55 protein-coding genes are annotated in these 56,483 nt (G+C 65.7%); 15 read left to right on the top strand and 40 right to left on the bottom strand.

Annotation, left to right across the window (positions count from 1 at the left end; genetic code table 11):
- Positions 1-74 precede the first annotated feature (74 nt).
- From GGR62_RS18485 to arfB, 3 genes are all read right to left on the bottom strand, one after another.
- Positions 75-1,085: an isoaspartyl peptidase/L-asparaginase gene (locus GGR62_RS18485; protein ID WP_184409294.1), complete on the bottom strand. Its 1,011-nt coding sequence runs from the start codon at positions 1,083-1,085 to the stop codon at positions 75-77.
- A 603-nt stretch (positions 1,086-1,688) separates the two neighbouring features.
- Positions 1,689-2,318: a lysophosphatidylcholine acyltransferase gene (locus GGR62_RS18480; RefSeq protein WP_184409293.1), complete on the bottom strand. Its 630-nt coding sequence runs from the start codon at positions 2,316-2,318 to the stop codon at positions 1,689-1,691.
- 2 nt (positions 2,319-2,320) lie between these two features.
- Entirely contained in the window at positions 2,321-2,752 is a 432-nt protein-coding gene (gene arfB / locus GGR62_RS18475; RefSeq protein WP_024743182.1) for an alternative ribosome rescue aminoacyl-tRNA hydrolase ArfB, read from the bottom strand.
- A gap of 56 nt (positions 2,753-2,808) precedes the next feature.
- Between arfB and GGR62_RS18470 the strand changes: the two genes are divergently transcribed.
- Positions 2,809-3,393, top strand: a complete 585-nt coding sequence (locus GGR62_RS18470; RefSeq protein WP_184409292.1) for a DUF2059 domain-containing protein — start codon at positions 2,809-2,811, stop codon at positions 3,391-3,393.
- 415 nt (positions 3,394-3,808) lie between these two features.
- On the opposite strand, the gene GGR62_RS18465 is transcribed toward GGR62_RS18470, so the two are convergent.
- The 4 genes from GGR62_RS18465 to GGR62_RS18450 form a co-directional block, all read right to left on the bottom strand.
- On the bottom strand, positions 3,809-4,579 hold the full coding sequence (locus tag GGR62_RS18465; protein WP_184409303.1) for a pseudouridine synthase: 771 nt from the start codon (positions 4,577-4,579) through the stop codon (positions 3,809-3,811).
- An 80-nt stretch (positions 4,580-4,659) separates the two neighbouring features.
- Positions 4,660-5,112 (bottom strand): cupin domain-containing protein, encoded by a 453-nt coding sequence (locus GGR62_RS18460; protein WP_184409302.1) that lies wholly within the window; start codon positions 5,110-5,112, stop codon positions 4,660-4,662.
- Positions 5,113-5,619: 507 nt separating this feature from the next.
- The gene (gene ubiB, locus GGR62_RS18455) at positions 5,620-7,293 is read right to left on the bottom strand and encodes a ubiquinone biosynthesis regulatory protein kinase UbiB (RefSeq protein WP_184409291.1); all 1,674 of its coding nucleotides are present in this window, start codon (positions 7,291-7,293) and stop codon (positions 5,620-5,622) included.
- Positions 7,290-7,934 (bottom strand): SCP2 sterol-binding domain-containing protein, encoded by a 645-nt coding sequence (locus tag GGR62_RS18450; protein WP_184409290.1) that lies wholly within the window; start codon positions 7,932-7,934, stop codon positions 7,290-7,292. Before GGR62_RS18450 ends, ubiB begins: the two co-directional genes overlap by 4 nt.
- A 389-nt stretch (positions 7,935-8,323) precedes the next feature.
- On the opposite strand from GGR62_RS18450, the gene ddlA reads away from it, so the two are divergent.
- Together ddlA and GGR62_RS20980 are read left to right on the top strand one after the other, a co-directional pair.
- Positions 8,324-9,430: a D-alanine--D-alanine ligase gene (ddlA, locus tag GGR62_RS18445; protein WP_184409289.1), complete on the top strand. Its 1,107-nt coding sequence runs from the start codon at positions 8,324-8,326 to the stop codon at positions 9,428-9,430.
- 100 nt (positions 9,431-9,530) lie between these two features.
- Entirely contained in the window at positions 9,531-9,908 is a 378-nt protein-coding gene (locus GGR62_RS20980) for a GNAT family N-acetyltransferase (protein WP_260306290.1), read from the top strand.
- Positions 9,909-10,023: 115 nt separating this feature from the next.
- Here GGR62_RS20980 and GGR62_RS18435 read toward each other — a convergent pair whose 3' ends face one another.
- The 3 genes from GGR62_RS18435 to GGR62_RS21330 form a co-directional block, all read right to left on the bottom strand.
- On the bottom strand, positions 10,024-10,182 hold the full coding sequence (locus GGR62_RS18435) for a DUF1328 domain-containing protein (protein WP_003468167.1): 159 nt from the start codon (positions 10,180-10,182) through the stop codon (positions 10,024-10,026).
- Between the two features lie 64 nt (positions 10,183-10,246).
- Positions 10,247-11,257, bottom strand: a complete 1,011-nt coding sequence (gene oleD, locus GGR62_RS18430; protein ID WP_184409288.1) for a 2-alkyl-3-oxoalkanoate reductase — start codon at positions 11,255-11,257, stop codon at positions 10,247-10,249.
- Positions 11,254-11,379, bottom strand: a complete 126-nt coding sequence (locus GGR62_RS21330; protein ID WP_260306289.1) for a hypothetical protein — start codon at positions 11,377-11,379, stop codon at positions 11,254-11,256. Before GGR62_RS21330 ends, oleD begins: the two co-directional genes overlap by 4 nt.
- Positions 11,380-11,665: 286 nt before the next feature.
- On the opposite strand from GGR62_RS21330, the gene GGR62_RS18425 reads away from it, so the two are divergent.
- Entirely contained in the window at positions 11,666-12,637 is a 972-nt protein-coding gene (locus tag GGR62_RS18425) for a serine hydrolase (RefSeq protein ID WP_184409301.1), read from the top strand.
- A gap of 5 nt (positions 12,638-12,642) precedes the next feature.
- Here GGR62_RS18425 and GGR62_RS18420 read toward each other — a convergent pair whose 3' ends face one another.
- Complete coding sequence (locus GGR62_RS18420; RefSeq protein WP_184409287.1) at positions 12,643-14,196, bottom strand: winged helix-turn-helix transcriptional regulator; 1,554 nt, start codon at positions 14,194-14,196, stop codon at positions 12,643-12,645.
- Positions 14,197-14,210: 14 nt separating this feature from the next.
- Positions 14,211-15,860: an olefin beta-lactone synthetase gene (gene oleC / locus GGR62_RS18415; protein ID WP_184409286.1), complete on the bottom strand. Its 1,650-nt coding sequence runs from the start codon at positions 15,858-15,860 to the stop codon at positions 14,211-14,213.
- 312 nt (positions 15,861-16,172) lie between these two features.
- Between oleC and GGR62_RS18410 the strand changes: the two genes are divergently transcribed.
- On the top strand, positions 16,173-16,556 hold the full coding sequence (locus GGR62_RS18410; protein ID WP_184409285.1) for a YkgJ family cysteine cluster protein: 384 nt from the start codon (positions 16,173-16,175) through the stop codon (positions 16,554-16,556).
- A gap of 156 nt (positions 16,557-16,712) precedes the next feature.
- On the opposite strand, the gene GGR62_RS18405 is transcribed toward GGR62_RS18410, so the two are convergent.
- The 4 genes from GGR62_RS18405 to GGR62_RS18390 all read right to left on the bottom strand — a co-directional run bounded on the left by GGR62_RS18405 (position 16,713) and on the right by GGR62_RS18390 (position 20,468).
- The gene (locus GGR62_RS18405) at positions 16,713-17,615 is read right to left on the bottom strand and encodes an alpha/beta fold hydrolase (protein ID WP_184409284.1); all 903 of its coding nucleotides are present in this window, start codon (positions 17,613-17,615) and stop codon (positions 16,713-16,715) included.
- A 129-nt stretch (positions 17,616-17,744) separates the two neighbouring features.
- Complete coding sequence (locus GGR62_RS18400; RefSeq protein ID WP_184409283.1) at positions 17,745-18,914, bottom strand: Fic family protein; 1,170 nt, start codon at positions 18,912-18,914, stop codon at positions 17,745-17,747.
- Positions 18,915-19,029: 115 nt separating this feature from the next.
- A complete protein-coding gene (locus tag GGR62_RS18395) occupies positions 19,030-20,046 on the bottom strand; it encodes a 3-oxoacyl-ACP synthase III (RefSeq protein ID WP_184409282.1) in 1,017 nt (338 codons plus the stop codon).
- 101 nt (positions 20,047-20,147) lie between these two features.
- Entirely contained in the window at positions 20,148-20,468 is a 321-nt protein-coding gene (locus GGR62_RS18390) for a DUF4156 domain-containing protein (RefSeq protein ID WP_023902137.1), read from the bottom strand.
- 387 nt (positions 20,469-20,855) lie between these two features.
- Here GGR62_RS18390 and GGR62_RS18385 point away from each other — a divergent pair, with 387 nt between their 5' ends.
- Together GGR62_RS18385 and GGR62_RS18380 are read left to right on the top strand one after the other, a co-directional pair.
- Positions 20,856-21,317, top strand: a complete 462-nt coding sequence (locus tag GGR62_RS18385) for a hypothetical protein (protein ID WP_184409281.1) — start codon at positions 20,856-20,858, stop codon at positions 21,315-21,317.
- A gap of 26 nt (positions 21,318-21,343) precedes the next feature.
- A complete protein-coding gene (locus tag GGR62_RS18380; protein WP_184409280.1) occupies positions 21,344-21,820 on the top strand; it encodes a tRNA (cytidine(34)-2'-O)-methyltransferase in 477 nt (158 codons plus the stop codon).
- Between the two features lie 174 nt (positions 21,821-21,994).
- On the opposite strand, the gene GGR62_RS18375 is transcribed toward GGR62_RS18380, so the two are convergent.
- The 6 genes from GGR62_RS18375 to poxB form a co-directional block, all read right to left on the bottom strand.
- A complete protein-coding gene (locus GGR62_RS18375; protein WP_184409300.1) occupies positions 21,995-23,221 on the bottom strand; it encodes an MFS transporter in 1,227 nt (408 codons plus the stop codon).
- A 105-nt stretch (positions 23,222-23,326) separates the two neighbouring features.
- Positions 23,327-23,944 (bottom strand): hypothetical protein, encoded by a 618-nt coding sequence (locus GGR62_RS18370; RefSeq protein ID WP_184409279.1) that lies wholly within the window; start codon positions 23,942-23,944, stop codon positions 23,327-23,329.
- 123 nt (positions 23,945-24,067) lie between these two features.
- On the bottom strand, positions 24,068-24,805 hold the full coding sequence (locus GGR62_RS18365) for a hypothetical protein (protein WP_184409278.1): 738 nt from the start codon (positions 24,803-24,805) through the stop codon (positions 24,068-24,070).
- Between the two features lie 170 nt (positions 24,806-24,975).
- On the bottom strand, positions 24,976-26,316 hold the full coding sequence (locus GGR62_RS18360; RefSeq protein WP_184409277.1) for a sigma-54 dependent transcriptional regulator: 1,341 nt from the start codon (positions 26,314-26,316) through the stop codon (positions 24,976-24,978).
- Positions 26,301-27,743 (bottom strand): HAMP domain-containing sensor histidine kinase, encoded by a 1,443-nt coding sequence (locus tag GGR62_RS18355; RefSeq protein WP_184409276.1) that lies wholly within the window; start codon positions 27,741-27,743, stop codon positions 26,301-26,303. Before GGR62_RS18355 ends, GGR62_RS18360 begins: the two co-directional genes overlap by 16 nt.
- Before the next feature lie 48 nt (positions 27,744-27,791).
- Positions 27,792-29,501 carry a ubiquinone-dependent pyruvate dehydrogenase gene (poxB, locus tag GGR62_RS18350; protein WP_184409299.1) on the bottom strand — a complete coding sequence of 570 codons (1,710 nt, stop codon included), beginning with the start codon at positions 29,499-29,501 and terminating at the stop codon, positions 27,792-27,794.
- 364 nt (positions 29,502-29,865) lie between these two features.
- On the opposite strand from poxB, the gene GGR62_RS18345 reads away from it, so the two are divergent.
- The gene (locus tag GGR62_RS18345) at positions 29,866-30,462 is read left to right on the top strand and encodes a diffusible signal factor-reguated Ax21 faimly virulence factor (protein ID WP_184409275.1); all 597 of its coding nucleotides are present in this window, start codon (positions 29,866-29,868) and stop codon (positions 30,460-30,462) included.
- Between the two features lie 261 nt (positions 30,463-30,723).
- Here GGR62_RS18345 and GGR62_RS18340 read toward each other — a convergent pair whose 3' ends face one another.
- From GGR62_RS18340 to GGR62_RS18315, 6 genes are all read right to left on the bottom strand, one after another.
- Entirely contained in the window at positions 30,724-31,746 is a 1,023-nt protein-coding gene (locus tag GGR62_RS18340) for an NAD(P)H-dependent glycerol-3-phosphate dehydrogenase (RefSeq protein ID WP_184409274.1), read from the bottom strand.
- A gap of 14 nt (positions 31,747-31,760) precedes the next feature.
- A complete protein-coding gene (secB, locus tag GGR62_RS18335) occupies positions 31,761-32,276 on the bottom strand; it encodes a protein-export chaperone SecB (protein ID WP_184409273.1) in 516 nt (171 codons plus the stop codon).
- Positions 32,277-32,385: 109 nt separating this feature from the next.
- Entirely contained in the window at positions 32,386-32,823 is a 438-nt protein-coding gene (locus tag GGR62_RS18330) for a rhodanese-like domain-containing protein (RefSeq protein ID WP_016903395.1), read from the bottom strand.
- Positions 32,824-32,899: 76 nt separating this feature from the next.
- Entirely contained in the window at positions 32,900-33,322 is a 423-nt protein-coding gene (locus tag GGR62_RS18325) for a hypothetical protein (RefSeq protein ID WP_184409272.1), read from the bottom strand.
- Between the two features lie 28 nt (positions 33,323-33,350).
- Complete coding sequence (locus GGR62_RS18320; RefSeq protein WP_184409271.1) at positions 33,351-33,821, bottom strand: YiiD C-terminal domain-containing protein; 471 nt, start codon at positions 33,819-33,821, stop codon at positions 33,351-33,353.
- Between the two features lie 248 nt (positions 33,822-34,069).
- Positions 34,070-34,879 carry a glycosyltransferase family 25 protein gene (locus GGR62_RS18315; protein WP_184409270.1) on the bottom strand — a complete coding sequence of 270 codons (810 nt, stop codon included), beginning with the start codon at positions 34,877-34,879 and terminating at the stop codon, positions 34,070-34,072.
- 161 nt (positions 34,880-35,040) lie between these two features.
- Between GGR62_RS18315 and GGR62_RS18310 the strand changes: the two genes are divergently transcribed.
- The 3 genes from GGR62_RS18310 (at position 35,041) to GGR62_RS18300 (ending at position 38,193) form a co-directional block, all read left to right on the top strand.
- Positions 35,041-35,850: a uroporphyrinogen-III synthase gene (locus GGR62_RS18310; protein WP_260306291.1), complete on the top strand. Its 810-nt coding sequence runs from the start codon at positions 35,041-35,043 to the stop codon at positions 35,848-35,850.
- A gap of 103 nt (positions 35,851-35,953) precedes the next feature.
- Positions 35,954-36,931: a uroporphyrinogen-III C-methyltransferase gene (locus GGR62_RS18305; protein ID WP_184409268.1), complete on the top strand. Its 978-nt coding sequence runs from the start codon at positions 35,954-35,956 to the stop codon at positions 36,929-36,931.
- A complete protein-coding gene (locus tag GGR62_RS18300) occupies positions 36,928-38,193 on the top strand; it encodes a heme biosynthesis HemY N-terminal domain-containing protein (protein ID WP_184409267.1) in 1,266 nt (421 codons plus the stop codon). Before GGR62_RS18305 ends, GGR62_RS18300 begins: the two co-directional genes overlap by 4 nt.
- Positions 38,194-38,362: 169 nt before the next feature.
- Here GGR62_RS18300 and GGR62_RS18295 read toward each other — a convergent pair whose 3' ends face one another.
- Complete coding sequence (locus GGR62_RS18295; protein ID WP_184409266.1) at positions 38,363-39,658, bottom strand: acetyl-CoA C-acetyltransferase; 1,296 nt, start codon at positions 39,656-39,658, stop codon at positions 38,363-38,365.
- An 88-nt stretch (positions 39,659-39,746) separates the two neighbouring features.
- Here GGR62_RS18295 and GGR62_RS18290 point away from each other — a divergent pair, with 88 nt between their 5' ends.
- Positions 39,747-40,631 (top strand): hypothetical protein, encoded by an 885-nt coding sequence (locus GGR62_RS18290; protein ID WP_184409265.1) that lies wholly within the window; start codon positions 39,747-39,749, stop codon positions 40,629-40,631.
- Positions 40,628-41,065, top strand: coding sequence for a VOC family protein (locus GGR62_RS18285; protein ID WP_184409264.1), 438 nt, complete (start codon positions 40,628-40,630; stop codon positions 41,063-41,065). The genes GGR62_RS18290 and GGR62_RS18285 overlap by 4 nt, the downstream gene beginning before the upstream one ends.
- 587 nt (positions 41,066-41,652) lie before the next feature.
- Here the strand turns inward: GGR62_RS18285 and GGR62_RS18280 are convergent.
- The 8 genes from GGR62_RS18280 to glnA form a co-directional block, all read right to left on the bottom strand.
- Entirely contained in the window at positions 41,653-42,300 is a 648-nt protein-coding gene (locus GGR62_RS18280) for a superoxide dismutase family protein (RefSeq protein ID WP_184409263.1), read from the bottom strand.
- 49 nt (positions 42,301-42,349) lie between these two features.
- A complete protein-coding gene (locus GGR62_RS18275) occupies positions 42,350-42,952 on the bottom strand; it encodes a superoxide dismutase family protein (protein ID WP_184409262.1) in 603 nt (200 codons plus the stop codon).
- A 467-nt stretch (positions 42,953-43,419) separates the two neighbouring features.
- Positions 43,420-44,850, bottom strand: coding sequence for a nitrogen regulation protein NR(I) (ntrC, locus tag GGR62_RS18270; RefSeq protein ID WP_184409261.1), 1,431 nt, complete (start codon positions 44,848-44,850; stop codon positions 43,420-43,422).
- On the bottom strand, positions 44,843-45,892 hold the full coding sequence (locus GGR62_RS18265) for an ATP-binding protein (protein ID WP_184409260.1): 1,050 nt from the start codon (positions 45,890-45,892) through the stop codon (positions 44,843-44,845). The genes ntrC and GGR62_RS18265 overlap by 8 nt, the downstream gene beginning before the upstream one ends.
- Positions 45,892-46,044, bottom strand: a complete 153-nt coding sequence (locus tag GGR62_RS18260) for a hypothetical protein (RefSeq protein WP_184409259.1) — start codon at positions 46,042-46,044, stop codon at positions 45,892-45,894. Before GGR62_RS18260 ends, GGR62_RS18265 begins: the two co-directional genes overlap by 1 nt.
- Before the next feature lie 115 nt (positions 46,045-46,159).
- Entirely contained in the window at positions 46,160-47,602 is a 1,443-nt protein-coding gene (locus tag GGR62_RS18255; protein WP_184409258.1) for an ammonium transporter, read from the bottom strand.
- Between the two features lie 22 nt (positions 47,603-47,624).
- Positions 47,625-47,963, bottom strand: a complete 339-nt coding sequence (locus GGR62_RS18250) for a P-II family nitrogen regulator (RefSeq protein ID WP_002808480.1) — start codon at positions 47,961-47,963, stop codon at positions 47,625-47,627.
- A gap of 275 nt (positions 47,964-48,238) precedes the next feature.
- Positions 48,239-49,648: a type I glutamate--ammonia ligase gene (gene glnA, locus GGR62_RS18245; RefSeq protein WP_184409257.1), complete on the bottom strand. Its 1,410-nt coding sequence runs from the start codon at positions 49,646-49,648 to the stop codon at positions 48,239-48,241.
- Positions 49,649-49,870: 222 nt separating this feature from the next.
- On the opposite strand from glnA, the gene GGR62_RS18240 reads away from it, so the two are divergent.
- Both GGR62_RS18240 and GGR62_RS18235 read left to right on the top strand, forming a co-directional pair.
- Positions 49,871-50,665 carry an undecaprenyl-diphosphate phosphatase gene (locus GGR62_RS18240; protein WP_184409256.1) on the top strand — a complete coding sequence of 265 codons (795 nt, stop codon included), beginning with the start codon at positions 49,871-49,873 and terminating at the stop codon, positions 50,663-50,665.
- A gap of 132 nt (positions 50,666-50,797) precedes the next feature.
- Positions 50,798-51,616 carry an META domain-containing protein gene (locus GGR62_RS18235; RefSeq protein WP_184409298.1) on the top strand — a complete coding sequence of 273 codons (819 nt, stop codon included), beginning with the start codon at positions 50,798-50,800 and terminating at the stop codon, positions 51,614-51,616.
- 140 nt (positions 51,617-51,756) lie between these two features.
- Here GGR62_RS18235 and GGR62_RS18230 read toward each other — a convergent pair whose 3' ends face one another.
- From GGR62_RS18230 to GGR62_RS18220, 3 genes are all read right to left on the bottom strand, one after another.
- Positions 51,757-52,767 (bottom strand): NAD(P)-dependent alcohol dehydrogenase, encoded by a 1,011-nt coding sequence (locus tag GGR62_RS18230; RefSeq protein ID WP_184409255.1) that lies wholly within the window; start codon positions 52,765-52,767, stop codon positions 51,757-51,759.
- A 209-nt stretch (positions 52,768-52,976) separates the two neighbouring features.
- On the bottom strand, positions 52,977-53,588 hold the full coding sequence (locus tag GGR62_RS18225; RefSeq protein WP_184409254.1) for a YbhB/YbcL family Raf kinase inhibitor-like protein: 612 nt from the start codon (positions 53,586-53,588) through the stop codon (positions 52,977-52,979).
- A 236-nt stretch (positions 53,589-53,824) separates the two neighbouring features.
- On the bottom strand, positions 53,825-55,897 hold the full coding sequence (locus GGR62_RS18220; RefSeq protein ID WP_184409253.1) for a tetratricopeptide repeat protein: 2,073 nt from the start codon (positions 55,895-55,897) through the stop codon (positions 53,825-53,827).
- Between the last annotated feature and the right edge of the window lie 586 nt (positions 55,898-56,483).

The following is a 56,483-nucleotide window of genomic DNA, read 5'->3' as shown; positions in this document are numbered from 1 at the left end:
TCTCCTCTGCTGGGAGAAGGTGCCCGACGGGTGGATGAGGGCGGCTCCGACCACACGCGAGGTCAGATCGCCCGTCAGAGCGTCTCGTCCTTGAAGATCGCCACATGCGCAGTGCCGTCGGCGCCGATCCAGCCGCGATACATGCCTTCGGTGTTGAACGGGAACGCGATGTTGCCCTGCGCATCCAGCGCGATGGCCCCGCCGTCGCCGCCGGCCTTGGGAATTTCCTGGTCGATCACCGTCTCGGCCGCCTGTTGCAACGATTGGCCGGCGTATTTCATGCGCGCGCAGATGTCGTAGGCCGCCACCGCACGGATGTAGAACTCGCCCCAGCCGGTGCCGGACACCGCGCACTGGCCGTTGGCATAAGTGCCGGCGCCGATGATCGGGGCATCGCCGACGCGGCCGTAGCGTTTGTTGGTCATGCCGCCGGTGGAGGTGCCCGCGGCGAGATGCCCATCGCGGTCCAGCGCCAACGCGCCGACGGTGCCGAAGTGCTTGGCGGTTTCCAGATCCAGTTCGGCCTGCGCCTGGCGGTCGCCGGCTTCGGCCTTGAGCGCTTTCTGTAGCTGCTGCCAGCGCTTGTCGGTGCGGAAATAGCTCAGGTCGACCAAGGTGATGCCCTGCGCACGCGCGAACTGTTCGGCGCCGTCGCCGACCAGCATCACGTGCTTGGAGCGGTCCATGACGCTGCGCGCCAGCAGGATCGGGTTCTTGACCGTATGCACGCCGGCGATCGCACCGGCCTTGCCGCTGGCGCCATCCATGATGGCCGCATCCAGTTCGTTCTTGCCGTCATGGGTGAACACCGCACCGCGCCCGGCGTTGAACTGCGGGGCATCCTCCAGCACGGTGATGGTGGCGGCCACCGCATCCACCGCGCTGCCGCCGCGCGTCAACACCGCATGGCCGGCACGCAGCGCGCGTTGCATCGCTTCGCGTGCCTGCGCTTGTTCGTCAGGGGAGAGGCTGGATTTTTCCACGCCTGCGCCGCCGTGGATCACCAGCATCGGCGTGGCGGCCAGTGCCGGGCCGGCACATAGCAGCAAGGAAAGGCACAACGCACGGGCGGATGAAGTAATCATGGTGTTTCCTCAGACTTTCATGGCAGCAAATGGCGACATTGGCACTGCGGGAGGTGCCACTGGCAAGACAGTCTCGTCTTATGCACGCTTCCCTGATCTATCGAATACACCCTGGGTAAGGCAGCACTGCGACACGGTGTCGGCTTGAATGAAGCATTAGCTGCGTTACTCATAACCGCGCCCAGCCCATAGAAATAGAGCGAACGCCTGCCAAGGATTGCCTGGCTTGGGTCCAGGCAGCTCGCCGAAAGATGAGGTAGTCGCCCACGCGCATGCTGCCTCAAGAAAGTCGGCGATTGACTGATTCGCCCATTCCCCCTGAAACCCATCGAGAGTAACCGCAAGAGAATCTGCTGAACGACGATCAGCAGCTAGGAGCTCAGCAAAGCCCACGAACGATGCCTCATCCTGCACGGCTTCTAGAACTTCGAACAGTCTGTCTCCCATTGCGCGTTGAACCCTCGGCCTTTTGTCTGGGTAGATAGCGCCCTTGAGTCACGAAGGAAGAACTACCTCATGCAAGAGCCCTAACTTGCCCGCTGCTCTCGTGTCTGGTCCAGCATCTGTGGGCAAGGCACATCGGCACCCTGCACGCTATGGCACCTACAACGTATCGCGATGCTTGCCGCGCCACGGCCGGTACCAGGTGCGGATGGCAGCGATATCGGCGGCCATGTCGGTGCCGGTCCAGAACGGCTCGCCGATGCCCACGGTCTTGCTGGGGTAGTCGAAATACACCGGCAGGATCGGCACCTTGGCGTCGGAGGCGATCTTCCAGAAACCGGCCTTCCAGTGCTCCACGCGCTTGCGGGTGCCTTCGGGGGTGATCACGTACCACATCTGCTCGGAGTTGCGGATCAGCCGCACCGCCTGGCCGATGGTGCCCTGCGGCGAGCTGCGGTCCAGCGGGATGGCGCCGAGTTTGCGCAGCAGCGGGCCCAGCGGCCACCAGAACAGTTGCGCCTTGCCCAGCACGCGCACATCGAAGCCCAGCGCGAACTTGGCCGCAAAGCCGACAAAGCCGTCCCAGTTGGACGAATGCGGGGCGACGATCATCACCAGCTTGGGCTCGTCGGGCAGACGCCCCAGCAGCCGCCAGCCGGTCAGGCGCAGTGCCGTGCGCCCCAGCCAGCGGCCGAAGCGGCCGTGTGCGCGAGGCATTCTGGGTGGAGAGGGCTGCAGCAGGATGTTGGCCTGTGTTACCGGTGGCAACGACGGGTCGGTGTGACTCACGCTTACTCCCAGTGGGACGCAGAGCGTCCACGCTTGATATGGCTGCGCTCACGCTTGGCATCCAGCCGCCGCAGCTTGGCACCATGACTCGGTTTGGTGGCGACCCGGCGCTTGGGCACCGACAGGCACGCACTGATGATCTCGACCAGCCGCTCGCGCGCATCGTCGCGGTTGCGGTCCTGGGTGCGGAAGCGCTGCGCGTCGATCACCAGCACGCCCTCGGCGGTCATGCGGCGATCGCGCCGCGACAGCAGACGCGCGCGCAGGGGTTCGGGCAGCGAGGGCGACCCGGCCACGTCGAAACGCAGTTCCACCGCAGTGGAGACCTTGTTGACGTTCTGCCCGCCCGCGCCGCTGGCGCGCACGAAGCGTTCGACGAGTTCGCTGGGCGGAATCGTCAGGCTGGGGGTGATCTGGATCGGGTCGCTGGCCATGTGCGCCGATTGTATCGGCACCGGCAGGGACGCGCGCGCGAACGCCGGCTTCCCGTATGCTGCGGCCGGTTCCCAGATTGCAGGATGCTCCGATGACACCCCTCCGTTCCGTTGCCGCCGCCCGCGCCTTCGCGCGCCGTCTGATCGTGCTGGCCGCGCTGGCGATTGCCTCGCCCGCCGCGCTGGCGCAGGCGCAGGCGCCCAGCGATGCCGACGTCAACCGTCTGCTGGCCGCTTCACGTGCGCAGACCATGCTGGACACCATGCTGCCGCAGATCGAAGCGATGCAGCAGCAGCAGTTCGCCCAGCTCACCGCGCAGCGCCAGCTCGACGCCGACCAGCAGGCGCAGCTGCAACGCATCCAGGAGCGTACCCGCCAGACCGTACGCAAGGCGCTGTCGTGGTCGGAGTTGCGGCCGATGTATGTGGACATCTACAAGCGCTCGTTCTCGCGCGAGGACGTGCTGGCGATGGCCGAGTTCTACGAGAGCTCGGCCGGCCAGAGCCTGCTGGACAAGACCCCGGCGCTGACCCAGAACCTGATGGGCGCGATCCAGCAGAAGATGCTGCCGCTGTTTGCCGATCTGCAGAAGGATCTGGAAAAGATCGTCAATGAGCCTGCTGCGGGGCAGAAGCCCTGAGCGGCGGGGATTGGAGAATCGAGATTGGGGATCGGGAACCGCGTGATCGCTGCGATGGGTGCGGGTGCGGGGTTGGATTGCGTTGTTGGTGACGGCGGTGCGTTTCCTTTCCGGTGACGGAAGAGAACAGTGCATCCTTCTCCCGCCGGGAGAGCGCCTGTAACAAGCATGCCCCCATCCGCCCTTCGGGCACCTTCCCCCGCAGGCGAGGGAAGGAAGCAGCTCGGAAGGCGAGTAGGAAAGGAAGCAACTCGGAAGGCAAGCAGGGAAGGCGGCAACGCGGGGACGGCGAGCATTGAGCGTGGCGCTTTAGCCCCTCTCCCGCCTGCGGGAGAGGGGTTGGGGTGAGGGAACGCCTGCGCAGATTTCTTGCAGGCCGAGTGGACGTCTCGATCTCTGAACTAGGCGCGCCGCATCACGCGGTCTGCATGACTCCCAACCCCGCCATCTCCCACCCGAACAACGCACACGCCTTGGCGAACTCCACATCCAGCGGCGCAGTGACGCTGATGCGCCTGCCATCGGCCGGATGCGGGAACCCCAGGCGTTCGGCGTGCAGCAACATGCGGTGGATACCGAGCATGCGGAAGCTGCGGTTGTGGCGGCCGTCGCCGTGGCTGGTGTCGCCGATCATGTGATGCGACAGATGCTTCATATGCCGGCGGATCTGCCGGAAGCGCCCGGTCTGCGGCTGGCAACGCAGCAACGCATAGCGCGAGGTGGCAAAGCCGGTGGACGGGATCTCCAGCTCGCCGGTGGCCAGGCGCTGAAAATGCGTCACCGCCGGCTTCTTGACCGGCTTGCCGGGCCCGCCGTCCAGATCGTGGTCGACGATGAAGCGCTCCTCGGCCGGCCAGCCGCGACAGACCGTCAGATAGTCCTTCTCCAATTCGCCGGCCATCAAGGCCTTGCCCAGCGCGCTGGCGGCGTCGCGATCGAAGGCCAGCAGCAGGCAACCGCTGGTGGCGCGGTCGAGCCGGTGGACCAGGAAGATCGGCCGACCCAGCTGCTCACGCAGGCGGTCGGCCAGAAAGTCGTCCTCTCCCCGCGCCAGCTTGCTGTCGTGGACCATCAGGCCCGCGGGTTTGTCGACGACGGCCAGGACATCGTCCTGGTGGAGAATCTGCAGATGCTTGGGGGATGTGCTCACCGGCGAATTATCCGCATCGCTTACACCGCATGCCACCACGTCGCTGTGCCGACCAGCCCCGTTGAACGGACCGACAAGCCGTGGCCGAGCCTGCGGATCGCTCACCACAAGCGCTCTCAGTACGGTGTGCCGTCCTTGTGCCGGTACGCCCACTGCCCGTCTTCGGCGGTGACCAGCATCAGATCGTCGTCCGGGTAGGTGATGCAATCGCCGGCGCTGCGGTCGCCGACTTCCAGATAGGTCACCGGCGCCTGGCTACGGTTGATCAGGCAATGCGCATCGCCGTCTCCGGCGCGGAAACCGGCGCACATGCCCGGCTGCAGCAGTTGCTCGCCTGCGTTGGTCATCAGGCTCGGCGTGCCGCTGACGATGTAGACAAATTCATCCTGCAGCGAATGCCCGTGCCGCAACGCCGAGCGTGCACCCGGCGCCAGCGTGGTCAGGTTGACGCCGACGTTGCGCAGCCCGAACACGGCACCCAGTGCGCGTTTCTGGCGACCATCCATCTGCGCAGCGAACACCGGCGGATAACTGGAATTCTGCGTGCACGGCACATCGAGCGCGGCAATCGGCGCAGCGGGTGGGCTTAAGAGCGGCTAACAAGACGACTTCGCGTCAGCCTACTGCAGGCCGGCTGATCTGCGGCCTGGCTGCAGGGCCCTTGCCCGCCCACCATCGCGGGACACGCTGCAAGGACGTCCTTGTAAGCGCTTACGCGGCATCCATGCCGCGTAAGGTCGCGCGACGGTGGGCGGGCAAGGACCAGTCGGTATGGTCGGTGTTCATGCTTTTGAACAAGGCAACCTACAACTGTCTGGCGCGGTGTCCTCACCGATTGCGGGACCGTGTGGCGGCATGGATGCCGCCACCGAGCCCCCAGGGACGGGTTCACGGCGTGTCCCGCGAGCGGTGAGGGCACCGCGCATTCGACCCACTCAGTGTTTGATCTGGACTTCTGACGGCATCCACCAAGATACGGCCGACAAAACCACTGCACTCACTGACAGGCGCTCGCTAGGTTTTGCTAGCTGCTCTAAGTCGAATGCATCGGTTGCGTCATCGGGCATGGCAGTCCCCTACCGCCGTAGCCAGGCGACCAGCAACGCCACCGAACCGGCCGCGCCGCTGATCCAGCTCCATACCGGCACCGTGCCCAGATACCAGCCATTCGGATGCAGGCCGTACAGCACCGCAGCGACCACCAGCAGGCCGCTACCGGTGATGGCGGTGACCACGCGCGTCTGCAGCTTGCGCAGGCTCACATCCAGCGCGCGCAACTCGGCCGAGCGGATATCGAGTTGATGGCGGCCTTCCACCTGTTGCTTCAACCAGCTGTGCACCAGCCGCGGCATGTCCGGCGCGTGGGTCATGATCTCCGGCAGCCGCTTGCGCAACTCGCCGATCACGCGGCGCGGGCTGTAACGCTCGCGCAGGATGCGTTCGAGCACCGGTCGCGCCACCGCCCAGATATCCAGCTTGGGGTCGAGCTGGCGGCCCACGCCTTCGATGTTGAGCAAGGTCTTCTGCAACAGGATCAATTGCGGCTGCAAGGTCAGCTCGTAGCGCTGCGCCACGCGGAACAACTTGATCAGCACCTGCGCCAGCGAAATTTCCGACAGCGGCCGGGTGAAGTACGGCTCGCACACCGAGCGCGCGGCGGCTTCCAGTTCGTCGATGCGCACGTTGGACGGCATCCAGCCCGCCTCCACGTGCAGCTCGGCCATGCGGCGGTAATCCTTGTGGAAGATCGCCATGAAGTTCTCGGCCAGGTAGTACTGGTCCTCCTGCGAGAGCTGGCCCATGATGCCGAAATCCAGCGCGATGAAGCGCGGATTGAGGCGGCGCTCCGGGTCCGAGTCGACCCAGATGTTGCCGGCGTGCGCATCGGCATGAAAGAAATTGTCGCGGAACACCTGCGTGTAGAACACGCGCACGCCCTTGGCCGCCAGCGCCTTGCGGTCGATGCCGGCGGCATCGAGCTTGGCGATGTCGTCGGAGGGAATGCCGTACACGCGCTCCAGCGTGAGCGCGCGCTCGGCGGTGTGCGACCAGATCACTTCCGGCACGTACAGATCGTCCGAGCCTTCCCAGAACCGGCGCAGCACGCTGGCATTGGCGCCTTCGCGCTGCAGATCGAGTTCGGCCGACAGCGTGCCTTCGATCTCGGCCACCACTTCGCGCGGGCGGATCTTGTCCGCACGCGGGTGGGTGCGCTCGACCAGGGTGGCCAGCGAATGCAGCAACGCGATGTCGGCATCGATCTGGCGCTCGATGTCCGGGCGCAGCACCTTGACCACCACTTCGCGGCGCACGCCGTTGGCGTCCGGCGGCAACGTGGCCGCATGCACCTGCGCGATCGAGGCCGAGGCCAGCGGCACGGTGTCGAACGCGGCGAACGCCACGCTCACCGGCAGGCCGAGCGCACGCTCCACGATCAGCCGCGCGGCCTCACCGTCGAACGGCTTGACCCGGTCCTGCAGCAAGGTGAGTTCTTCGGCCACGTCGGCGGGAATCAGATCGCGCCGGGTCGACAGGATCTGGCCGAACTTGACGAAGATCGGCCCCAGCTCCTGCAACGCCAGACGCAGCCGCGCACCGCGCGATTGCGCGGCGATCTCGGCGCTGGCACGCGGCACGAACGGCTTGGCCACCCGCAGCCAGCGCTCGGCCGCGCTGCCTTGCAGCAGATCGTCCAACCGATAGCGCAGGATCACCCGCCCGATGCGGCTGGCGCGCAGCAGCGCCTTCATGGCGTGCCTCCGGTGGTGCGCAGGCGGCTGACGCGCGCAGCCATCCGTTCCACGTCGTCGCGCAGCTCGTCCACATCGTCGTGGAAGGCCTCGAGTTCGGCGCGCGGCACCACATCGCGCGATTCTTCGGTCACGAATTCGGCCGCGCTGTGCGCCAGATCCACCGCGCTGCGGCGCGCCTGCTGCAGCGCTGCACGCACCGCATTGGCAAGTTGCACGCCCAGGATCTCGCCGAACACCGCCACGAACGGCAATTGCCAATCCGGATCGAAGCGGCCGGCCAGTTGCTGCAGCTGGCGCGCCAGCTCGGCGTCGCCGGAAACCTTGAGCCGGCCGGCGGGTGCGCCGCTGCGGCGGGCGTTGGCCAGAAACGGCAGCTGGCCGAGCAAACCGGCCAGGCTGCTGCGCACGGCCAGATCCGGCTCCTGGGCCTGGTCCACCGGGCCAACCAGCAGCCGGCGCTCGTGCACGCGAATCTGCAGGGCCAGCGCCGGGGCTTCCAGGGTCAGCGCGATGCGTTGCCCCTCCAGTGGCAGCAGGGCGTCGCGGGTATCCGGGTCCAGCGCCAGCGCGCGGTTGAGCGCAGCTTGCAAAGCCTGGCCGGCGAGCGGCTTGAGTGAGTTGAACAGTGATCCGGGCATATGCACATTCTACCGTCCCTGCATGCCGCTACTGCCTGAGCACGAAAGCGCGGGTGCATGTCCGGAGGCCGGCGCGGCGATCCTGGTCATGGCACGGACGCCGTGGCCGCACGGCGGATCGACGCGCCCGCTTGCTGGATAGCCTGCAGGCCAACGGCGGTGCAGCCGTTACCGACCCGTTGCACGTCCTCCCCGCCGGGCGCTCACTGCGCGCGACACCGCAGGTGCCATGCGAGCACTGCAACCTCCAACCTCAAGCGCGGCGGGCGCGCAGGACCGCGAGCTGCGCGCGCTGTGCGGCGGGTCATCGCCCCTGGGTTGCAGGCTTTCGTCGACCTGCGCGCCACGGCATGCTGACGACCTCATCACACAGGTGGCAGGAGCAGGCAATGCGCAAGATCCGGGTCGGTCTCATCTTCGGCGGCAAGTCGGCCGAACACGAGGTCTCGCTGCAATCGGCACGCAACATCCTGGAGGCGCTCGATCCGCAGCGTTTCGAGCCGGTGCTGATCGGTATCGACAAGCACGGCCAGTGGCACGTCAACGACCCCGACAGCTTCCTGCTGCATGCCGACGATCCGGCGCGGATCGCGCTGCATCGCAGCGGGCGTGGCGTGGTCCTGCTGCCGGGCGCCCACCAGCAACAACTGCGACCGACGCAGCCGGACCAGGCGCTGGCGCAGATCGATGTGGTGTTTCCGATCGTGCACGGAACCCTGGGCGAAGACGGCTCGTTGCAAGGGCTGCTGCGCCTGGCCAATCTGCCGTTCGTCGGCTCCGGCGTGCTCGGCTCGGCAGTGGCGATGGACAAGGACCTGACCAAACGCGTGCTGCGCGATGCCGGCCTTGCGGTGGCGCCGTTCGCCTGCTTCAACCGCCACACCGCCGTACACGCCGATATCGATGCGTTGATCGCGCAGTTCGGTTTGCCGCTGTTCGTCAAACCGGCCAACCAGGGTTCGTCGGTTGGCGTCAGCCAGGTGCGCAGCGCGGAGGCGTTTGCCGGCGCGCTGGCATTGGCGCTGGCATACGACCACAAGGTGCTGGTGGAGGCGGCGATTGCCGGACGCGAGATCGAATGTGCGGTCCTGGGCAATGCGACGCCGCAGGCCAGCGTCTGCGGCGAGGTGGTGGTGCACGATGCGTTTTATTCCTATGAAACCAAATACATCCGCGAACACGGCGCCGATCTGGTGATACCGGCCGACATCGATACGCAGACGCAGCAGCGCATCCAGCAAATCGCGGTGCAGGCCTACCAGGCGCTTGAGTGCGCCGGCATGGCGCGTGTGGATGTGTTTCTGTGCGCCGATGGCCGCATCGTCATCAACGAGGTCAACACCTTGCCGGGTTTCACCCGGATTAGCATGTATCCCAAACTGTGGCAGGCAAGCGGGCTGGACTATCGGGATTTGATCACGCAGTTGATCGAGCTGGCATTGCAGCGGCACGCCGACGATCAGCTGCTGCGCAGCGCAGTGGACACGCCTGCGTGAGTCCGCCGCAGATCCGCGCGGTACAGCCGCACGATCATGCCGCATTGCTTGCACTCAACAATGCGTACGCCACCGCGTTGTCGTTGCTGGAGCCGATGGATTGGCCACGTTGCTCCAGCTGGCGTGGCACGCACGCGTTGTCACGCCGGCGGACGGTCTGTTGATCGCGCTGGATCACACTGCCGATTACGCCAATCCGAACTTCGCATGGATGGCGCAGCGCTTTGCGCGCTTCGTGTATGTCGATCGCATTGTGGTCGCCGCACACACACAGGGGCGCAATCTTGCAACGCAGCTCTACGACGAACTCATCCGCAGCGCGCGTGCAGCGGCGCAGCCGCGGCTGGTGTGCGAGGTCAACCTGATTCCAGCCAATCCAGCCTCGCTGGCACTGCACTCTCAGCTGGGATTCGTAGTGATCGGCGATGCCCTGCTGACCAACGGCAAGCACGTGCACTACCTGGAGAAACTGCTGTGAAATCCACACGCAATTGTGGAACACGCCAAGACGCACATGGCCCGCCTCCTTTCGGAAGCGGGCCATGTGGGCGTCAACCAGCAGCGCCGCTGCGATGACTCATCGCAATCAGGCGTTATACCTTGCCGCGGCGGAACATCGAGATCACTGCCAGGATCAGGAACACCACGAACAGGATCCAGGCAATGTTGGTTGCTGCACCGGCAATACCACTGAAGCCCAGCACGGCAGCGATGATGGCGATGACGAAGAAGATGATGGCGTAATGCAGCATGGCAAGGATTCCAGAAGTTGTCGTGCCGAATCGGCGCAGACGTATCCTGAAGAAGTGGCGGTCTTTACCGGGTGATGGCAATGTCGTTGGAAGATGAGGATCGCAGCCGTTGCAGACCTTCTTCGATGCTGATCTGCGGCACATAGCCGAAGTCACGACGTGCCGGTTCCATACTGTACCAATGTGGCGTGCATAGCTGTTCGACCAGAAAACGCGTCAACGGCACTTCGCCAGGCAGACGCAACAGTGGCCACATGGTCTCGCACACCGCACCGATCCTGTATGCGGTCTTGAACGACAGCGAACGCGTCACGGCCGGTGCATCCACCGCCGCCAGCAGGCGGTTGAGCAACTCGCGCATCGGCAAGGGCTCGCCATTGGAGATGAAGTAGGCCTTGCCCGCACACGCAGCGTCCGGCGCGAGATGCGCGAACGCATCGAAATGCGCCAGCGCGGCATTGTCGATGTAGGTGCTGTCCACCAGGTTGCTGCCATCGCCGACCATGCGCAGCCGCCCGGCGCGCGCACGCGCGGCAAGACGCGGCAACAGGTGATTGTCGCCTGGCCCCCAGATCAGACGCGGACGCAAGGCCACCGTCGCCAGTTGCGCATCGTTGGCCGCCAGCACCGCGCGCTCGGCGATCGCCTTGGTCGCCGCATACGCCGCGCGCAGATCCTCGCCATACGGCACTTCATCGGCGCCCAGACCTTCGACCGGGTTGGTGGCGCGATGGGTCACGCTGGGCGTGGAGGTATAGATCAGGCGCGACACACCGTTGGCGCGGCATGCATCGAGCACGTTCTGCGTGCCAACCACATTGGCCTGGTGATAGCTATCGTAGCTGCCCCATGCACCGGCCTTGGCAGCGTTGTGGAAGACCGCATCGATACCGGCGAAGGCATGCCGCACCGCTTGCGGGTCGGCCAGGTCGCCACGGATCTGGCCGACCCCCAACGTCTGCAGGACCGGGTAATCGCCGCGCTGGAAACTCACCACCTCGTGCCCGCGCGCGCGCAAACCGCGGCACAACGCCTGGCCGAGAAAGCCACCACCACCGGTCACCAGCACCTTCATTGCATCGCATCCATCGTTTCTGCAGGTCGCACACAATAGCCGGACCGGACCGTCATCGCGATGCGGCGCACCCGGGCGCGCACCTTTGGCATACGCAACCCCTTGATCGCAAAGACCTTCATAAATCTTCATCGAGACATCAGGCAGTTCATTCGCCTTGCTGGCGTCATGGCCACACGTTCGATCGTTGGAGTCGCCATGACCCGTCTGCCACTGCTGTTGTCCACCCTGTTCGCCGTCTCTGCGCTGCATGCTGCGCCGCCCGTTGCCGCGCCAACAACCGCCAACACAACAGCCACTACGCCAGCACCTGCCGCTCCAAAGGCCCCTACGCCACCTGCGCTGGATGACGGCTGGCCAGTCGCCAGCGCTGCCGCCAATGGCTGGAATCCCGCCGTGCTCGCGCAGATGGAACAGGCGCTGGCCACCGATCTGGCACCAGCTACCACCAGCGTACTGATCGTGCACAACGGCGTGCTGGTCTACGAACACTACCTGGGCGATGCCGATCGCCAGACCTTGCACGACACCCGCTCGCTGACGAAAAGCGTCACCGGGCTGCTGGTCGGTGCGGCGATCGAGCGCAACCTGATCCCAAGCACGCAAGCCAAGGTCTACGACTACTTCAGCGACCGCCAGTGGCAACATCCCGATCCAGGCAAGCGCGACATCAGCATCGAAGATCTGCTGACGATGAGCTCGCAGCTGGAATGCAACGACGACAACGCCTTCTCTGCCGGCAACGAGGAGCGCATGTACGTGAGTGCGGACTGGACCCAGTTCGCCCTGGATCTGCCGATTCGTGGCTATGCGCCATGGATGCAGCGGCCCGCGCAAAGTCCGCACGGTCGCGCGTTCTCTTACTGCACCGCAGGCTCCTTCCTGCTCGGTGCGGTGCTGGAGAAAGCCACCGGACAGCGATTGCAGGCATTCGCAGCCCAGGTCCTCGAAGAGCCGCTCGGTATCGAACACGCGCAGTGGAACGTGTCGTCCGAGGGAGTCGGCATGGGCGGCGGCGGCACGCGTTATCGCAGCCGCGATCTGGCCAAACTCGGCCAATTGCTGCTCGCACAGGGCCGTTGGCAGGGGCGCCAGGTGATTGGCGCAGACTGGATCCGCGCAATGACCAGCGTGCATGCGCAGGCACGCGAGGATGCCGATTATGGCTACCAGATCTGGCACTTCCTGTTTCCGGTGCGCGGCGTACAACGCGACACCTGGGCGATGTCCGGCAATGGCGGTAACTACGTATTCGTCGTGCCCGAGGAGCAGTTGGTGGTCGTGCTCACGCGCAGCGCCTACAACACCCGGCAGATGCACCAGCAATCGCATCGGTTGCTGAGCGACTATGTGCTCAAGGCGCTGCCCGAGAGCAACTAATCGTCTCAGCCCCGCTCGGACGTCGCATCTGCCGGCAGCAGATTGCGAGCACGCAGCTGCGCACGCTGGGCAGCAAGCTCCGCATCGATCCGTGCCAGCAACGCTGCAAACTCCGGCAGGCTTCGCAGGGGTTTGAGTAGCGGCGAATGACGTAAATAGCCGGCATTGCGATAGCCCGCCGTTTCGGCGCGTTGCAGCGCGCGCATTGCCGCCTCGGGTGCATCCGCACACAGCAGCAGCACTGCCGCATCGATCGCATCGAACGGGTCGCCGCCACGTTCCACGCTGACCAGCAACTCCTGTGCGTGCGCATGCAGCGTTGCGGTCATCGGTACCGGCTGCGCGTGCAACGCCCACGCAACCGTCTGCGCGAAACTGCCTTGCGGACGCAACTGCAGTGCATGCAGCGCCGCGCTGTGTGCAAGCGAGGTGTCGCCACGCATCCACGCAAGCTCGGCCTGCAATACCCACAGCCCTGCATAGGCAGTGCCGCGACCCAGCGCTTCGTTCAGCGCGGTCTGCGCCTCTGCCGCACGGCCGTGTTCAAACAAGAAGGTGGGCCAGGCCAGATTGGAAAACGCATTGTCCGGATACAGCTGAAAATTGTTCCGATAGCGCGCTTCGGCCGCACTGGCATAGCCGAGCAAGCTCAAATTGCTGGCGATCTGGATCGGCAGAAAGCGTACGCGCGTGGGATCACGCACCGCCAGGTTGGCCGACAACGCCTGCACCAGCTTTCCTTGTCGCTCGTACAGATAAGCGGCCGAGCCGCGCACCGCGTCGGCGTTGGGATCCAACTGCAATGCGCGCTCGTAGGCGGTCAGCGCATCGGCATTGCGGCCCTGACAATCCAGCGCATAAGCGCGCGCGGCATGCGCTGCGGCAAGGCGCGGTTGCGCAGCCACCACGCCATCGGCCAGTTGCAAGGCCTGCAGTGCGAATCCGGTATCGGCGTCGTATTGGCACACGCGCGCACTGTAGGCGCGACTCAGACCGAGCTGCGCCTGCCGATCGTCCGGTGCATCCTGCAAGCGCTGCCGATACAAGCCGATGGCGCGTTCGTTGTCGTCGCGCTGGCCGATGCCGGCGTAGTAATCGGCGCGTTGCAACACGGCCGCTTGTGCTGGTGGCGCCTCACGCGACTGCAGCCACCAGATTGTGCCAACACCAACGCAGGCCAGCAGCGCGCCCGCGGCAAGGATCCAGCCTGCATGACGGCGTACGGCACCTGCGGGCGGCGCTTGCTCCTGCTGCACCGGCACGCACAGTTGATAGCCCTGTCCGCGCACCGAGCGCACATAGCGCGGCTGCCGCGAGTCATCGCCCAAGGCCTGCCGCAACAGGCGCACGCGCTGGGTGACGGTTTCCTCGTTGACCAGCGCCGGCGCCCATACGTTCTGGATCAACTCGTCGAAATCGACCACCCGCTGCCCCTGCTGCAGCAAATAGTGCAGCAGGTGGAAACTCAGCCCGCCAACCCCCAGCACGACGCCGTCGCGCTCCACACGCTGACGCGCCACATCGATGCGCAGGTCATCCAGTCGATAACGCGCGCGCATCGTGGGGCTCGGCGCTACTGCTGCGCCGCCCAGATCGCCAGCGTTTCGCGGCCGATCTTGGCGTTATGGCGGATGTCCACCGGAAACCCGGAATGGCGCAGGAAACGCGCGATGCCTGCGGTGTGCGAATGCGCTGCACCCAGCGCACGCAATGCAGCTTCCACGTCCGCAAACGCCGATGCCGCAACGCCTGGCTGCAGTTCCACGCACAGCACCGGTTGCTGCTGTCCAGGCGCGCCGATACCGACCAACGCGGTGCGCCGCACCTGCGGATGCACGTTGAAGACCGGCTCCACCTGTTCGGTATAGAGCGGCCCGGTGGCCGTTTCCACGCGGTGGGTCTTGCGCCCGCAGAACCACAAGCGTCCTTCGGTATCGAAGTAGCCCACATCGCCCATGCGATGCACGATGCGGTCGCTGCCGTCCACGTTGCGCTCGCGGATCTTGGCAATCCGCGTGGCCGCATCACGGTTGAAGTAGGTATCGGTGGTGGTGGGGCCGGCGACGGTGATCTCGCCAACCTCGCCCACCGCCAGCACGCGCACGCCGCTCCAGTCGGGAATGGCCGCATCGTCGATGGCGATGATGCGCACTTCATTGGGCGCTACCACGTGGCCAACACAGGTGCCGGCGCCGGCCTCGGTGGCGGCGCGGGTGGCGTCCAGCGTGCGGCCTTCGATCGCGGCCACCGGCAGACATTCGGTGGCGCCGTACGGCGTCCAGAATTGCGCATCTGCCGGCAGCAACGCGCGGATCCTGGCCACCACATCCGGCGGCACCGGCGCACCGGCCGAGGTGGCCAGGCGCACGTTAGGCAAAGGCTGACCGTAGTCGGCCAGCACGCGCATCAACGCCGGCGAGCCGAACAACTGGGTCACTCCGAAACGGTCGATCGCATCGTGCAACTTGCGCGGATCGGCAGTGGCCGGGCGGGTCGGATCCATATCCGGAATCACCGAGGTCAGCCCCAATGCCGGATCGAACAAGGCAAACGGCGGGAACGTCGGCAAGTCCACGCCACCGGGCTGCATGCCGAACGCATTGCGCAGCAACTCGATCTGGCCAACGAAGTGCCGGTGCCGGTACACCACGCCCTTGGGCACGCCGGTCGAGCCGCTGGTGAACAAAATGGCCGCCACATCGTCCGGCCCGGTGTCGGCCAGCTGACTGCCGGCGCCGGCGCCATCGCGCTCCACGCGCGCCAATGTCACTCCGCCCCAGCCGTAACGGCCACCGACGCTGACGATCTGTTTGGCCGAGCGCGCCCAACGCAACAGACGGCGCGCCAGCTGCGCAAGCGGAATGCCGATAAACGCCTGCGGCTGCGCTTCGTCCAGGCATTGCTTGAGCGCGCGCTTGTCGATGCCCGGATCCACCAGCACCGGCACCGCACCGGCCTTGAACAACGCGAACATCAGCAGAAAGAATTCCGGCGACGGCCGCACCATCACCACCGCGCGCACGCCGCGTCCGATGCCGTGCAGCGCCAGGCCAGCGGCGATCGCATCGCTGCGCGCGTCCAGTTCGGCATAGCTCAAGGTCACGTCGTAGGCAGCAAAGCCATTGGCGGCACGGCGGCCCGGACAACGGATGGCAATCTGCGCGGGGCGCTCGCGCGCCAGGGTCGGCAGGGTGGCGGCAATATTGCATAAAGGCGTCGTCATCGCCGCATTATCACTCATGCGCCGGCCGCACTGTCCGCTTGCGGCACGCTCAACCTCACCCGCGCGATGGCGGGCCTGTTCGTCGCACATCGGCTGTCGTCCTGATCGCGCTTCATCGGGCGACCAGGTCGCTCCGCCGGGGGTGGCACGCACGCAGCATTCCCATTGTGCAAGTCGCAACGCTGCGCGCCCTCGCCGACCTGGCGCAGATGAACCGCTAACCCGCACGCACCTTCGCCACTTGTATCGCGCCGTGGTTCGGTCAGAATGCCGCGCTCTCCACGTTGTTTTGCCGCGCAAGGCCCGGCACCCATGGCACATCCCTGCCTTACCTGCGGCGCTTGCTGCGCCTACTTCCGCGTCAGTTTCCACTGGAGCGAAGCCGACCCCGGGTTGGGCGGCAGGGTGCCGATCGAGCTGACCGATTCCTTGCGCACGCACGAGCGGGTGATGCGCGGCACCTCACAAACGCAACCGCGCTGCATCGCGCTGGATGCGGACATCGGCCGCTACAGCCGCTGCAGCATCCACGACCGCCGCCCTTCTTCCTGCGCCGCGGTACCGGCCTCGCTGGAATTCGGCCAGCGCAGCGCGCAATGCGACAAGTCGCGGCTGGCGCATGGCCTGCATGCGCTCACCGAAGCCGATTGGGTCGGCGTGGACGACGCACAGCGCAATCCGCTGCCACTGCTGTAACGGCCTCGCCGCAGCGAGTGCGTGCACTTTTGTTGACAGCAGCCGACACAGCACGTGACGCGGCCGATGCTCGGCATCGGCCGCGTCACTGATGCAATCCAGTTCCTGCGCACGCTCGCGCCTATCTGCCGAGCGCGCGGTATGCTGGTAAACGGCTTACAGCGGATTGCGCTCCAAAAACGCGCGGATCGCCGGCACCAGCACCTCGTGCTTGTCTTCCAGCACGTAATGGTTGGCATCGTCGAACGCAGTCACCTCGGCAGTCGGCAATGCCTTGCGAAAGCCGGCCAGGAAGTGTTTGTCGAAACAGATATCGCGCAGCCCCCAGGCGATGAACGCCGGGCGATCGGCAAACGACGGCAATGCCTGCGCCGAGCGCTCCAGCAACGACCAGGCCTGGTCGGCCGGCGACAACGGAATATCCTGCATGAAGCGAATGGTGGAGATGCGGTTGCGCCAATTGTTGTACGGCGCAACATACGCGCGACGCACGGCGGCCGGCATCCGCCGCGATACGCCAAACCACGAAGCGCCGGACGAAAACGCATTGAACGTGCGGATAAACCACTCGCCCGGCCGCCAATGCCGGCCCATCGCAATCTGCCACGGCATCGGTTTCTCCGGCGGCAACGGGAATGCGGCTGTGTTGGTGATCACCAGCCGCTTGACCTGCGCGTGATGCGATAACGCCCAGCAGAATCCGATCATGCCGCCCCAATCGTGCACCGCCAGCGTAATCGGGCCGGTGATGTCCAGATGCCGCAACAACGTGTCCAGATCGTCCACGCGCGACTGCAGCGTGTACTCGTAACGCGGCTGCGCGTCGGGCGCATCGTCCGGCTTGTCCGACAGCCCCATGCCGATATGGTCGGGCACGATGCAGCGGTAGCGATCCGACAGCCCGCTCACCAGGTTCCGCCACAGATAGCTCCACGACGGATTGCCGTGCAGCATCACGACCACTTCGCCATCGCGCGGACCTTCGTCCAGATACGACATCGCAATACCGGGTCGCACCTCAAGGCGCTTGGGAGTGAAGGGATAGCCTGGGTAGTTCATGGATCTCTCTATTCGCTAAAGCCTGGACTGGGTATGTCTGGCAATTCGCCAGCTACATCACCGCGACGGAATCGAAAATACGCTGGATTTATCTGCATCGTCGACAGCGGACGTGCGCAAACCGATCGCTCACAGCGGCTGCGCTCCTTCGCTGAGGATGTCGAGATAAGCCTGATAGGCAAAGACGCGATGCCGCTGCTGGCCAGTGAGTTCGTTGACGATTTCCAGCTCCTGCAGGGTGCGTACCGCGGCACGGATGGTGGGCGCACTAAGTGACAGGGTAGGAGCCACTTGCGGCACCGCCAGCACCACGCGCCGCGCGAACTGCTCAAACACTAGGCCGACGTTACCTGCTCGCTGGCCCAAAGCGGCAATGCGAGCACGGTCACGTGCCAACAGTGCCAACAGACGCTGCGCCGTGTCGACGGCTTGTTGCGCGGTCTCCGCCACGCCATCCAGAAAGAAACCAAGCCATCCTTCCCAATCACCGTTGAGTCGCACCGCATTGAGGCGATCGTAGTAATCGGCACGACGGCGCTTGAAATACAGGCTCAAATACAGGCTAGGCTCTCGCAGCACGCCTTCGCTGCACAGAATCAGGGTAATCAGCAGCCGTCCCAATCGGCCATTGCCATCGCTGAAGGGATGGATTGTTTCGAACTGCACGTGGGCAAGCGCCGCCTTCACCAACGGCGGCACCTGGCCCTGCGGCGCATGCAGAAACTGTTCGAGTGCCGACAGCGCGTCGGGCAATGCATCTGGCGGTGGCGGAACAAAGTGTGCAAGTGCGGGCAAGGCCCCGCCGACCCACACCTGACTACGGCGGAATTCACCTGGCTGCTTGCCGGCACCACGGCCACCCTGCAGCAGCAACGCATGCATTTCGCGGATCAAACGCAGCGACAGCGGGAAATCGTCTTCGCGCAGGCGCCGCAAGCCATGGTTGAGAGCCGCGACATAGTTGGACACTTCTTCGACATCGTCGATAGGCACGCCCGGCGCGGCATCCATTTCAAACAGCAGCAGATCCGAAAGCGATGACTGGGTTCCTTCGATCTGGGACGACAGCAAGGCTTCCTTGCGGATGTACTGATAGAGGAACAGTTCGGGGTCCGGCAGCATCAGTGTGATGCCATCCAGTCGCCCCAATGCCTGGTCGGCGCGCTCCTTGCGCGCCACCAGTTCCGACTCTGCGAAATCCAATGCCGGCAAGGGCGGCAATGGATCAGGAACAAACGCTTGGTAACGGCTCCCGGCAAGAGCGCCAGGGACGTAATGTCCGGTGATGCGGTGGCCCATTATCTTTCCTTACAGCCCGCAATCGTTCTTGCAAGGAAATTTAGATACCACTTTTTTTCCTAATTGGCGACATTACCCAGCATAAAAACAGCCCATGCCGGGCAACATCAGCGGCTTACCAAACCACTTCCGCCATCGAGCAATTCAGCCCCGACCCAATGCCCAGCAGCGCAATCCGGTCGCCTTTCTTCAAGCGGCCCAGTTCCTTGAGCTTGCTCAGTACGATCGGCACCGATGCAGGACCGATGTTGCCGTGTTCGCCAAAGATGGTCATCACCTTGGCCGGGTCGATGCCGAACGACTTTACGAACGCAGCGGTGTGCGGGCGGCTGACCTGGTGGATGACGAACTGGTCCAGCTCGTCCACCGCCCAGCCGAGCACCTGCTTGGCGGCCACAAAGGTCTTCTGTGCCAGCTTGATGCCTTCGATCAGCAGCAGGCGGGTGTCGGTGACCATGCGGTCCAGGTTGCCCCGGCACAGCTTGTTCCACTCGGTGGCCGAGCGGGTCACGCCACCTTTGTAGCGCGGTGCGTCTGGCACCAGCTCGGTGCGTGCCATCACCATGGCCGCCGCACCGCAGCCCAGCGTCAGCGCCGCGAGTTCATTGCGGAACTCTTCTTCGGTGACGTCCGGCGAGGTCATGCGCTCCAGCGTCTTTTCGTAGACCAGGTTGGCGGTCTCGCCGTCGACGACCAGCGCGTAGTCGATCTCGCCGCGTTCCAGCATGCGGGCGGCGATGTCCATCCCGTTGATGAAGGCGAGACAGGCGTTGGCGACGTCGAAGGTGACGCAATGGTCACTGACCCCGAGATTGCCGGACACGATGGAGGCGGTGGACGGCTCCAGGTAATCACGGCTCACCGAGGTGTTGACCAACAGGCCGATCTTCTCGATGCCGATCCCGGCGTCGATCAGGGCCTTGCGTGCGGCCTGGGTGGCGGCATCCGATGCCTGGACATCCTGGTCCCACAAGCGCCGTGCATGGATACCGGCAACGTCGCCCAACACGTCGGTCTTGATTCCGAGGCGGTCGTAGGTCGGTTGCAGGCGCTCGTTGATTTCCTTGGAAGTCAGCGTGTGCGGCGCATCAATATGCGCCAGTCCCGCGATGGAGACATTCTGGAAGAGCATCGAAGTAGCGCCATGGCGTCAGGCGAGGGGGCGCTAGTCTAGCCGCTGGCTGGTTTTACCGCATCTTTACAATTGAACCGCCCTCGCCCCAGCACAACCGTTCAGCGCGGCGGGCAGCGGAAGGCGTTGAAACGCTGGCTGCCATCGGCCGGCTGGCCCTGGGCCTGGACCGTGTTGGCATTGGCTCCGGGCGCTTCGTTGCGGGCCAGGGTTTCCAGTTCTTCCTGCACCCGCAACGGGTTGCGGTTGTAGAAACCGACCTTGCTCTTGACCGACACAACCACCTCACCCTGCTGCTGACACCCCGCTGGCACAGGGCCTGCGGGCAGGACCTGCACGCCTTTACCGCTTTGTTCGATCGGCACCCAGGTACAGGCCGCGGTGGTGGCGGCAACCAGAACAGACAGCATCAGCACGCGCATAAGTCTTAGACACCGAAGGGTAAAGCCCGATTGTGCCGCAGTTGCCTGGTGGCGATCAGGTCCTGGCAAGCGGGTGCCACACCCTCATTCAGCGCAATGGCCTGGGCCTGAATCGCCCGATGCAGCCGCCCTGTTGGGCTGTCCGCCGGTCGCGTACCCGTCCAGGTGTCCGGACGCGGACACTGCGCCGCAGAATAAACCCTTTTAAAAACAACGGCCTGAAATTGGCATGCAGGTTGCTTTGCTTCAAGCAGCGCATCCGACTATTACTCGAAAATGACTTTAAGCTGAACGAAAATAGATTCGCAGCGAAAGTTCTTGTGAATACCGAAACAGTGTACTACCTTACTACCACACCACCACTTAACAACACCAAGAGACCTCGCCATGAAGACCCAGACCCTGCGCATTGCCCTCTCCGCCGCGCTGCTCGCCGGCACCGCCCTGGCCGGTTTCGCCCAGGCCGCCAGCCTGACCACGCTGGATACCGTCCAGGTGCGCCCGTCTGCTGAGCAGATCGCGCAGCAGATGCTGGAGCGCCACAGCGACATCCGCACCCTAGCCGCCGTGCAGGTGCGTCCGTCCGCTGCACAGCGCGCTGCCCTGGCCGCCGAGCAGGCCGGCCCGCGTATCGCCACGCTTGCCGCCGTGCAGGTGCGCCCGTCGGCCGACCAGCGCGCCGAGTTGATGGTGCGCAGTGCACCCGCCGCTGCGCAGGCCAGCTCTGGTCAGGCCGCTGTCGCAATCGGCGCACTGGTCGGCCAGGTCATCGTCAACCTGCCGGTGCCGCAGCTGCAGCCCGCGCCGATCGAACTGGAAGCGCTGGTCAACGCCGCCATCAGCCTGTAAGCACGCGCGCAGCTACACTTGCGCGCATGTCAGCCCCCGTCCTCGATGTCATCCTGTTCCAGCCGGAAATTCCGCCCAATACGGGCAACGTGATTCGCTTGTGCGCCAACACCGGCGCGCGCCTGCACCTGATCGAGCCGCTCGGCTTCGACCTCAGTGACAAGCAACTCAGACGCGCCGGCCTGGACTATCACGAATACGCAAGCCTGCAGGTGCACGCCGACCTGCCCACCGCACTGGCCGCAATCGCACCCAGGCGTGTGTTTGCGTTGAGCACCCGCAGCACCGTGCGTTACGACACACCGCAATTTGCCGATGGCGATGCCTTCTTGTTTGGCCCGGAAACACGCGGCCTGCCCGCCGACGTGCTGGACTCCATCCCGCAGCAGCACCGGCTACGCCTGCCGATGCGCCCGGACAATCGCAGCCTCAATCTGTCCAACACCGTTGCGGTGATGGTGTTCGAAGCCTGGCGGCAATGGAACTTCAACGGCGGCCAGTAAGCGCGCTGATCGAGGCGGCCACACGACGGGCGTGATTGATTTCCATGATGCCCAGGCGACCGCCTGATGCCCGCACGCCACCGGACCGACAGGCTGATGATCGCCCTGCGCATCATTGGCGCGCACGCGACGCTCGCTGGCGATAATGCGGCTGATGGTTCTGATGGCAGCGTCTTACTGCGCCGCTTGCACGCCGGTCGTTGCCTGCAACATGCCGCGACATCCGGCCCATAACGCCACTGCCAAGAACGCGATCGCCCCCAGCGCCAGAAACGCGATGCGATACCCGAACGCATGCGCCAGCCAGCCACCGAACGCCGGGCTCAGCGATGCGCCGATACCTTGGACCGTCATCACCGCGCCCTGGCCGACATTGATGCGTCCGGTACCCTGCAGCAACCGCGCCACCAGGGCCGGCACCACCACGCTCTGCAAGCCGGCGCCGAGTCCGTCGAGGATCTGCACCGGAAACACGCCCCAGACGTGGATCACCGACGCGGCCACCAGCGCGCGTAACGGCAACGCCATGAAGGCGATCAACAGCACCCACCAATGTCCATGCACGCGGATCCAGCGCATCGCCAACAACGCCACCACCATCATCGTAGCCTGCGCGACCACGATCGTGGTGGCGGTCAACGCGCTTGGGTCGCCCGCATGCGCCGCGACGATCGCCATGCCATACAGCGGCAGCATCGCCGCGTTGCCCAGGTGGAACAGCGCCAGTGTCACCGCCAACAACGCCAGCGGGCGGCAGGTCAGCAGGACACGCCAACCGCTGAGGCCATTGGCACCGTCGGCATCGCCCAGACCGCGTGCGGCGCGGTCGTCGATCGCAGCGGATGGAATCAGCAGCACCGCCGCAAGCGCAAACACGCCGAACACCGCAGTGAGCAAGAACACGGCGCCGAATCCGTAGCGCCACCCCAACCAGCCGGCCAATACCGCCGCCAGCATGTTGCCGGCATGGTTGGCGAATTGATTGCGCGCCAGTTGGTGATCGAATCCGCGCGCTTGCACCAGTCCCAGCGTGATACCGGTGAGCGCGGGGCCGATACCGGCCGCCGCCAACGCCGAGACGACCTGCGCGGCGACCACGCCGGAGGAGGTCGGGCGCAGCCAGATCAATGCGGTCGCCAACAGGATCGCCAGGCAGCCGATGACCACCACGGTGCGTTTGCGCCGGGTGGCATCGACCAGGGCGCCGGCCGGCGTGGTGGCGAGCATGCCGGCGATACCGCCCACGCTCATCACCGTGCCGATCGCCGCCACCGACCAGCCTTTCGATTGCAGGAACACGCTGAGGAACGGCCCCAGCCCGTCCTGCACATCGGCCACGCTGAAATGCAGCGCCTCCAGCGCGCGCGTGCCACGCGGCCGGCGTGATCGGGTCATGCGCATCGGCATGCCCGGCGGCGCCATGCGATGCCGTTGCACACGCCTGCATGCAAGGCAACGGTGATCGCACGGTTTTCACTCCAACGCGGCAGCCACATCGTAAGGCTCCTAGTGCTTGGGCTTGGGCTTGTCTGCATCGGGGCCATGCGGCGGATGCGCGATCGGCTTCAAGGTGGCGGCCTTGGCGCCCAGGGCGTGTGCATGGATCAGTACACCGTGCGGCGTCGTTCTGGTATCGCCTTCGGCCACCAGCGGCTTGCCGACCACCAATTGCCTGGAAAAATCAGCGCCGGCATGTGGTGGAAACCGCACTGTCACCTCGTCATCGAGCAACACGCCATGCACCTGTCCGTGCGGGCCGTGCAACAAGCGCGCGATGGTCCCGCTGTGCTGGGTGTGCTGCGGCTTCGGCGGCTTGCCGGCAGGTGGTTTGGGCTTGGGCTTGGCATGCGGCCCGTGCGGGCCGTCATCGACAATCCGCTTGCCGCCATCCGGATCGATCGCCAGGGCCACCAGCATGTCCACATCGCGCGGCTTGAGGCCACGCACGGTCAACGCACTGCCGGGCTTGAGCGCCTTGAGCAAGGCGGCGGACAGATGCGGCGGCGTGTGCACCTCGGTGCCGTCGGTCAGCAGCAGGCCATCGATATCGGCCTTGGGATTGAGCAGAAAGCGCGCCAGCGTGCCGCGGGTTTCGGGAAGGAAATCGGGATCGACCCAATGCATGGTGTTACTCCAACAAGGTAGGACCGGCCAAACGCCGGCAAGCCGCACCCATGACCCGGTGTCCGGACATGGGCGCGCAGATATGCAACGCGATAGCGCTCTATGCGACCGGCGTGCCGCCGATCAGAGCCCTGCCGGCGGCGGCGGCGGCGGCGGCACCGGACCATCGGGCTGCGGCGTGTTGAACAGCGCGCGCTGCGAGGAGCGGTCGCGGCCCAGTCGAGTCGCCTCGATCGCACGGCCGTCCGGGGTGGCCACGCCAAATCCACTTGCGCTCAACGGCGCGCCCACGCGCAACAGGTCGGCGAACATCATCGCCAGATGCGGCGGCATCCGCACCACGGTGCCATCGCTCACCAACGCGCCGTTGACATCGCCGGCCGGGCCATAGACCAGGCGGCGGATCGTGCCGTCGGACTGCAGCGGGGTCAGTTGGGCCTGGGTCGGCGGCACCGGCGGCGGCGCGCCGAAGGTGGGGGGACGATCGACCACCTCGCGGCCGCTGCGGCCGGAGCGGATCGCGTTGGCCTGCAGGACCGGCAGGTCGCCCAGGCGGAAGCCCTGCACGACCACGCTGTCGCCGGCACGTACGGCGGCCTTCAACTCGGCCGACAGATGCGGCGGGAACCCCACCTGGGTGCCGTCGCGCAGCCACAGGCCATCGGCCTCGCCATTGGGATTGAGCATGAAGCGCTCGACCGTGCCGGACACGCTCACCGGGGTGGCGGCCACCGGGCCCGGCGGGCCGCCGACCGGACCACCGGGCGCACCGGGACCAACCGGCGGGGGCGGCGGAACCTGCGCGGCGGCGGCGGCCACGGTGCAGGCCAGTGCGAAAGCAAGAGCGGTTTGACGAATCATGGACTGTCTCCAAAGCGGCAGGAGGACCGCTGGCAGGTAGAACAAAGCAGCTATCGTGCCAACTCCCAATCCATTGTTTTTAAAGTGTTTTTATGGTCTTTCCCACACATATCCCGTCCGCGTTTCATACACTCCTGTCCGCTTTGGAGACACTCGCCACGGGCATGTCGCTACAGTCCGTGCTCTTCGAGCTTGCGATACAACAGCTGGCGATGAATGCCGAGCCGGCGCGCGGCTTCGGCACGGTTACCGCCGCTCTGTGCCAATGCGTCCCGGATCATCTGCTTCTCCAGTCGCGCCACCGCTTCGGGCAAGGTGCCTTCCACCGCCGCCATCGTCATGGGCTGCTCGGCACTTTCGCCCAGTGCCTCGTCCAGATCCTCGGCAGCGATGCTGTGGCCGCGCACCAGCAGCTGGCTGCGTTGCATGACGTTACGCAGTTCGCGCACGTTGCCGGGCCACGGATAGGCCAGCAGCCGCGCTTGCGCATCCGCCGACAACACCCGTGCTGCAGCGTCGCCAGTGCGCAGGAAGTGCTGCGCCAGCAACACGATATCCTGGCCGCGTTCGCGCAGCGGTGGCAGTTCGATCGGCACCACGTTCAAGCGATAGCGCAGGTCGCTACGAAATTTCCCGTCCGCGACCCAGGCCGCCAGATCGCGATGAGTGGCCGCCAACACGCGCACATCCACTTTCTGCGCACCGCGCCCGCCCAGCGGCGTCACCTCGCCTTCCTGCAGAAAGCGCAGCAACTTGCCCTGCATCGGCAACGGCATGTCGCCGATTTCATCCAGGAACAAGGTGCCGCCATCGGCTTCGCGGATCAGGCCGATGCGATCACCGGTCGCACCGGAGAACGCCCCCTTGCGGTGGCCGAACAATTCGCTCTCCATCAACTCCAATGGAATGGCCGCGCAATTGACCGCGACAAACGCTGCATCGGCGCGCGCGCTGGCACGATGCAAGGCACGCGCAGCCAATTCCTTGCCGGTGCCGGTCTCGCCGGTGATCAACACCGGCAAATCGGAGGCTGCCGCCAGCCCGATGCGTTTGTGCACGGTGCGCATCGCCGGGCTGTGGCCGACCAGGGCATCGTCCTCCTCGGCCGGCGCGTCAGCCGCAGCGTCCGCGGCCGCGTCATCGACGCGGCTCAGCAAGGCGCGCTGCACCACCTCGACGATATCGGCACGCCCCACGGGCTTGACCAGATGATCGAAGGCGCCGAGCGTCATCGCTTCGATGGTGTTACCGCTGGATGCGTATGCGGTCAGCATGACCAGGGGCACCTGTCGTGCGCGTGCATCGTCAGCGCGCGCACGCAGCACGTCGATGCCATCCATCCCGGGCATGCGGAAGTCCACGAACGCCAACGCGATACCGCCCTCGTTCAAGCGCGCCAATCCGTCCGCACCGTTGTCCACCGCAATGACCGTATGCCCGAGCGAACGCAGCGTTGCCTGCAAGGTGCCGAGAAACGCGGCGTCGTCATCGATGATCAGGATGCGCGCCATGGCAACTCCACAATGAAATGGGTCACGCCATCGGCGTGCGTGTAGTGCGCCTGCCCGCCATGCGCGCGCGCGATCTCGCGTACCAGCGCAAGCCCGAGACCGTTGCCGTCGCTGCGACCGCTGACGAATGGCTCGAACAACTGCGCGGCGATCGGCTCGGCGATGGCCGCGCCATGGTTGGACACCCGCAGTTGCAACAGACTGTCGCTGGCACTCGCGTCCACGACCACCGCGCTGCCTGCATCGGCATGTTGTAGCGCATTGCGCACCAGGTTGTGCACGGCGCGCCCGAGCTGTTGCGGGTCCAGTGTCCACGACAACGGCGTGGCGGGTGCGCGCAACTGCGGCGGCGGTGCGCCGGGCGGTAGCAGGGCCGGCTCCAGCAGCGCCGCCAGCCAGTCCTGCACGACGACAGTTTCCAGTTGCAGACGGATCGGCTGCACCATGCCGAGCAGGCTTTCGACCACGCCATCCAGACGTCGGATCTGCGCAAGCATCAAGGCGCCATGCGCCACATCGTCCGGCGTGCCCTGGCGAGCGGCGATCTCGTTTTCCACTGCCAGGCGCATCGTAGCGATGGGATTGCGTATTTCATGCGCGACCGTGGCCGTCAGGCGCCCGAGCGCAGCCAGACGCTCGTGACGCGACAACTCGTCGGCCAGCCGCCGTGTCTGCGCCAGCGCATGCGCGTTGCGCTGCGCGTAATCGGTGACGGCCGCGCCCAGCCGATCCAGCTCGGGCGCGCCGGTAATCGGAATCTGCGGCGTTTCGGTGTCTGCCGCCAGCGCCTGTTGAATGCGATGCAGACGTTGACTCCAGCGCCGCACCACCACGCCCAGCGCAATGGCCGACACCGCCACCAAGGTAAAGATCAGCAGCATGCCGACCACCAACGGGCGCCACGCATCCGAATTGCTGGCCGGTACGCGCGACATCGTCCAGGCCGCAGTGCCGGGCGCCATCGGGCAGGCGCTGATCAGCAGCACCTCGCGGCTGCCATCGCGACGAAATTGCACGATTTTCTTGCCGACCGCACTTTGCCGCGCGGTGCTGACAATCGTGCCCCACTCGGCGGCGGGGATATCGGTCTTGTGATCGCTGCCGTCGTAGGTGGGGTAGGCGTATGCAATGAAGCCCTTGTCGAGATTCCACACCCCGCCTTCAACGCCTGGGGCGTCGGCCAGCACCAGTTGCACCACCACCGCCGCCAGCCCGGCGCCATTGTCGCCGCTGCGCGCGGCCTCGCTTGCGCCGGCATAGCGCTGCACGATACGCGTGCACTGGGCCGTCAATTGTTGGCGTGCTTCATCCAGCCGCACGCCTTCGGTCTGTTGATACAGGCCGTACAACATCGTGGCCACCCCCACGCAGGCGGCCACGATCACCACCCAGATCAGCAACAGTTGGCGCAGCAGGGAACGAGGCATGCAGAACGGTCCGAAGAAGACGTGCGGTGATGGAATGCGGCGCAGGTGTCAGCGCATGTTGGTCTTGACCAGATCGATCACTTCATCGCCGCGCCCACTCATCACCGCCTTGAGCAGATACAGGCCCATGCCCTTGGCCTGCTCCAGCTTGATCGCGGGCGGCACCGCCAGTTCCTGCGTGGCGATGCGCACATCCACCAGGGCCGGACCCGAATGCGCAAACGCCTGCCGCAATGCGCGCTCCAGCTGCGACGATTCATCGACACGGATGCCCAGGATACCCATCGCGTTGCTCATCGCAGCAAAATCCGGGTTCTGCAACGCGGTGCCGGTATCCAGATAGCCGGCGGCCTTCATTTCCATCGCCACAAATCCCAGCGACGCGTTATTGAACACCACGATCTTCACCGGCAGACGCAGCTGCGCCAGCGAGATGAAGTCGCCCATCAACATCGCAAAGCCGCCATCGCCAGACAGCGAGATCACCTGACGCCCCGGAAACGCCGCCTGCGCGCCCAGGGCCTGCGGCATCGCATTGGCCATCGAACCGTGATTGAACGAGCCCAGCAGACGCCGCCGTCCGTTCATGCGCAGATAGCGCGCGGCCCACACCGTCGGCGTGCCGACATCGCAGGTGAATACCGCATCGGGGTCGGCAATCTGGCTGATCATCCGCGCGACGAATTGCGGATGCAGCGGCGCGCCAGAGTCTGCCGGCACCGCCAGATCGTCCAGCCCTTCGCGTGCCTTGCGGTAATGCGCAAGCGACTTGTCCAGGAAGTCGCGCTTCTCGCGCCGCTGCAGGTGCGGCAGCAAGGCGGCGATGGTTTCGCCCACATCCGCTGCGATGCCCAGCTGCAACGGCGTGCGCCGTCCCAGCGCACTGGGATCGCGATCCACCTGCACGATGGTCGCGTCCTTCGGATAGAACTGCCGATACGGAAAATCCGTGCCCAGCATGACCAAGGTGTCGCAGTTGAGCATGGCGTGGTAGCCCGAGCTGAAGCCGATCAGGCCGGTCATGCCGACATCGAACGGGTTTTCCCACTCCACGTATTCCTTGCCACGCAGCGCATGCACGACCGGCGCACCCAGGATGTCGGCCAGTGCCACCACCGCATCGTGCGCGCCGGCGCAGCCGCTGCCGCACAACAGCGTGATCGCTTCGCTCTGTTGCAGCAGCTCGGCCAACTGCTGCACATCTTCGGGAGCCGGCAGTACGCGCGGTTGGCGCAGTTGCGGCCACGCCGTGGGAATGTGCTTGTCCACTTCCAGCAGTGCGATATCGCCGGGGATCACCACCACCGCCACACCTTGCTGCAGGATGGCCGCACGCATCGCGCGGTGCAGCACTTCCGGCAGCTGCGCCGGATTGGTGACCAACTCCACAAAGTGACTGCACTCGCGGAACAGTTCCTGCGGATGTGTCTCCTGAAAATAGTTCAGCCCGATCTCGGACGAGGGAATATGCGCGGCGATCGCCAGCACCGGCTGGCGGCTGCGATGGCAATCGAACAGCCCGTTGATCAGGTGCAGATTGCCCGGCCCGCAGCTGCCCGCACATACCGCCAGCTGGCCGGTCACCGCCGCTTCGGCGCCGGCTGCGAATGCGGCCACTTCTTCGTGGCGCACATGCATCCACTCGATCGTCTGCATCTCGCGCAAGGCGTCGGTCAGCCCGTTGAGGCTGTCACCGGTGACACCCCAGATCCGCTCCACACCCGCGCTCTGCAGCGTCTCGGCCAGAAACCGCGCCAACGTCTTCTTCTTCGCCACGATGCAGCTCCACGCATGTTCAACAAGCCTGGCATGCTCCCAGCGACAGCGTCAGAGCAATGTGCTGGGATCCCTGTGCCTGCCAAAGAATTCGCTGGGAAACAGGCAGCTGTACACGCGCGCCTCATATCCAGCGCGTGTAAGCGCCAACCCGTCACACTTTGTGCGTGATTACGCGTGTTGCAGCTTGATGACAAGAAAGCGCAGCTGAACTGGGCGCGATGATTCACGCACCGGTCAGTTCAAAATTCAGGCCGCGTTCCATCGAATAACGGAGAATTTACATCTCGGCAGCGAACGGCATCCGCCTCAGCGCCGGCCCAAACCATAAGTACAGGTATTGACCATGAAGACTTCACTGCTGGCCCTCGGCCTTCTCGCAGCCCTGCCGTTTGCGGCCTCCGCTGCTGAAAACCTCTCCTACAACTTCGTCGAAGGCGACTATGTGCGCACTCCGACCGAAGGCCGCGACGCTGATGGTTGGGGCGTGAAGGCGTCTTACGCCGTCGCTCCCAACTTCCACGTGTTCGGCGACTACAGCAAGCAGAACGCTGACGACGACGACAACGTGTTCGAAAGCTCCAACTCCGATTTCCAGCAATGGGGCGTCGGCGTGGGCTACAACCACGAAATCGCCACGAGCACCGACTTCGTTGCCCGCGTTGCCTACCGCAAGCTGGACCTGGACACCCCGAACATCAGCTTCGACGGCTACAGCGTTGAAGCCGGTCTGCGTAACGCCTTCGGCGAGCACTTCGAAGTCTACGCGCTGGCTGGTTACGAAGATTTCTCCAAGAAGCGTGGCGTCGATATCGGTGACAACTTCTACGGCCGCCTCGGCGCCCAGGTCAAGTTGAACCAGAACTGGGGCATCAACGGCGACATCCGTATGGATGGCGACGGCAACAAGGAATGGTCGGTCGGCCCGCGCTTCAGCTGGTAAGCCGCACGTTTGACGGCAGCGCGACTCTCTCTCCCGCGTTGCATTGGAAGCCCGGTCCCACGACCGGGCTTCTTTCTTTTGGGCGATTGGTTGGCCGTGACGCACGCGTCCATGGCCCGGCGCAGCGTCCACATGCTGCACGCCTGCGCAATTACGCCACGCAGCGACAGATGTGAGCCGATGCACGCGAGCAACAAAAAAGCCCGGCATCGCCGGGCTTTTTTGTTGGTTCTGCGCAGCGCAATCGCCGCGACACCCCGCTCAGGTGAACAAGGTCTGCGGATACTCGGGCTTGCGCTCGCGTGCCAGCAATTCCTTCAATCCCGCTTCCGGGGTGATCTCGCCATGCAGGACCGCACGCACGGCGTTGGAGATCGGCAACTCGATGCCGTGCTGTTCGGCCTGACGCATGACTTCATCGGCCGTCTGCACCGATTCAACCACCTGGCCGATCTCGCGGATCGCATCGCTCAGGCTCTGACCGCGTCCCAACGCCAACCCCAGCCGGCGGTTACGCGACAGATCGCCGGTCGCAGTCAGCACCAGATCGCCCAGACCGGCCAATCCCATCAGCGTCTCCGGGCGCGCACCGATCACTGCGGCCAGGCGCAGCATCTCGTTCAGGCCACGGGTGATCAACCCGGCGCGTGCATTGAGGCCCAGTTGCATGCCATCGGCCACGCCGGTCGCCACCGCCAGGACATTCTTCATCGCACCGCCCAGCTCGGCCCCCACCATGTCATCGCCGGTGTAGGCGCGGAAGGTGGGGCCGTGCATGGCGTCGGCGACGATTTGCGCGAACGCCGCATCGTCGCCGTGCACGGTGACGGCAGTCGGCAGACCGAGCGTGACTTCCTTGGCGAACGACGGTCCGGTCACCACCGCCAGCGGAACGTCGCCGAGGATGTCGCGCGCCACTTCGTGCAGGAAACGCCCGGAACCGGGTTCGAATCCCTTGGTCGCCCAGGCAACGCCGACCGTGGCCGGACCCAGCGGTGCAATCAATTTGACCGTTTCGGTGAACGCATGCGACGGCACCACGACCAGAATCCAGTGTGCGTCGGCGATGGCCAGCTGCAGATCGGTGGTGGCCCGCAGGCTATCGGGCAGCGCAATGCCGGGCAGATAGCGCACGTTCTCGTGGCGTTGGTCGATGGCATCCACCATCGATGCATCGCGTCCCCAGAGCACGGTCGGGTGACCGTGTCTGGCAAGCAGCGCGGCCAGGGCAGTGCCCCAGGAACCGGCGCCGAGAACGGCGATCTTGTGTTTCACATCGCTCATTGGCACCACAACGCTTAGGCGTTGCCGGCCGGCTCGGAATCGGCCAGCGAGGTGCCTTCGCCCTGCGAACGCTGACGCAGGGTTTCTGCATACAGGGCTTCGAAGTTGATCGGCTGCAGGTAGAACGGCGGGAAGCCGCCAGCCTGGATCAGATCGCTGACCAGGGTGCGCACGTACGGGAACAGGATGTTCGGGCACTGGGTGCCCAGCAGCACGTCGATCGCCTGCGGCTCCAGGCCCACCAGGCCGAACACGCCGGCCTGCTGCACTTCGGCCACATAGGCGGTCTTGCCACCGGCGGTGCAGGTCAGGGTGACGGCCAGCACCACTTCGAAGGCGCTGTCATTGAGGCGCTGCACCTTCTGATTGAGGTTCAGCTGCAGCTCGGGCTGGTTGGCGTCATTGAAGACAGCCGGTGCGTTCGGCGATTCGAAAGAAACGTCTTTGACGTAAATCTTCTCGATGGTGAACGCGGGGCCAGCAGCGGCGTCGGCCGGCGCAACTGCGCCGTTGATGATTTCGTCGGACATTCCTAACTCCAGAAACGGTTCGATGGATGCAACGTTGAGTGATGCAGACGTGAAAGCGGCAGTATCTCACGCAAGCAATGGGGGCTTGCCTGGCGCCGCACAAGGTGGGTCAGGCGCGACCCTTGACCAGCGGCAGTTCGGCCATCTGCCAGGCGGCCACGCCGCCGTCGAGCCAGTAGACCTGCTCGAAACCGGCTTTTTTCAGCGTCTTGGCCGCACCGGCGGAGGCATTGCCGTTGCGGCAGACCACCACCACGGGCGAGGACTTGGCGTTGGCCAGCAGCTTGCCGGCCGGGTCGAACTTGGCCAGCGCCACGTTGCGGCTGCCGGCGATATGGCCTTTTTCGAAGTCGGCGGTGGGCGACAGGTCGATCACCAGCGCGTTCTCGCTGTTGATCAGGCGGGTCAGCTCGGCCGGCTTGAGTGCGCGATACCCACGGAACAGGCGCGCGACCTCGGTGACGATCAAGGCGATGGTCAGGCCCACCAGGGCCAGCGACAGCATGGGGTTGCGGCCGACAAAGGCCTGCAGCTCTTCGAAATTCACGGGGTCAGGGTCAGTCGAGCGGGCGGGAATTGTCGCACAGCTGGCGCACGCGACGGCCAGCGTCGGTTGCTGCGGGCTACTGGCCCTGCCACAAGTCGGGCAGGCCGCTGGCCAGCCACCAGCGTTTGCGCTCGGCATCCCAGCGCCACAGTTCGGTGCTACGTACCAGCCGCTCGGCCTGGGTGTTGCGGTTGATCACGCGCAACTCGACCTCGCGGCGCAGATCGCCATTGACGTCGTCGCCTACCCGCACCTCGCGGTAGCCGGAGATCTGCACCTGCTCGTAGCGCGAGCGCTCCAGATCGCTGAGCGGATGGGCCTGGGCGTAAGCCGGTTCGATAAAGCCCTGTGCGGCATCGAAATCGCTCCAGCGCACGGCGGCCGTGTAGGCGGCCTGGGTGGTCTGCAGCGCGCGCGCCTGGGCGCGGCTGCCGGCGTTGGCCACCCCGCTCAGGAGCGCCAGCCCCAGCAACAGCATTGCTCCGATCACTGCACGCATGCGCATTCCCCCGAGTCCAGCCCGCATCCTACCGTTTCGGAAACGCCACGAAGCGTCCGCTCAAGGTGGCCGCCGCTGCGCCGGAGCCCAGCGCGATCTGCGCACGCATGCCGATGCGCGCCTTGCCGCGCTGACGGAACGTGCCCAAAAACGCCTCCCAGCTGCCCAGTTCGGATGGCTCGGCATTGGCCACCAGGTCCTCGTACACCGGCGCCACGTAACGCAGCTGGCTGTCGGCGACGTACACATCGGCGCTGTGCCCGGCCAGTTGCAATTGCAGCGTCAACCACCCCCAACTGGCCAGCGTCATCAGCGAGGCCAGACTGCCGCCGAATGCATTGGCCTTGTCGTTGACGTTTGCCTGCAGCGGCGCACGCAGGCGCAATGCGCCGTCATGCAAGCCGTCGACGGCGATGCCCATCGACAGCACTGGCGGCATGGCGATGAACTGCTGCTGCAATGACTGCAGGGCGGAGGCGAGCGTGCACGAAGAGGTCATCTGCGAAGGCTGAAGGACGGCGAAGGGCGGCATCATGCCGCAATGTTCCGCGAGCGTCTTGTGCACCTGGAAGACATGCGGTACCGCATGGTGAACGTGGGCAATCGCGGATCGCTGCATGCATCGGTTTTGCGGCGCGTATCAGCAGCCCGGAGACTTGGCGCGCGGTCGTTAGGCGTGACGTTGAGACTGCACCGGGCACCGGGCGTGTCCACCTGACGATGCGCGCAATCGTCGTGCTCGCCGCACTAAGGTGCAAACACGACCTTGCGATAGCCCTGCGCCACGCGCAGCAACGCGGTGGCCTTGGCCTTCCAATGCGCGCTGCGCTGTTTCTGGGCCTGGGTCAACGGCGCATCGATGGTGCTGGTGAACACGATCTGCTCCGGTGCGGCATGGAAGAACTTGTCCTGGATGCAGGCAGCCGGCGAAAGCTGGTAGGTGGACAGTTGTTGCGCCACCGGCGACTCATTCCAACCGAACAGGAAGATATCGGCCATGGTGTGCCAACGCGCTTCGGCCGCCAGCAGCAAGCGCGCCGCATCGCGGCTGATGATCAGCGCGCCGGCGCACACCGGCCAGCAATGCTGATGGGACGATGGACGCACCAGGCGCAGCTGGCGGCCGGCGACATCGGCGACCTTGGTATCGAGCTTGATCCGGTTGTAGGACGGCTCCAGCCGCACGATGCTGTTACCGGCCGGAAGCCAGTCGGTGCTGCGCAGCAGTGCCGGCAGCGCGTCGGACAGATGCATGTCGTCTTCGAAGATGGCGGTGTAGGCAGCGCTGGACTCGGCGGCGATGCGCCACGCTGCCTGATGACTCAGAAAGCAGCCAATATTGGATGCGGTCCACTTGCGCGGGCCGGTGCTGAACCCATCCCCGGAGCCTTCCAGTGGCCGCTCGCGCACGAAGTCGGCGATCTGCTCGGGCGTCAGGGTGGCGCCATCGACGGCAGGAATGCGCTCGAACGGCAGACCCAGCGACTGGAAGCGCGCCGACATGGCCTGCAGACGATCGCTGCTGCGTTGCATATTGATGAGGTAGGAGGTGATCACGGCGCCATTCCGGCTTGGTTGTCGGCGGATCGTGGTCTGATTCACATATTTTTCAAGAAGTTACAAATTTATTTCCTGGCGCTTAAAAAGATCCATGGCGCACGCATGCACCCATTGGTACGCCCCTGGACTCTTCCCGGACTGCCCGAACGTCACCGCGCCTGCCAGCCACTGCCGCGCTCTCGCATAATCGCCGGATGATCCGACCTGCTCCAACCGACGCCTGGACCCTGATCTCGCTGCGGCCCAGTGGCGAGCATGCACCGCTGCGGCAGGCCGCTGCGCTGCATGGCGGGCGCGTGCTGGCGCTATCGCCGTGGCGGTTGCAGACCAACGCCACCGCGCAGGCACGCGAGACGTTGCGGTTGGCATTGGACGCACCGATCGTGGTGTTCACCAGCCCGGCAGCGGTCCGTGCGGCGCAGCGTCTTTCGCCATTGCGGCGGCCGGCGCAGGCGCACTGGGTCAGCGTGGGCGATGGCACCGCGCGCGCATTGCGGGCCTGCAGGATCGATGCAGTCGTGCGCCCTGCGCGCATGGACAGCGAGGGGCTGCTTGCGCTGGAGCTGTTTCAGCCGCCACTGCAGGCGGTCGGCCTGATCACCGCGCCAGGCGGACGCGGCATGCTGGCTCCGGCGCTGGAACAGCGCGGCGCGCGCATCCTGCGTGCCGACGTCTACCAACGCATCGCGCTGCGCTTGCGTGCATCGGCCGTGCACGCCCTGGCCGATGCGTTACCGCGCAGCGTGCTGGCGCTGAGCAGCATCGAAGCACTGTCGCTGGTGCTGCAGCAGTTGCCTGAACAATTGGTGCAGGCATGGCGGCAGCGCCCGGTGGTGGCCTCCAGCGATCGCGTCCTGCAGGCCGCACAGCTCGCCGGTTTCGCCCATGTGGTGCGCGCCGCCGGTCCACTGCCTGCACAACTGGCCGCTACCGCTGCAACGATCGTGACACTGCCGCGACCTTGCTGAACTGCGAACTCAAGTACGGCTTGCGGGGGTCTGCCGCTGCACGCCATGCTGTGGCGGATGACTGTGGCGACCGCGCCTGTCGTGCCCGCCCGAGGATGCCCGAATGACCGACATGCCCGCTTCCCCGCGACGCTTTCCCCTGGCATGGCTGCTGCTGGTCGTCGCCGTGGCCGCCATGGGCGTGGCGCTGTTTCTCGGCTGGCGTGCATGGCAGAGCTATCAAGGCGCGCAGTTGCAGGCCGCCGAGGCGCAGCAACAGCGCTGGGACGGCACCCAGCAGATGTTGGACACGCTGCGCCGCGATCAACGCCTGGCCAACGAGCGCCTGGCCGATGCGGCCGCGACCAACCGCGTGTTGCGCGATGAAATGCTTGGCCTGAGCCAACGCAGCGCCCTGCTCGAAGACAGCGTTCAGAAACTGGCCGATCCCACGCGTCATGGCGCCCAGGCGCTGCGCCTGGATGAAGTGGAATTGCTGCTGCGACTCGGCCAGCAACGGCTGAGCATTGCCGGCGACACCGACGGCGCGCGGCGCGCCTACGCGCTGGCCAATGGCGTGCTCAACGGCATCGACGACCCGGGTTATCTCAATCTGCGTCAGTCACTGGTGCAGGAACGCGATGCGCTCGATCGCCTCGGTGCCGGCCCGCAGGCGCAGGTAGCACAGACGCTGGACCACCTGGCCACCGAGCTGCAGCGATTGCCCGAGCAGACCGCAGAACAAGGCCAGGCGGCACACCCGTGGTGGCAGAAAGTGTTGTCCCCGTTGGTGGACATTCGCCCCAGCCGTGGCGATGCGTTGTTGCTCGGTGGCGATCGCAACGCCGCGCGCGATGCCTTGCAGATCGAAATCAGCCTGGCCCGCGCAGCCGCAGAACGCGGCGATGCCGACGGGTTCGCACAATCGCTGCGCCGCGTGGATAGCTGGACCACACGACTGTGGCCGGATTCGCCACAACGCCGCCAGGTGCGTACGCGCCTGCGCAGCCTGCAACAAGCACCACTGCGTCCTCGCCTGCCGGAACTGGGCACCACCCTGCTGCAACTGCAGGCCATGCGTGAAGGGAGATCCACCCAATGAAAGTATTGCGTACTGTCTTGATCCTGTTGGTTGCCGTGGCGCTGGGCGTGCTCGGTGCGCAGTGGCTTTCGCACCAGAACAGCTATGACCTGGGCAATGTGGTGGTCAGCGTCGGCGGCAACGACTACCACGCGGCGATGCCGCAGGCGGTACTGATTCTGGTCATCGCGCTGCTGGTGCTCTGGCTGGTGTGGACGCTGATCAGCCTGCCGTTCCGGGTGTGGGGCAAATACCGCAGCAGGAAGGGACGTGCACGCCTGATCGAAGGCCTGCGCGCTGCCGACCATGGTCAGTGGCAGCGCGCCGAGCGCCTGCTGGTCAACGCCAGCGAAGACGAGGAGGTCAGCGGCATCGCACTGGCAAGCGCGGTGCGGGTGGCAGATGCGCGCGGCGACGACGTCGCGGCCAATGCATTGGTCCAGCAATTGTCCGAGCGCGACCCCACCGCACACGCGTTGTTGCAAGGCGAACGGCATCTGGCCCGGCAACGCCCGGTCGAGGCGATCAACGCACTGGATATCGCCAGCGCCCAGCCGCTGCCGGCACGTGGCTTGCTGCTGCGCACGCACGCACTGGCGCAGATCGGTCGCGCCGACGAGGCCTACGGCCAGCTCGGCGCATTGCGTCAGCAGGCGGTGCTGGCACCGGAGGCTTACAGCGCACTGGAAGCGACACTTGCCGAACAGACGCTGTTGCAGGCCGACGACGCCAATGCGCTGGCACAACGTTGGGAAGCGCTGCCCAAGTCGCTGCGCACCTCTCCCGCCATCGTTGCCGCCTATGCCCAGCGCGCGGCAGTACTGCATTGGGACGATGCGGCGGTGCATAGCCTGGAGCAGGCGCTCGATACCCAGTGGGACGAATCGCTGGTGCGTCTGTACGGCGTGCTGCCATTGGAAAAATACGATTCGCGTCGTGCCAGCGCCCAGCGCTGGCTGACCCAGTACCCGGACAGCCCGGGCCTATTGCTGACGCTGGCGCGCCTGGCACGCCATCAACAACAGGAGTCGCAGGCCGAGGAATTCCTGCATCGCGCGGTGGCCGCCGGTGCCGGCAGCGACGCATGGGAAGAGCTGGGACATGGCTTTGCGGCAGCTGGCGACCTGCTCTCGGCGCAGCATTGCTACGCCAACGCCCTGCGCGCCGCACGCGGCGAACCGGTACGCGAGGGCTTGCAGCCACAGCAGTCGCATGCGCCCACCGTGTCGGCTTACCAAACGCCGCCGACCGATCCGCTAACGCCGGACGATCGCATTCCATAAACAGGATGTCTGGAGTGCGGGATTCGCAAACGCATGTTGTTGCGTTTACCAATTGCGGGTGCGCAACCCACCGCTGCGGGATTCGTGCGTTTGGGGTTCGCAGCAGAACAGCACGCTTGTGCTTTTGCCAATCCCCAATCCCGAATGCCCAATCCCGCTGCGCAGCAGCCTAGCGCTCGACGATCGCCACCACGCCCATGCCACCGGCGGTGCAGATCGAAATCAATGCACGGCCGCCGCCGCGTTCTTCCAGCTGTTTGGCGGCGGTCGCCACCACGCGCGCACCGGTGGCGGCGAACGGATGGCCGGTGGCCAGCGACGAGCCCAGCGGATTGATCTTGTCCGGGTCGATACGGCCCAGCGGCGCATCCAGGCCCAGCCGCGTGCGGCAGTAATCCTCGCTCTCCCACGCGCGTAGCGTGCACAACACCTGCGCGGCAAAGGCCTCGTGGATTTCGTAGATATCGAAATCCTGCAGGGTCAGGCCCTGGCGCGCCAACATCTGCGGCACGGCAATGGTCGGCGCCATCAACAGGCCTTCGCCATGCACGAAGTCCACCGCCGCCACCTGCGCATCGCGCAGATAGGCCATCGGTGTATGGCCGTGTGCCAGCGCCCAGGCTTCGCTGGACAGCAGCACCGCGGCGGCGCCGTCGGTCAGCGGGGTGGAATTGGCGGCGGTCAGCGTGCCGCGGCCGGAAACCTTGTCGAACGCCGGGCGCAGCGTGGCGAGTTTTTCCAGCGAGGTATCCGCGCGCAAAATGTTGTCGCGCGACACGCCACGGAACGGGGCGATCAGCGAATCGAAGAACCCGCGCTCATAGGCGGCGGCCAATTTGTGATGCGAGGACACCGCCCATTCGTCTTGCGAATCGCGCGAGATGTTCCATTGCTTGGCCATGTCCTCGCAATGGTCGCCCATGCTCTTGCCGGTGCGCGGCTCGGCCACGCCGGGAAACTCCGGCTTGAGTTCGCCGAACTTGAAACCGCGCAGCAGGGTCTTGAGCTTGTCGCCGGTCGCCTTGGCGCGGTTGGCGGCCATCAGCCGCGCACGCAACTTCTTGCCGTAGACAATCGGCACTTCCGAGGTGGTGTCCGAACCGCCGCCGATGCCCGAGTCGATCTGCCCCAGCGCGATCTTGTTGGCGATGGTGATCACCGAATCCAGGCTGGTGCCGCAGGCGCGCTGCAGGGTGATGCCCGGCGTCAGCGGCGACAGGCCCGACGACAGCGCCGCTTCGCGGGCCAGGTTCCAGTCCGAGGAGTGCTTGATGACCGCGCCCATCGCCACTTCGCCCAGCTGCTGCCCATGCAGGCCGAAGCGCTCGACCAATGCGCCCAGCGTGCGCACCGACATGCCCAGGTTGCCCACATCCGCGTACGCGGTGTTCTGACGACAGAACGGGATACGAACGCCACCGAGAATGGCGACGGGACGAGCTGCGGGCATCGGTTGACCTGGCATGGAGGACTCGGGGACATGGCCTGCACAGGGCTGGCAGGCATAATGGCCGCAGTGTAGCTTCGACCCCGTGATGGGCCAACCGCGAATCATGAGCAAGACCGAACACCGCGTGACCGCCATGGGTGTGATGGCGCTGGAATTGACGGGCGGCACCGCCCCCGAGCGTGGCGCCCTGGCGCCCGAGCAGGCCGGGATGCTGGCCGAACGTATCGGCCGCGACCTGGCGCAGTGGATCCCCGAGGTGCGGGCACTGGAGCTGAGCGTGGCGATGGCGCATTTCGATCCGGCCGAAGTGCTGCGACCGGGTTGGCCGTTGCATCGTCGGCTGGAAGAACTGCATGCACGCGCGCCCGGACGCGATCAGGGCCCGCGCGTGCTGGCCTTCGGCGCTGATGCACAGGGCGAGATTCCGCTTCCCTTCCAGGCCGATACCCAGCTGACCGGCGGCGGCCTGCGCGTGCTGCCGTTCCTGCTGACCGGCGATCCGCAGATCGTGGCGACCGTGGCCGATGCGATGGAAGACATCCTGCTGGCCCAGGGCATGGCCCAGGCCGACACCGCGTTGCTGGCGCAGGAAAGCTTCGGCGCACGTATCGAGCATGCGCGCTATCTCACCGCACACGATCTGGCGGCGATGGTGTCGATGCAGTACGACAATCAGGGACTGGCGCCGCTGTGGCCGGTGATCGAGGCCGCGCTGCTCGCTCCGGATACCGAAGAGTGGCTGCAGCAGTCGCCCGAACCGGTGCTGCGCTACACCAATGGCGAAGTGCGCATCGCGCTGTTCGACCCGGCCGGCTGGTGCGATCACTACGCGCACGACCGCGAGAACTGCGATCGCTTGCGCGGTGTGTACGAGCAATATCTGGCGCGTCAGCGGCAGATGGCCGCAGTGCTGGAAGCGCACGGGCTACCGGTGCTATACGTGCATGTGGAACCGGGCCAGGATCCGCAGCACGCATTGGCGGCATGAGCAGCGCGCCGGGTTCCACGCCTCCTGCACTGCAGGGCGTGCTGGAAACCGGCGTGTATGTCGCGGACCTGGACCGTGCGTGTGCGTTCTATGCGCGCGTGCTGGGACTGCAGCCCATGCACCGAGATGAGCGCATGGCCGCCTACGCAATCGCACCCGGACAGGTTTTGCTGCTGTTCGTGCAAGGCAGCACGTCGACAACGGCCACGCTGCCCGGCGGCACCATTCCTCCACACGATGGCAGCGGACGGACGCATTACGCGCTGGCCATTGCCACCGATGCATTGCCCGGCTGGGAAGCCCATCTGCAGACCTGCGACTTGGCCATCGAAGGCCGCACGCAATGGCCCGGCGGTGGGCAGAGCATTTACTTCCGCGATCCCGATGCGCATTTGCTGGAACTGGCAACGCCGGGATTGTGGGCGAATTACTAGGCAAGGCTGACACGCCACATCGCCACCACCAGTGTCGCCAATCCCGATGCAGCCCTCTGAGGTCAGGCACTCCGCGCCATCCATACCCGCCTGACCACGACGCGTTGCATTGTTCGCCGCAGTCATTGCGCGACTACCTGCGCGCCGAACGCGCAGCCTCGCTGTTTAGCGATCCAGTGCATTGCGCAACGAACGACAGCAAGAAATCCAGTGCCGCGCATCACACACCAGCGCCCGCAGTGATCGATCATTTCCGATAACGGATCGCTACGTGTTTGTCAGCGGCATTGAGTTGCATCGATGCCAAACGCAGCATCCTCATTGCCCACTGAGCTGATGGATTGCGCACGCAACGATCAAACTAGTTTGGCTATGCGCGTTGAAACTCACGCCGCAGGCATCGATCGCTGCTGACAACGAATCGCTACCTGTCTGTCAGCAGCATCACGTGGTGCGTTGCCTGGGTGCCGAATGCACCAGCCTGCTTGTCCAGTGAGCAGGTGCAATGCGCACGTAACCAACAACCCGCCATTGCGCATCACACAAGGACGCCGCAGCGATCGATCACTGCGGCGTTTCTTCAATGCTTACTTGGTCGCTGCCTGCGCGTTGTCGGTGGTGATCACGCCGCACGCCAGACGGCCGCCGGCGTTGCCGGTGGGCTGGGTTTTATAGTCGTCGGCATCGGCGTGCACGATGACTGCGTGACCGGCGATATCGAACTGATCGGCCTTGCCGAGATTGACGTTGTTCGAGACCGGACCGTCGATGCTGGCATTGCCCTGCGCGTCGGCCTTGATGTTGGGCATGTCGCCGCCGTGATGCGGATCGCTGCTGACCATCCCGTGATCGGTTTGCGCCGGATTGAAGTGGCCGCCCGCGCTGCTGCCGTCCGGGGCGCTGCAATCGCCCTTCTCATGGATATGGAAGCCGTGCTCGGTGTTGGGCTTCAAGCCGCTGAGTTGGCCGGTGACGCGCAGCGCACCGTCGACGGTCTTGAAGCTGACCGTGCCCTTGACCTCGTTGCCCTTGGTCGGCTTGAGCTCGGCGGTGGCGGTGGTGGTGGCGGCCGCTTCGGTAACCATGGACGCGGCATGCTCGCCGCCGTGGGCCGCTTCGGCCGGGGCGCCGGCCTGCGGTGCGGGTGCGGGGTCGGCCGGGGCAGGTTCCTCGCGCTTGCACGCAGTCAATGCCAAAGCGGTGGCCAGGAACAGGGTCGTCGGAAGAATGCGCATGGAAAATCTCCGGTAAAGGGACCGCAGCTGCGGTCATTGATGCCCCAATTCAGGGCTGCGTCGGGGGTGTGCGCCACTGGGTGACGCGAATGACGCCGCATGCCAGACGTGCGCCTGCGTTGCCGCTGGGCTGGCTGCGGTAGTCGTCCGGATCGGCGTGCACGACCAGCGACTTGCCGACCACATCGGTAGGCGCGGCGTCGCCCAGGGTGATGCCGGCCACGATCATGTCCAGATGCGCAACGCCCTCGGCGTCGGCGCGCAGGTTGTCCATGTCGCCGGCGTGATGGGGATTGCTGCCGGCGCGTCCGTGCGGCGTACCGGTGGGGTTGAAATGCGCACCGGCAGTGCTGGCATCGGCAGCGCTGCAATCGCCTCGCTCATGCACATGGAAGCCGGCCACGCCGCCTGGCCGCAGCCCCCCGACGGTGCCGGTGATGCGGATACCCTGCAGGGCAGGCACCAACACCACGCGACCGCTGACCAGGCTGCCCGACGCCGAGGCGAGCGCTGCTTCGGCCTGCTGCACCGGACGGACCGGCACCACGCGCGCCGCCGGTGGAGGTGGCGGCGGCGGCGCCGGGGGCGTCGTACTGCAGGCGGCAAGCGCCAGCGCGGTAAGGGCAACGACCGTGGACGACCGGTAACGCATCGAGCTGTTCTCCTTGATCAGGCTGAAAACCTATGCGGGCGCATGTTCACGTGCCATGAAATGCGCCGGGCAGCCCAGGAGTTTACGGGGTTGGTGTCGCGGGCCGGGATGTGGGCACGGGGCGCCCTCACCCCAACCCCTCTCCCGCAGGCGGGAGAGGGGCTCAAACGCGATGATCGATGCTTGCCTTCTCCCGCATTGCTTGCCTTGCCCGCGTGGCTTGCCTTCTCCCGCCTGCGGGGGAAGGTGCCCGAAGGGCGGATGGGGGCGTCGTTCGCCGCCGGGCAATCGAGACAGGGGCACGTGCGTGCGAGAAAACGGCGAGCTCATGCACGCTCGCCATCGTGATGCTCGTCAATCTCGCGGTGTTCGCTGCTTGGCTCGAACACCGCGCGTGTAGCACGGTTTTTCATCGACGCAGGCGTCCCTCACCCCAGCCCCTCTCCCGCAGGCGGGAGAGGGGCTTATCAGCGGCGTTTGCGGCCTGGGCCGAGTTTGCGGGTGACGGTGTTGCGGCCCAGGCCCAGGCGTGCGGCGGCTTCGGCGCGGCGGCCCTGGGTGAGTTGCAGCGCCGCTTCGAGCAGGGTCTTGTCCAGGCGATCGCGCGCTTCGGCATGCAGGCCCTGGGCGCCTTCGCTGAGGCGTTGCGCGGCCCAGCTGGAGAGCATCTCGTCCCATTGCCCATCGCTGCGACCGGCGCGTTGGCGGCGGCCGCCACGGGCCAGGGCAGCCTCTACGTCGATCACGTCGATGATGTCGGCGGTGGCCAATGCGGCCAGGCGCCAACACACGTTTTCCAGCTCGCGGACGTTGCCGGGCCAGTCGTACTGGCGCAGCCCTTCCAGCGCCGCGGGCGACAGCCGCTTGGACACCATGTCGAGCTTGCGGCCGGCCATGACCAGGAAGTTTTCGGCCAGTTGTGCGATGTCGCCACGGCGCTCGCGCAACGGAGGCAATTGCAAACGCACCACGTCCAGACGATGCAGCAGGTCGGCACGAAAACGGCCTTGTTCGACCAACGCCTCCAGATCCTGGTGGGTGGCGGCGATCACGCGCACATCCACGCGGATCAACTCGCGCCCACCGACGCGGAAGAATTCGTTCTCTGCCAACACGCGCAGCAAACGCGTCTGCAGCGGCAGCGGCATGTCGCCGATTTCGTCCAGGAACAGCGTGCCGCCATCGGCCTGTTCGAAGCGGCCGATATGGCGTTTGGTGGCGCCGGTAAAGGCGCCGGTTTCATGGCCGAACAACTCGCTTTCCAGCAGTTCTGCCGGGATCGCGGCGGTGTTGAGTGCGACAAAGGGTTTGCGCGACCGTGGCGATTCGTTGTGCAGCGCGCGTGCGACCAGTTCCTTGCCGGTGCCGGTTTCGCCGTTGATCAGCACCGACAGCGGCGCCTGCGCCAGGCGTCCGATCGCGCGGAACAAGGCCTGCATCGCCGGGGTGTCGCCGATCAACGATGCCGGCCCTTCCGACAGCGGCGTGCCGACGATGGTGTCGACCGTTGCATCGGCATCGGGCAGCGCGCGCGCAGCCAAGGCCACCGCATCGTCCAGATCGAACGGCTTGGACAGGAACTCGTGCGCGCCGCCGCGAAACGCGCCGGCGGTGCTGGCGACATCGGTATAGGCCGACATCACGATGACCGGCAATTGCGGGTGCTTGGACTTGAGCTTGTCGAGCAGGGTCAGGCCATCCTCGCCGGGCATGCGTACGTCGGTGAACAGCAGATCGGGGGTGGGTCGCATCGCCAGCGCCTGCAACGCGGCGGCGGCGCTGTCGAAACCATCGACGGCATAGCCGGCATCGCGCAAGGCCGTTGACAGTACGAAGCGCACCGAACGGTCGTCGTCGACCACCCAGATATGGTGGGATGCGGCGGCGGCCTCAGCCATGCAGATGCTCCTTGTCGTGATCGCCGGCCAACTCGGGCAGCAGCAGGGTGAAAACGGTATGCCCCGGGCGCGAGCGGTAGGTCAGGGTACCGTGGTGTTCGCGCGAGACCTGCTGGGCCAGCGCCAGGCCAAGCCCACTGCCCTCGGCGCGGCCGCTCACCAACGGCAGGAACAGGTGCTCGGCCAGTTCTTCCGGCACGCCGCCGCCGTCGTCGATGATTTCCAGCCGCAGCGACATCGCATGCACGCGGTCGCGGATGCGCTGGCCGTGCTCGACGCGGGTGCGCAGGGTCACCCGCGTGGCGCCGGCCTGGAAGGCGTTGCGCACCAAATTCCAGACCGCCTGGGTCAGGCGGTCGCCATCGCCGAGGATGTCCGGGATGCTCGGGTCGTAGTCGCGTTGCACCTGCACCGACCAGCCGCCCTCGGCCTCGGCCAGGCGCAGCACGCGCTCGAGCACGACATGGATGTTGAGGCGGTCATGCGGGCGCAGCGGGCTGGGCGAGAGCAGGCGTTCGAGCAAGGTATTGAGGCGCTCGATCTCGGTGCCAATCAACTCGATCAGCTCGCGCTCGTCTTCATCGCGCCCGCCCGAGCGCCGCGCCAGCAGTTGCGCAGCGCCCTTGAGCCCGGCCAGCGGATTGCGCAACTCGTGGGCCAGGCCCTTGAGCGCAGCGCTCAAGGCATTGGGCAATGCATGGGTGGGATCCAGCGCCGGGAATTCATCGACCGGATGGGTTTCCAGCAGCCAGCCCCCATCGTCCAGCCGCGATAGCCAGCCTTCGGCAAAGCGCGGCGCGTCGTTAGGCAGCCCCAGCGCCAGCCGGTGCAGGCGCAGGATGTCGCGTTCGTCGTTGAGCAGGAAACGCGCGAGCGCATCGCCCTGCACTTCCAGCGCGGCCAGCGGTTGATCGACCAGGCGCCGCGCACTGACCCCGAGCCAGCGGGCGAACGCCGGGTTGACCCCCAGCACGCGGCCTTCGCGGTCGGCCCAGGCCACCGGGGTGCCCAGGCTATCCAGCGATGGCATGGAAGACGACATCAGTCCCGCACCAAGTTGGTGCAGGCAGGATCGGCCTGCGCGGATGGCGCGCAAAACGAAGCATGGCTAAAAAGAATGTCCGCCGGCAGGTCGCAGGTCGCACCGATCCAGCGCGCATCCGCGCCGACGGTCACGGGCGTGGGGCTGGTCATGCAGGCACCTCGGCAATTGATCCGCCGGTCAGGTCGGCGAAGAGAACGGACCCGGCGGGCTCTACCGGCCGGGTCGTGGCGCCACCTGCAGCAGCGTGGCCGCAGGTGTGCATGGTCAAGACTCGTATGCGGCTTCGCCGTGCGAGGTGATATCCAGGCCCTCGCGTTCGGCTTCTTCGGTCACGCGCAGGCCGAACACCAGCTTGGCGACCAGGAAACCCACCACCGACACCACGCCGATCCACACCAGGGTGATGCCCACGCCCAGCGCCTGGATGCCGACCTGATGCACGATGTCGTAGTCGCCGCCTTTCTGGCCGCCCAGCGAGGCTGCCGAGAACACACCGGTCAGGATCGCGCCGATGATGCCGCCCAGGCCATGCACGCCGAATACGTCCAGGCTGTCGTCGGCGCCGAGCAGGCGCTTGAGACCGGTGACGCCCCACACGCACAGCACGCCGGCTGCCAGGCCGATGACGATGGCGCCGAACGGCCCGACCGTGCCGCAGGCCGGGGTGATGCCGACCAGGCCGGCCACCATGCCCGAGGCCACACCCAGGGCGGAGGACTTGCCCTTGATGAACTTCTCGGTCAGCGACCAGCCCAGCACGGCGGCGGCAGTGGCCAGCAAGGTGTTGAGGAAGGCCAGCGCCGCACCGGCGTTGGCTTCCAGGTTGGAGCCGGCATTGAAGCCGAACCAGCCCACCCACAGCAATGAAGCGCCGACGAAGGTCAGGGTCACGTTGTGCGGCTTGATCGCCTCACGCCCCAGCCCGGCGCGCTTGCCGACGAAGTAGGCGCCCACCAGACCGGCGATACCGGCGTTGATGTGCACCACGGTGCCGCCGGCAAAATCCAGCGCGCCCAGCCCGAACAGGTAGCCGCCGGTGGCCCAGACCATGTGCGCCAGCGGCAGATAGCCGAAGGTGAACCAGATCACCGAGAACAGCAGCACCGCAGCGAACTTGGCGCGTTCGGCGAAGGCGCCGACGATCAGCGCGCCGGTGATGCCGGCAAAGGTCGCCTGGAACCCGATAAACACGTATTCCGGCAGGCTCACGCCCTTGGTGAAGGTGGCCGACAGGCTCTCGATGGTCACGCCCTTGAGCAGCGCTTTATCCAGGTTGCCGATCCACGGGCCTTCGCCGGAAAACGCCAGGCTGTAGCCGTATAGCACCCACAGGACGGTCAACAGCGAGAACACCGTTGCGACCTGGATCAGCACCGACAACACGTTCTTGGCGCGCACCATGCCGCCGTAGAACAACGCCAGACCCGGCACCACCATCAGCAGCACCAGCAGCGTGGACGTCAGCATCCAGGCGACGTCGCCCTTGTCGACCACTGGCGCGGCTTCGGCAGCAGCGACCGGCGCGGCGGCCGGCTGCGCGGACGGCAGCGGTTCGGTGGTGACCGGCTCGGTCGGTAACGGGGTGACCTGCGGTGTGGACTGCGCTTGCGCGCTGCCCATGCCGCCCACCACCAGCGCGCTGAACAGCATCAGCATGCACACGCGATAGAACCGGGCTTTCCACCCGGCAAACAGAACTGTCTTCATACGACCTCCGGAGGTGGGGGACTCAGAGCGCATCGGCGCCGATTTCGCCGGTGCGGATCCGCACCACTTGCTCGATCGCAGTCACAAAGATCTTGCCGTCGCCGATCTTGCCGGTGCCGGCGGCGTTCTGGATCGCCTCGACCACTGCGTCCAGCCGGTCGTCGGTCACCACCGTTTCGATCTTGATCTTGGGCAGGAAGTCCACGACGTACTCGGCACCGCGGTACAGCTCGGTGTGGCCTTTCTGACGCCCGAAGCCCTTGACCTCGGTGACGGTGATGCCCGACACGCCAGCGGCGGACAAGGCCTCGCGGACCTCGTCGAGCTTGAACGGCCGGATGATGGCGGTGATCAATTTCATGCGCATACCCCGAATGGTGGAAAGAACCGGCCGGCATTGCGCCGCCCGGCGGTGTCATTCACCTGGATGCCAACCCCGGCATCCGATCGTTCGCGATTGCGCAGACCCCAGCGGTTGCGATGCACCCGCCTCGTGGGAGAGGTCAGGCCCGCGCGTCGCGAACTGCGTGCTCTCTCGATACCCCGTCGATCCACGGCCGATGCCGTGGACCGATCAAACATGTGCGGCGATGGCGGAGGTGGGAGGGGGGGCCTCCGCCATCACCGCGGTGGAACTCAGTTGCCGTAGTACAGCTGGTACTCCAGCGGATGCGTTGCAGCACGGAACTTGGTGACTTCCTGCATCTTCAGCGCGATGTAGCCGTCGATGAAGTCGTCGCTCATCACACCGCCGGCCTTGAGGAACTCGCGGTCCTTGTCCAGCGCTTCCAGTGCCTGGTCCAGGCTGGAACACACCTGCGGGATCAGCTTCTCTTCTTCCGGCGGCAGGTCGTACAGATCCTTGTCGCTCGGTGCGCCCGGGTCGATCTGGTTCTTGATGCCGTCCAGGCCGGCCATCATCAGCGCGGTGAAGGTCAGGTAGCCGGACTGCAACGGATCGGGGAAGCGCATTTCGATGCGGCGCGCCTTCGGGTTGGTGACCCACGGAATGCGGCACGAGGCCGAGCGGTTACGCGCCGAGTAGGCCAGCATCACCGGCGCCTCGAAGCCCGGAACCAGGCGCTTGTAGCTGTTGGTGCCGGAGTTGGCGAAGGCGTTGATCGCGCGGGCGTGCTTGAAGATGCCGCCGATGTACCACAGCGCCATCTGCGACAGGCCGCCGTAGCCGTCGCCGGAGAACAGGTTGACCCCGCCCTTGGCCAGCGACTGATGCACGTGCATGCCACTGCCGTTGTCGCCGACGATCGGCTTGGGCATGAAGGTGGCGGTCTTGCCGTTGCGGTAGGCGACGTTCTTGATGATGTACTTCATCGTCAACAGTTCGTCGGCCTTCTGCACCAGCGAGCTGAACTTGGTGCCGATCTCGCACTGGCCGGCAGTGGCCACTTCGTGGTGGTGCACTTCGGTCTCGATGCCGACCTGTTCCAGCGTCTTGATCATTTCCGCGCGCAGGTCGTGCAGGGTGTCGGTCGGCGGAACCGGGAAGTAGCCGCCCTTCACGCCCGGACGGTAGCCGCTGTTGCCGCCGTCGTACTTGGCGCCGGTGTTCCAGGCCGCTTCTTCGGAACCCACCTGGAAGAAGGTGTGGCCCATCTCGTTGGCAAAGCGGACCGAATCGAAGATGAAGAATTCCGGTTCCGGGCCGAAGAACGCCTGGTCGGCGGTGCCGGAGGACTTGAGATAGGCCTCGGCGCGCTTGGCGATGCCGCGCGGGTCGCGCTCATAGCTCTGCATGGTGGCCGGATCGAGGATGTCACAGGTGAGCACGATGGTCGGATCGGCGAAGAACGGATCCAGGTACGCGGTGCCGGCGTCCGGGAGCAACACCATGTCCGACTCGTTGATGCCCTTCCAACCCGCGATGGAGCTGCCATCGAACATCTTGCCTTCTTCGAACAACGCCGGCTCGATGATGTTGGCCGGGAAGGTGATGTGCTGCTGTACACCACGCATATCGACGAAGCGCAGGTCGACGAACTCGACCTTGTTGTCCTTGATCAGCTTTTCAACGTTTTCCACGGACATCGGAAGAAACCTCGGCAGGAGTTAAGTGGCTCGTGAGCGGTAATAGAGCAGGGACCGTGCCAACCTGGCGATGCTCACAAGTTCTTGATTTTGCTTGCATCGCTTGAGGTCGCTCGCGTTGTGATAGCACCATAACAGTGCTACTTGCCGATATGCTGCACCAATATAGTGCGTGCCGCAATGCACTATCCTTGCGCCTCCCCCACCCCCCTCTCCAGTCCGATGTCCGACCTGATTTCCGCCCTGCTGCTAGGCATCCTCGAAGGCCTTACCGAATTCCTGCCGATTTCCAGCACCGGCCACCTGCTGATCGCCGAACAATGGCTCGGACGCCGCTCTGATTTCTTCAATATCGTCATCCAGGCCGGCGCGATCCTGGCGATCTGCCTGGCGCTGCGGCAGAAGCTGTGGACCCTGGCCACCGGCCTGGGCGAACGCGACAACCGCGACTACGTGCTCAAGATCGGCGTGGCCTTCCTGGTCACCGCCGTGGTGGGCCTGATCGTGCGCAAGGCCGGCTGGCAACTGCCGGAAACCGTGCACCCGGTGGCCTGGGCGCTGCTGATCGGCGGGGTGTGGATGCTGGTGGCCGAGCACTTTGCCGGCAAGCTGCCCGAGCGCGACGTGGTGACCTGGAAGGTCGCCATTGCGGTCGGTCTGGCGCAGGTGGTGGCGGGCGTGTTCCCCGGCACCTCGCGCTCGGCCTCGGCGATCTTCCTGGCCATGCTGCTGGGCCTGAGCAAGCGCTCGGCGGCGGCGGACTTCGTGTTCATGGTGGGCATTCCGACCATGTTCGCGGCCAGCGGTTATGCGCTGCTGGAGATGTACAAGGAAGGCGGCGTCGGCAGCGAGAACTGGACCGATGTGGCGGTGGCCTTCGTGGCGGCGACCATTACCGGCTTTGTGGTGGTGAAGTGGCTGCTCGGCTACATCAAGAAGCACCGCTTCACGGTGTTTGCGGTGTACCGCATCGTGCTCGGCGCCGCCCTGCTGTTGTGGTTGCCAGTCGCGGCCTGAGCCGCAAGTGCGCAGGCCCTGCCGCTCGCTGCAGAGGCGGCCGGCAGGGCAACTGCGCGAGCAGTGACGCCGGTCATTGCCGCCGCCGCACGCTGGCGGTATCAATGGGACCTCGATCACCGGGAGCTGCCGATGCGTGCCGTGTTCTTTGCCCCAGCCCTGCTGGCGGCGGGCGTGACGGCCTGCGGCTCGGGCGCGACAGCCGGCGCCGGCAGCGCCGCGCCGGACACAACTGCCGCCTCGACCGCAGCGGCCGCGCCCGTCAGCGACAACGCTCCGTTACGCGCCGCCTTGCAGGCGCAGCACTGGCAACTGCAGCAGGCCAGCGATGCACACGGAACGGCCCTGCGCAGCCTGTTCGTGGCCGGCAGCGCGCCACTGCAACTGGATTTTGCCGAACAACGCATCCAGGTCAGCCAGACCTGCAACGCGCTGGGGGCCAATTACAGCGTGACGCAGACGCAATTGCAGATCGGCCGGGTGGTATCGAGCAAACGCCTGTGCGCGCAATCGCGACGCATGGCGCAAGAACGCGCCGCCAGCGACCTGCTGTCCGGCCGCTTCACGGTGGCATTGGACACGGCACCGGCCGCGCCCCGGCTGACGCTGACGCGCAGCGATGGCACCCGGCTGGTGTTCGGCGGTGTGGCCATGGCCAACACCCGCTACGGCGGCACCGGACAGACGCTGGTCGTCGAAGTGGCCGCCGCCACCGTGGCCTGCCCTTCCGCCCCGTCGCGCCAATGCCTGCAACTGCGCGAGCACGATCCGGGCGCGCCGGCCACTGCACAGGCCGCCACGCCCTGGCACCCCTTCGACGGCACGATCGAAGGCTACGACCACGAAGCCGGCATCCGTACCCTGCTGCGGGTCACCCGCTATCCGGCTGGCGCAGGCCCGGATGCCGGGCCGGTGTACGTGCTCGACCAGATGATCGAAGCCGGCAGCTAACGCCTGTGATGCGCGTGGGTCGCCGGCGCTGCCGCAGGGCGCCGGCCTGGCGGGCGGCCGCACGAGACGAACTGCGTGTCGCCGAGGGCCAGCCGTCCGCGCTGTGGCCGCAGTCACGCGGCCACAGCGAAACCCGCGGCTCAGAATTGGATGAAGACCTTGCCGACGTGCTGCGCCTTGGCGAAGTACGCATAGGCCTGGGGCGCTTCGTCGAACCGGAAGGTCCGGCTCTCCAGCGTCTTGATCCGATGCCGATCGATGGCCTGCAGCAACTCCTCGAACATCGCCCGGCTTCCATTGGCGATACCGCGGATGGTGATGTTCCTGCGGATCAACGCAACGTAGTCAGGAATCGGGGAAGCGCGTCCCGGAGTCACGCCGATCACCACGATGGTTGCGTTCACCGCCGCCGCCTTGATCGACTGTCCCAAGGTGTCCTGGCCACCGGTCTCGATGATGATGTTGGCGCCACCGCCGGAGCGCTCCAGCACCTCGGCGGCCCAGTCGGGGCTGGTGCGATAGTTGACGGTGATCTCGGCGCCCAACTCGCGTGCGAGTGCGAGCTTTTCGTCGCTGGACGAGGTGATGGCGACGCGGGCGCCATGCGCCTTGGCGATTTCGAGCGCGGCCATCGAGACACCACCGGTGCCCAGGCACAGCACCAGATCGCCCGGCTTGATCGCGGCCACTTCCACCAGGGCATTCCATGCAGTGACTGCCGCCGACGCCAGCGCGGCCACGTCCTTGTCTTCCAACGTATCGGGCACCTTGATCAATGCCGCTGCGGGCAATGCGACCTTCTCCGCCAGCCAGCCATCGTGGGTGGCGCCGATATCGTGGGCGAACACGTCGGCATCGAACGCACCATCCAGCCAGGCGGGAAAGTGGCCGCATACCACGCGGTCGCCCGGTTTGACCTGGGTGACGCCTTCGCCGACGGATATCACGATCCCCACGCCTTCGGAGGTGGGAATGCGATTGTCCGCAAGCTTGCCTCCATAGGTGCCATGGAGGATCTGCAGATCGCGATTGATGAGGCTGACCAGCCGCGGAGCGACGATGGCCTGGCCAGGGCCTGCAACCGGCTCGGGGTGCTCTGCCGCGACCAGGCTATCGAGGCCGGTCTGCTTGCCAATCTGGAATGCTTTCATTTGAACTACCTATGCTGAGACGCCAGCGCACTGCGACCGACGTCATGGGGGAATACAGGGCGAAGAACGCCCTGGGTGTTGCAACGCCAACCTGGCATCCGTCGCCGGGACGATCGTGCACACGCACGCAATGGAGCCGATCGCCCAGGCTGGCGTAAGCACTGCGCCATCTACTTGCCCGGTGGGCGCATGGCCACACCGGGGATCGCTCAGCGCAGCGAGGGATTCAGCGTGTAGGTGCCGTGCAACGTCGCTTCGGCGAGCACGTGGCCCTGCATCGCCGACAGCACGTCGGCTGCCGTGAAGGTCTGCGGCAGAGTGAGCTGCGCCACGTCCAGCGCGAACACGCGGAAGAAATAGCGGTGCAGGCGCAGGTCGTTGAACGGCGGATAGGGGCCGTCGTAGCCAAGATAATTGCCGGCCATCTCGGCATTGCCGGCGAACCAATCGGTGTACGAATTCAGGCCTTGACGCGCACCGGCCGGGCCGGCTGGCTGCTGCTTGCCCTTGGGCACGAAGCCATCGCTGCAGCTGCCTGCCGCGATGGCTTGCACGTCGGCGGGGATATCGACCATTGTCCAATGCACAAAATCGGTGCGCGGCTGCTCGACCGGAATCTGCACATCGTCGCGGCCCACGGTGTCCGCCACGGTCGGCACATCCGGGTCAAGGCACAGCAACGCGAACGAACGCGTGCCGGCGGGCACCTCGCTCCAGGCCAGATGCGGATTGCGGTTGGGCGCAAAGCCTTCGGGCGTGCCGGCGGCGAATTCCACCGCGATGGGCTTGCCGTTTTCGATGCTCTCGCTGCTCAGGCGCATGCAGGTCTCCGTGGGAAATGAGGCCGATCAGGGTGCCTGCGTCCGTGCAGCAGTGGAAGCCATCGCAGTGGAACCCTGTGATGCATCCAGCCGGATCTTCGTTGCTCCAGGCAGCCAGACCGGCGCTTGATGCGGCAGCGACATGGCTGCAACACGGCGCGCGCGCAGCTCATAGCGCCGCCTCCGCGTACCGGTCGCGCCCGCCGCGCGGCGAGCGCGGCGGTGGGGAGCGCTGCTCAGTCCTGCGGGTAGCCCAGGCGCACCGCAATCGGGGTCAGCCCATCGAACTGCGCGCCCAGGACGCTGCGATAGTCGCGCCAGCGGCCAGATGCCAGGCGCGCCGGGCCGCGTGGCTCGATCAGCGGGAAACTCAACCCGAACGCCTGCTCCAGCGCATCGGCAATCCCCTGCGGGTCGCTTTCGATGCCGTCCAGCCGGATGATCCGGTGCGGGTACAGATCCTGCTCGTGCAGCACCGCCAGTTGTTCCAACGCCGCCAGCAACCAGCCGGCAGCCTGCTGCGGCGACTCCAGCGCCAGCGGCGCGGGGGCGCCGGAGGACAGCCAGTCCAGCAGCATGTCGCGCGGGTCGCGCAGCGCAATCGCCAGCCGGCCTTCGGGCAGATGCGGGCGCAGCGCGGTCAGCAAGGTGTTGTCCCACCACAGCAGCCAGTCGATGACGTTGCCGTCGTCGATGCCGCGCCGTGGCAACTGCGCCTTCCAGCCTTCCACCAGCGCCATCGGCGCCAGTTCGCCCGACGCCAGTTGCTCGACGGTGCGGTAGCTCTGCAGTCCATCGGACGGCGGCGTGCTGCCGTAACGGTCGCCGCGCGCCAGCGGGGTGGCCGCGCCCATCACCGCAGTCAGGCGCTCGACGTGCGACCCGGGCGTACCCCAGACGAACAGCGGGCGCGCAGTGACGGTATCGGGAATGGTCCCGAGCGCCGGCCACTGCCTTGGCTGCTTGGCGGCCTGCGGCGGCAACGGCAGCCGATGCGGCGCCTGTTCGCGCTGGAACTGCATCCAGGTCGCCAGTGCGGCGTCGGGCTGGCCGGCGCGGTCCTGCACATTGCCCAGCCACGGCCGCAGCATGGTCTGCTGGGGTGCGGGCAGCGAGTCGATCAACGCTTGCACGCAAGCGATGGCTGCCGGCGGGTCGCGCTCCAGCAGCGCTTCGACGATGCGCTGCTCGCCACTGATGCGACCCGGCTCCACCGCCACGATCTGCCGCGCCACCGCTTCCGCTGCATCGGCATGGCCCTGCATGTCGTGCACGCGCATCAGCGCCTCCAGCGCGGGCAGGTGCTCGGGCATGGCCAGCAGCCAGCGCTCGATCACCGCCTGTGCCTGCGTCCCGCCGACCGGCTCCACCGCCAGGCGGGCAAGCCACAAATCGTGCGCACTGGCCGAGGTGGCCAGCGCCGCGTCCAGGGTGTCGCGCGCGTCGTCCACCGCGCCCAGCCGCTCCCAGGCGGTGAGCAAGGCGTGCAAGGTGCGGCGGTCGGCCGGCCAATGCGCCAGCGCCAGACGCAGATGGGCGGCGGCCTGGTCGGGGCGACCGGCCTGCAATTCCATTTCGCCGGCAAGCCGGCGCATCGCCGGCAGGTCGCCGTCGGGCTGGGCGAGCACGCCCTGCATCGCCGCCAGCGCATCGTCCAGGCGACCTTGCCGCTGGGCCAGCTGGGCGATGAAGGCGCGCAATGCGGTGCCCGGCGGATTGAGCTCGATCACGCGCTCGAAGGCGCGCTCGGCAAACGCGAAATGTTCTTTCTGCAGATAGGCAAAGCCCAGCGCGAACAGTACCCGCGCATCGTCCGGCAACTGCTCGGCGGCCCGCGTCAGCAGCGACAGCGCGCGATCGCTCTGGCCACGACGCAGCTCCACCACGCCATCGACCGCCAACAGCTGCGGGTGCTCCGGCGCCAGTCGCGCGGCGGTGCGGCTCAGCCGCTCGGCTTCGTCCAGATCGCCACGCGCCACCGCCAGATGCGCCTGCATCACGTAGGCATTGAACTGATTGGGGTCCAGCGCGGTGGTGCGCAACAGCGCGGCATCGGCGCCCGTCAGGTCGCGCGTGGCCAGCAACAGCCCGGCGCGCAAGAGATGCAGGTCGGCGTCTTCCGGCGTCAGCGTCAGCGCGGTATCGAGACTGGCCAGCGCCAGTGCCGGCTGCCCCTGCTGCTGCAAGGACAGGCCGAGCCAGCGATGCGCGGCAGCGGTCTCGGGCGCGGTGAGAACCCACTCGCGGGCCAGTGCCACCGCATCATCGGCCGCATTGCGGCGCAGGGCTTGAAGAATGGCGTCTTGCATGGCAGCGGCGTGTCCAGAACAAACCGCTATTGTAACGATGCGCTGCGGCGGCCTGGCGTGTGATGCACATCGAAAGGAGATGCGACCCAGGGCAAGCACGCTTGGCACACACATTGAACTGTCGGAAACAGCGGCTTCTTGACCTAAAAACCGCGTGCTAGCTTGATCCTCTCATCAAACGCGTAAAGCTCGGAAGGTTAAGAATGGCCACTGGAGATCTATACATTGGGAAACTGCATTCAGCGTCGAGGTCGAAGAATCAGTTGATCCACCAATCAGAGTACCAATACCTATGGGGTTGGAAAGGTGGCAATCCACGGGAGGAATTAGGACCTTCATTCATGGCGCAACGCTACCTGCGTTCCTAGATGTTGGGCTATTAAAACTTCGCACGAATCAAAAATATTATTATTTCGAGCCATTGCGCCTTGTTTCCAGAGGACGCTGGGAAGGGAATCTGAGCACCTGCACGACCTAGCAATTCGTGCTAGGGAAGCTCTGAACAACGCACCACAGATACGCGACACTACCCGCATGATGTTGAGGAGTGATCCATGCAACTGACGTTCGGTGACGCTGAGGGCCT

This window comes from Xanthomonas sp. 3075 (genome assembly GCF_014197275.1).
Lineage (GTDB): Bacteria > Pseudomonadota > Gammaproteobacteria > Xanthomonadales > Xanthomonadaceae > Xanthomonas > Xanthomonas campestris_B.
This window is presented reverse-complemented; position numbering and strand designations above follow the sequence as displayed.

Coding starts and splice junctions, on each gene's coding strand:
- GGR62_RS18320 (WP_184409271.1), bottom strand. CDS start 33,821: ATGACCTCTTCGTGCACGCTCGCCTCCGCCCTGCAGTCATTGCAGCAG.
- GGR62_RS18410 (WP_184409285.1), top strand. CDS start 16,173: ATGGCACATCCCTGCCTTACCTGCGGCGCTTGCTGCGCCTACTTCCGC.
- GGR62_RS18385 (WP_184409281.1), top strand. CDS start 20,856: ATGAAGACCCAGACCCTGCGCATTGCCCTCTCCGCCGCGCTGCTCGCC.
- GGR62_RS18280 (WP_184409263.1), bottom strand. CDS start 42,300: ATGCGCATTCTTCCGACGACCCTGTTCCTGGCCACCGCTTTGGCATTG.
- GGR62_RS18405 (WP_184409284.1), bottom strand. CDS start 17,615: ATGAACTACCCAGGCTATCCCTTCACTCCCAAGCGCCTTGAGGTGCGA.
- GGR62_RS18365 (WP_184409278.1), bottom strand. CDS start 24,805: ATGATTCGTCAAACCGCTCTTGCTTTCGCACTGGCCTGCACCGTGGCC.
- GGR62_RS18390 (WP_023902137.1), bottom strand. CDS start 20,468: ATGCGCGTGCTGATGCTGTCTGTTCTGGTTGCCGCCACCACCGCGGCC.
- ntrC (WP_184409261.1), bottom strand. CDS start 44,850: ATGGCTGAGGCCGCCGCCGCATCCCACCATATCTGGGTGGTCGACGAC.
- GGR62_RS18340 (WP_184409274.1), bottom strand. CDS start 31,746: ATGAGCGATGTGAAACACAAGATCGCCGTTCTCGGCGCCGGTTCCTGG.
- secB (WP_184409273.1), bottom strand. CDS start 32,276: ATGTCCGACGAAATCATCAACGGCGCAGTTGCGCCGGCCGACGCCGCT.
- GGR62_RS18325 (WP_184409272.1), bottom strand. CDS start 33,322: ATGCGTGCAGTGATCGGAGCAATGCTGTTGCTGGGGCTGGCGCTCCTG.
- GGR62_RS18450 (WP_184409290.1), bottom strand. CDS start 7,934: ATGCCCGGATCACTGTTCAACTCACTCAAGCCGCTCGCCGGCCAGGCT.
- oleC (WP_184409286.1), bottom strand. CDS start 15,860: ATGACGACGCCTTTATGCAATATTGCCGCCACCCTGCCGACCCTGGCG.
- GGR62_RS18260 (WP_184409259.1), bottom strand. CDS start 46,044: ATGACCAGCCCCACGCCCGTGACCGTCGGCGCGGATGCGCGCTGGATC.
- GGR62_RS18345 (WP_184409275.1), top strand. CDS start 29,866: ATGAAGACTTCACTGCTGGCCCTCGGCCTTCTCGCAGCCCTGCCGTTT.
- GGR62_RS18285 (WP_184409264.1), top strand. CDS start 40,628: ATGAGCAGCGCGCCGGGTTCCACGCCTCCTGCACTGCAGGGCGTGCTG.
- GGR62_RS18360 (WP_184409277.1), bottom strand. CDS start 26,316: ATGGCGCGCATCCTGATCATCGATGACGACGCCGCGTTTCTCGGCACC.
- GGR62_RS18295 (WP_184409266.1), bottom strand. CDS start 39,658: ATGCCAGGTCAACCGATGCCCGCAGCTCGTCCCGTCGCCATTCTCGGT.
- GGR62_RS18470 (WP_184409292.1), top strand. CDS start 2,809: ATGCTGCGGCCGGTTCCCAGATTGCAGGATGCTCCGATGACACCCCTC.
- GGR62_RS18375 (WP_184409300.1), bottom strand. CDS start 23,221: ATGCGCATGACCCGATCACGCCGGCCGCGTGGCACGCGCGCGCTGGAG.
- GGR62_RS18250 (WP_002808480.1), bottom strand. CDS start 47,963: ATGAAATTGATCACCGCCATCATCCGGCCGTTCAAGCTCGACGAGGTC.
- GGR62_RS18425 (WP_184409301.1), top strand. CDS start 11,666: ATGGAACAGGCGCTGGCCACCGATCTGGCACCAGCTACCACCAGCGTA.
- GGR62_RS18305 (WP_184409268.1), top strand. CDS start 35,954: ATGACCGACATGCCCGCTTCCCCGCGACGCTTTCCCCTGGCATGGCTG.
- oleD (WP_184409288.1), bottom strand. CDS start 11,257: ATGAAGGTGCTGGTGACCGGTGGTGGTGGCTTTCTCGGCCAGGCGTTG.
- GGR62_RS18275 (WP_184409262.1), bottom strand. CDS start 42,952: ATGCGTTACCGGTCGTCCACGGTCGTTGCCCTTACCGCGCTGGCGCTT.
- GGR62_RS18290 (WP_184409265.1), top strand. CDS start 39,747: ATGAGCAAGACCGAACACCGCGTGACCGCCATGGGTGTGATGGCGCTG.
- ubiB (WP_184409291.1), bottom strand. CDS start 7,293: ATGAAGGCGCTGCTGCGCGCCAGCCGCATCGGGCGGGTGATCCTGCGC.
- arfB (WP_024743182.1), bottom strand. CDS start 2,752: ATGGCCAGCGACCCGATCCAGATCACCCCCAGCCTGACGATTCCGCCC.
- GGR62_RS21330 (WP_260306289.1), bottom strand. CDS start 11,379: ATGAAGGTCTTTGCGATCAAGGGGTTGCGTATGCCAAAGGTGCGCGCC.
- GGR62_RS18420 (WP_184409287.1), bottom strand. CDS start 14,196: ATGCGCGCGCGTTATCGACTGGATGACCTGCGCATCGATGTGGCGCGT.
- ddlA (WP_184409289.1), top strand. CDS start 8,324: ATGCGCAAGATCCGGGTCGGTCTCATCTTCGGCGGCAAGTCGGCCGAA.
- GGR62_RS18225 (WP_184409254.1), bottom strand. CDS start 53,588: ATGCGCCTGAGCAGCGAGAGCATCGAAAACGGCAAGCCCATCGCGGTG.
- GGR62_RS18265 (WP_184409260.1), bottom strand. CDS start 45,892: ATGTCGTCTTCCATGCCATCGCTGGATAGCCTGGGCACCCCGGTGGCC.
- GGR62_RS18255 (WP_184409258.1), bottom strand. CDS start 47,602: ATGAAGACAGTTCTGTTTGCCGGGTGGAAAGCCCGGTTCTATCGCGTG.
- GGR62_RS18300 (WP_184409267.1), top strand. CDS start 36,928: ATGAAAGTATTGCGTACTGTCTTGATCCTGTTGGTTGCCGTGGCGCTG.
- GGR62_RS18220 (WP_184409253.1), bottom strand. CDS start 55,897: ATGCAAGACGCCATTCTTCAAGCCCTGCGCCGCAATGCGGCCGATGAT.
- GGR62_RS18370 (WP_184409279.1), bottom strand. CDS start 23,944: ATGCATTGGGTCGATCCCGATTTCCTTCCCGAAACCCGCGGCACGCTG.
- GGR62_RS18485 (WP_184409294.1), bottom strand. CDS start 1,085: ATGATTACTTCATCCGCCCGTGCGTTGTGCCTTTCCTTGCTGCTATGT.
- GGR62_RS18240 (WP_184409256.1), top strand. CDS start 49,871: ATGTCCGACCTGATTTCCGCCCTGCTGCTAGGCATCCTCGAAGGCCTT.
- GGR62_RS18380 (WP_184409280.1), top strand. CDS start 21,344: ATGTCAGCCCCCGTCCTCGATGTCATCCTGTTCCAGCCGGAAATTCCG.
- GGR62_RS18355 (WP_184409276.1), bottom strand. CDS start 27,743: ATGCCTCGTTCCCTGCTGCGCCAACTGTTGCTGATCTGGGTGGTGATC.
- GGR62_RS18230 (WP_184409255.1), bottom strand. CDS start 52,767: ATGAAAGCATTCCAGATTGGCAAGCAGACCGGCCTCGATAGCCTGGTC.
- GGR62_RS18395 (WP_184409282.1), bottom strand. CDS start 20,046: ATGCTCTTCCAGAATGTCTCCATCGCGGGACTGGCGCATATTGATGCG.
- GGR62_RS18235 (WP_184409298.1), top strand. CDS start 50,798: ATGCGTGCCGTGTTCTTTGCCCCAGCCCTGCTGGCGGCGGGCGTGACG.
- GGR62_RS18435 (WP_003468167.1), bottom strand. CDS start 10,182: ATGCTGCATTACGCCATCATCTTCTTCGTCATCGCCATCATCGCTGCC.
- GGR62_RS18400 (WP_184409283.1), bottom strand. CDS start 18,914: ATGGGCCACCGCATCACCGGACATTACGTCCCTGGCGCTCTTGCCGGG.
- glnA (WP_184409257.1), bottom strand. CDS start 49,648: ATGTCCGTGGAAAACGTTGAAAAGCTGATCAAGGACAACAAGGTCGAG.